The 57,671-nt window shown below is 43.4% G+C and carries 51 protein-coding genes (1 of these 51 running past the window's edge); 32 read left to right on the top strand and 19 right to left on the bottom strand.

The window, feature by feature from the left end; translation table 11 throughout:
- On the bottom strand, positions 1 to 33 hold the start of the coding sequence (locus DN068_RS21595; RefSeq protein WP_111001037.1) for a T9SS type A sorting domain-containing protein. The gene continues 2,064 nt to the left of window position 1, outside the view; 33 of the gene's 2,097 nt are visible here — the first part of the coding sequence; it begins with the start codon at positions 31 to 33; its stop codon lies beyond the left edge, outside the window.
- Between the two features lie 269 nt (positions 34 to 302).
- Between DN068_RS21595 and DN068_RS21590 the strand changes: the two genes are divergently transcribed.
- From DN068_RS21590 to DN068_RS21580, 3 genes are all read left to right on the top strand, one after another.
- A complete protein-coding gene (locus tag DN068_RS21590) occupies positions 303 to 2,159 on the top strand; it encodes a tetratricopeptide repeat-containing sensor histidine kinase (protein ID WP_165836488.1) in 1,857 nt (618 codons plus the stop codon).
- Between the two features lie 24 nt (positions 2,160 to 2,183).
- Entirely contained in the window at positions 2,184 to 2,822 is a 639-nt protein-coding gene (locus tag DN068_RS21585) for a response regulator (protein ID WP_111001035.1), read from the top strand.
- A gap of 125 nt (positions 2,823 to 2,947) precedes the next feature.
- Positions 2,948 to 4,300, top strand: coding sequence for a dipeptidase (locus DN068_RS21580; RefSeq protein WP_207799089.1), 1,353 nt, complete (start codon positions 2,948 to 2,950; stop codon positions 4,298 to 4,300).
- A 302-nt stretch (positions 4,301 to 4,602) separates the two neighbouring features.
- Here DN068_RS21580 and DN068_RS21575 read toward each other — a convergent pair whose 3' ends face one another.
- The gene (locus DN068_RS21575; RefSeq protein WP_111001034.1) at positions 4,603 to 5,178 is read right to left on the bottom strand and encodes a dihydrofolate reductase family protein; all 576 of its coding nucleotides are present in this window, start codon (positions 5,176 to 5,178) and stop codon (positions 4,603 to 4,605) included.
- Positions 5,179 to 5,402: 224 nt separating this feature from the next.
- On the opposite strand from DN068_RS21575, the gene DN068_RS21570 reads away from it, so the two are divergent.
- Positions 5,403 to 6,734 carry a T9SS type A sorting domain-containing protein gene (locus DN068_RS21570; protein ID WP_165836487.1) on the top strand — a complete coding sequence of 444 codons (1,332 nt, stop codon included), beginning with the start codon at positions 5,403 to 5,405 and terminating at the stop codon, positions 6,732 to 6,734.
- A gap of 21 nt (positions 6,735 to 6,755) precedes the next feature.
- Here DN068_RS21570 and DN068_RS21565 read toward each other — a convergent pair whose 3' ends face one another.
- The 6 genes from DN068_RS21565 to DN068_RS21540 form a co-directional block, all read right to left on the bottom strand.
- Positions 6,756 to 7,103, bottom strand: a complete 348-nt coding sequence (locus DN068_RS21565; protein WP_111001032.1) for a DUF2200 domain-containing protein — start codon at positions 7,101 to 7,103, stop codon at positions 6,756 to 6,758.
- 51 nt (positions 7,104 to 7,154) lie between these two features.
- Complete coding sequence (locus DN068_RS21560) at positions 7,155 to 8,072, bottom strand: pentapeptide repeat-containing protein (protein ID WP_111001031.1); 918 nt, start codon at positions 8,070 to 8,072, stop codon at positions 7,155 to 7,157.
- Between the two features lie 216 nt (positions 8,073 to 8,288).
- Positions 8,289 to 8,738: an SRPBCC family protein gene (locus tag DN068_RS21555; protein ID WP_111001030.1), complete on the bottom strand. Its 450-nt coding sequence runs from the start codon at positions 8,736 to 8,738 to the stop codon at positions 8,289 to 8,291.
- 291 nt (positions 8,739 to 9,029) lie between these two features.
- Positions 9,030 to 9,254, bottom strand: coding sequence for a hypothetical protein (locus tag DN068_RS21550; protein ID WP_111001029.1), 225 nt, complete (start codon positions 9,252 to 9,254; stop codon positions 9,030 to 9,032).
- A 160-nt stretch (positions 9,255 to 9,414) separates the two neighbouring features.
- Positions 9,415 to 10,683: an MFS transporter gene (locus tag DN068_RS21545; protein ID WP_111001028.1), complete on the bottom strand. Its 1,269-nt coding sequence runs from the start codon at positions 10,681 to 10,683 to the stop codon at positions 9,415 to 9,417.
- Positions 10,684 to 10,802: 119 nt separating this feature from the next.
- Positions 10,803 to 11,423: a TetR/AcrR family transcriptional regulator gene (locus tag DN068_RS21540; protein WP_165836486.1), complete on the bottom strand. Its 621-nt coding sequence runs from the start codon at positions 11,421 to 11,423 to the stop codon at positions 10,803 to 10,805.
- A 259-nt stretch (positions 11,424 to 11,682) separates the two neighbouring features.
- On the opposite strand from DN068_RS21540, the gene DN068_RS21535 reads away from it, so the two are divergent.
- From DN068_RS21535 to DN068_RS21490, 10 genes are all read left to right on the top strand, one after another.
- The gene (locus DN068_RS21535) at positions 11,683 to 13,257 is read left to right on the top strand and encodes a hybrid sensor histidine kinase/response regulator (protein WP_111001026.1); all 1,575 of its coding nucleotides are present in this window, start codon (positions 11,683 to 11,685) and stop codon (positions 13,255 to 13,257) included.
- 25 nt (positions 13,258 to 13,282) lie between these two features.
- Positions 13,283 to 16,897 carry a response regulator gene (locus DN068_RS21530; RefSeq protein ID WP_111001025.1) on the top strand — a complete coding sequence of 1,205 codons (3,615 nt, stop codon included), beginning with the start codon at positions 13,283 to 13,285 and terminating at the stop codon, positions 16,895 to 16,897.
- Positions 16,898 to 16,944: 47 nt separating this feature from the next.
- Positions 16,945 to 17,304 carry a response regulator gene (locus DN068_RS21525; RefSeq protein WP_111001024.1) on the top strand — a complete coding sequence of 120 codons (360 nt, stop codon included), beginning with the start codon at positions 16,945 to 16,947 and terminating at the stop codon, positions 17,302 to 17,304.
- A 5-nt stretch (positions 17,305 to 17,309) separates the two neighbouring features.
- Positions 17,310 to 18,128 carry a CheR family methyltransferase gene (locus DN068_RS21520; protein ID WP_111001023.1) on the top strand — a complete coding sequence of 273 codons (819 nt, stop codon included), beginning with the start codon at positions 17,310 to 17,312 and terminating at the stop codon, positions 18,126 to 18,128.
- Positions 18,110 to 18,688 carry a chemotaxis protein CheB gene (locus tag DN068_RS21515; protein WP_111001022.1) on the top strand — a complete coding sequence of 193 codons (579 nt, stop codon included), beginning with the start codon at positions 18,110 to 18,112 and terminating at the stop codon, positions 18,686 to 18,688. Before DN068_RS21520 ends, DN068_RS21515 begins: the two co-directional genes overlap by 19 nt.
- Before the next feature lie 274 nt (positions 18,689 to 18,962).
- Entirely contained in the window at positions 18,963 to 19,343 is a 381-nt protein-coding gene (locus DN068_RS21510) for a hypothetical protein (RefSeq protein WP_111001021.1), read from the top strand.
- 62 nt (positions 19,344 to 19,405) lie between these two features.
- Positions 19,406 to 20,818 (top strand): TolC family protein, encoded by a 1,413-nt coding sequence (locus DN068_RS21505; RefSeq protein WP_111001020.1) that lies wholly within the window; start codon positions 19,406 to 19,408, stop codon positions 20,816 to 20,818.
- A 3-nt stretch (positions 20,819 to 20,821) separates the two neighbouring features.
- The gene (locus DN068_RS21500) at positions 20,822 to 24,040 is read left to right on the top strand and encodes an efflux RND transporter permease subunit (protein WP_111001019.1); all 3,219 of its coding nucleotides are present in this window, start codon (positions 20,822 to 20,824) and stop codon (positions 24,038 to 24,040) included.
- Positions 24,041 to 24,053: 13 nt separating this feature from the next.
- Positions 24,054 to 25,160: an efflux RND transporter periplasmic adaptor subunit gene (locus DN068_RS21495; protein WP_165836485.1), complete on the top strand. Its 1,107-nt coding sequence runs from the start codon at positions 24,054 to 24,056 to the stop codon at positions 25,158 to 25,160.
- Between the two features lie 272 nt (positions 25,161 to 25,432).
- Positions 25,433 to 25,762 carry an antibiotic biosynthesis monooxygenase family protein gene (locus DN068_RS21490; protein ID WP_111001017.1) on the top strand — a complete coding sequence of 110 codons (330 nt, stop codon included), beginning with the start codon at positions 25,433 to 25,435 and terminating at the stop codon, positions 25,760 to 25,762.
- Between the two features lie 432 nt (positions 25,763 to 26,194).
- Here DN068_RS21490 and DN068_RS21480 read toward each other — a convergent pair whose 3' ends face one another.
- The 6 genes from DN068_RS21480 to hemH form a co-directional block, all read right to left on the bottom strand.
- On the bottom strand, positions 26,195 to 29,233 hold the full coding sequence (locus tag DN068_RS21480) for an efflux RND transporter permease subunit (RefSeq protein WP_111001015.1): 3,039 nt from the start codon (positions 29,231 to 29,233) through the stop codon (positions 26,195 to 26,197).
- Between the two features lie 11 nt (positions 29,234 to 29,244).
- Positions 29,245 to 30,306 (bottom strand): efflux RND transporter periplasmic adaptor subunit, encoded by a 1,062-nt coding sequence (locus DN068_RS21475; protein WP_111001014.1) that lies wholly within the window; start codon positions 30,304 to 30,306, stop codon positions 29,245 to 29,247.
- 21 nt (positions 30,307 to 30,327) lie between these two features.
- Positions 30,328 to 31,704 carry a TolC family protein gene (locus DN068_RS21470; protein WP_111001013.1) on the bottom strand — a complete coding sequence of 459 codons (1,377 nt, stop codon included), beginning with the start codon at positions 31,702 to 31,704 and terminating at the stop codon, positions 30,328 to 30,330.
- 93 nt (positions 31,705 to 31,797) lie between these two features.
- Positions 31,798 to 32,412 carry a TetR/AcrR family transcriptional regulator gene (locus DN068_RS21465; RefSeq protein WP_111001012.1) on the bottom strand — a complete coding sequence of 205 codons (615 nt, stop codon included), beginning with the start codon at positions 32,410 to 32,412 and terminating at the stop codon, positions 31,798 to 31,800.
- Positions 32,413 to 32,921: 509 nt separating this feature from the next.
- Positions 32,922 to 33,446, bottom strand: a complete 525-nt coding sequence (locus DN068_RS21460; protein ID WP_111001011.1) for a CopD family protein — start codon at positions 33,444 to 33,446, stop codon at positions 32,922 to 32,924.
- Positions 33,447 to 33,634: 188 nt separating this feature from the next.
- Positions 33,635 to 34,651 carry a ferrochelatase gene (gene hemH / locus DN068_RS21455; RefSeq protein ID WP_111001051.1) on the bottom strand — a complete coding sequence of 339 codons (1,017 nt, stop codon included), beginning with the start codon at positions 34,649 to 34,651 and terminating at the stop codon, positions 33,635 to 33,637.
- 106 nt (positions 34,652 to 34,757) lie between these two features.
- Here hemH and hemA point away from each other — a divergent pair, with 106 nt between their 5' ends.
- The 13 genes from hemA to DN068_RS21385 all read left to right on the top strand — a co-directional run bounded on the left by hemA (position 34,758) and on the right by DN068_RS21385 (position 48,670).
- Positions 34,758 to 36,056, top strand: coding sequence for a glutamyl-tRNA reductase (gene hemA / locus DN068_RS21450; RefSeq protein WP_243630369.1), 1,299 nt, complete (start codon positions 34,758 to 34,760; stop codon positions 36,054 to 36,056).
- A complete protein-coding gene (gene hemC, locus DN068_RS21445; protein WP_111001009.1) occupies positions 36,049 to 36,978 on the top strand; it encodes a hydroxymethylbilane synthase in 930 nt (309 codons plus the stop codon). Before hemA ends, hemC begins: the two co-directional genes overlap by 8 nt.
- Complete coding sequence (locus DN068_RS21440) at positions 36,971 to 37,678, top strand: uroporphyrinogen-III synthase (protein ID WP_111001008.1); 708 nt, start codon at positions 36,971 to 36,973, stop codon at positions 37,676 to 37,678. The genes hemC and DN068_RS21440 overlap by 8 nt, the downstream gene beginning before the upstream one ends.
- Positions 37,671 to 38,699: a uroporphyrinogen decarboxylase gene (gene hemE, locus DN068_RS21435; RefSeq protein WP_111001007.1), complete on the top strand. Its 1,029-nt coding sequence runs from the start codon at positions 37,671 to 37,673 to the stop codon at positions 38,697 to 38,699. Before DN068_RS21440 ends, hemE begins: the two co-directional genes overlap by 8 nt.
- 358 nt (positions 38,700 to 39,057) lie before the next feature.
- Positions 39,058 to 40,008: an oxygen-dependent coproporphyrinogen oxidase gene (gene hemF, locus DN068_RS21430; protein WP_111001006.1), complete on the top strand. Its 951-nt coding sequence runs from the start codon at positions 39,058 to 39,060 to the stop codon at positions 40,006 to 40,008.
- A gap of 223 nt (positions 40,009 to 40,231) precedes the next feature.
- Positions 40,232 to 41,206: a porphobilinogen synthase gene (hemB, locus tag DN068_RS21425; RefSeq protein ID WP_111001005.1), complete on the top strand. Its 975-nt coding sequence runs from the start codon at positions 40,232 to 40,234 to the stop codon at positions 41,204 to 41,206.
- Positions 41,207 to 41,296: 90 nt separating this feature from the next.
- On the top strand, positions 41,297 to 41,662 hold the full coding sequence (locus DN068_RS21420) for a four helix bundle protein (protein ID WP_111001004.1): 366 nt from the start codon (positions 41,297 to 41,299) through the stop codon (positions 41,660 to 41,662).
- A 32-nt stretch (positions 41,663 to 41,694) separates the two neighbouring features.
- Entirely contained in the window at positions 41,695 to 42,975 is a 1,281-nt protein-coding gene (gene hemL, locus DN068_RS21415) for a glutamate-1-semialdehyde 2,1-aminomutase (RefSeq protein WP_111001003.1), read from the top strand.
- 233 nt (positions 42,976 to 43,208) lie between these two features.
- Positions 43,209 to 44,447 carry a hypothetical protein gene (locus DN068_RS21405; protein WP_123985446.1) on the top strand — a complete coding sequence of 413 codons (1,239 nt, stop codon included), beginning with the start codon at positions 43,209 to 43,211 and terminating at the stop codon, positions 44,445 to 44,447.
- Positions 44,447 to 44,878 carry a Rieske (2Fe-2S) protein gene (locus tag DN068_RS21400; protein WP_111001000.1) on the top strand — a complete coding sequence of 144 codons (432 nt, stop codon included), beginning with the start codon at positions 44,447 to 44,449 and terminating at the stop codon, positions 44,876 to 44,878. The genes DN068_RS21405 and DN068_RS21400 overlap by 1 nt, the downstream gene beginning before the upstream one ends.
- Before the next feature lie 10 nt (positions 44,879 to 44,888).
- The gene (locus tag DN068_RS21395; protein ID WP_165836484.1) at positions 44,889 to 45,986 is read left to right on the top strand and encodes an imelysin family protein; all 1,098 of its coding nucleotides are present in this window, start codon (positions 44,889 to 44,891) and stop codon (positions 45,984 to 45,986) included.
- A gap of 30 nt (positions 45,987 to 46,016) precedes the next feature.
- The gene (locus DN068_RS21390) at positions 46,017 to 47,399 is read left to right on the top strand and encodes a di-heme oxidoreductase family protein (RefSeq protein ID WP_111000998.1); all 1,383 of its coding nucleotides are present in this window, start codon (positions 46,017 to 46,019) and stop codon (positions 47,397 to 47,399) included.
- A 146-nt stretch (positions 47,400 to 47,545) separates the two neighbouring features.
- Complete coding sequence (locus tag DN068_RS21385) at positions 47,546 to 48,670, top strand: fatty acid desaturase family protein (RefSeq protein WP_207799087.1); 1,125 nt, start codon at positions 47,546 to 47,548, stop codon at positions 48,668 to 48,670.
- 159 nt (positions 48,671 to 48,829) lie between these two features.
- Here the strand turns inward: DN068_RS21385 and DN068_RS21380 are convergent, their stop codons facing one another.
- Positions 48,830 to 49,432, bottom strand: a complete 603-nt coding sequence (locus tag DN068_RS21380) for a DUF4294 domain-containing protein (RefSeq protein WP_111000997.1) — start codon at positions 49,430 to 49,432, stop codon at positions 48,830 to 48,832.
- A gap of 182 nt (positions 49,433 to 49,614) precedes the next feature.
- On the opposite strand from DN068_RS21380, the gene DN068_RS21375 reads away from it, so the two are divergent.
- The 5 genes from DN068_RS21375 (at position 49,615) to DN068_RS21355 (ending at position 52,747) form a co-directional block, all read left to right on the top strand.
- Complete coding sequence (locus DN068_RS21375; RefSeq protein ID WP_111000996.1) at positions 49,615 to 50,016, top strand: OB-fold protein; 402 nt, start codon at positions 49,615 to 49,617, stop codon at positions 50,014 to 50,016.
- 19 nt (positions 50,017 to 50,035) lie between these two features.
- Entirely contained in the window at positions 50,036 to 50,725 is a 690-nt protein-coding gene (locus tag DN068_RS21370; protein WP_123985445.1) for a hypothetical protein, read from the top strand.
- A 10-nt stretch (positions 50,726 to 50,735) separates the two neighbouring features.
- Positions 50,736 to 51,107 (top strand): hypothetical protein, encoded by a 372-nt coding sequence (locus DN068_RS21365; protein WP_123985444.1) that lies wholly within the window; start codon positions 50,736 to 50,738, stop codon positions 51,105 to 51,107.
- A gap of 116 nt (positions 51,108 to 51,223) precedes the next feature.
- Entirely contained in the window at positions 51,224 to 51,769 is a 546-nt protein-coding gene (locus DN068_RS21360; RefSeq protein WP_111000993.1) for a YceI family protein, read from the top strand.
- 45 nt (positions 51,770 to 51,814) lie between these two features.
- Complete coding sequence (locus DN068_RS21355; RefSeq protein WP_111000992.1) at positions 51,815 to 52,747, top strand: DUF5777 family beta-barrel protein; 933 nt, start codon at positions 51,815 to 51,817, stop codon at positions 52,745 to 52,747.
- A 491-nt stretch (positions 52,748 to 53,238) separates the two neighbouring features.
- On the opposite strand, the gene DN068_RS21350 is transcribed toward DN068_RS21355, so the two are convergent.
- The 4 genes from DN068_RS21350 to DN068_RS21335 all read right to left on the bottom strand — a co-directional run bounded on the left by DN068_RS21350 (position 53,239) and on the right by DN068_RS21335 (position 56,915).
- Positions 53,239 to 53,928 (bottom strand): porin family protein, encoded by a 690-nt coding sequence (locus DN068_RS21350; protein WP_111000991.1) that lies wholly within the window; start codon positions 53,926 to 53,928, stop codon positions 53,239 to 53,241.
- Between the two features lie 163 nt (positions 53,929 to 54,091).
- Complete coding sequence (mdh, locus tag DN068_RS21345; protein ID WP_111000990.1) at positions 54,092 to 55,030, bottom strand: malate dehydrogenase; 939 nt, start codon at positions 55,028 to 55,030, stop codon at positions 54,092 to 54,094.
- 499 nt (positions 55,031 to 55,529) lie between these two features.
- Positions 55,530 to 56,411, bottom strand: coding sequence for an AbiJ-NTD4 domain-containing protein (locus DN068_RS21340; protein ID WP_111000989.1), 882 nt, complete (start codon positions 56,409 to 56,411; stop codon positions 55,530 to 55,532).
- Between the two features lie 75 nt (positions 56,412 to 56,486).
- Positions 56,487 to 56,915 carry a helix-turn-helix domain-containing protein gene (locus DN068_RS21335; RefSeq protein WP_111000988.1) on the bottom strand — a complete coding sequence of 143 codons (429 nt, stop codon included), beginning with the start codon at positions 56,913 to 56,915 and terminating at the stop codon, positions 56,487 to 56,489.
- Between the last annotated feature and the right edge of the window lie 756 nt (positions 56,916 to 57,671).

Below are 57,671 nucleotides of genomic sequence, written 5' to 3'. Positions count from 1 at the left end.
CGTTGAAAAAAACACATTAATACGATAGTGCATTACATGAAATTTTGAAAAATGAACAAAGGGTATCGTGAAAAATAATCCGACTGACAGTTGTTATATTTGTTTTGCCTTTACAACCTCGCCGTTTCATATATTCAAAAATATCTCAAGCCTTAGGCCTTTTTTACCCCATTTACCAGTATATGTTTAAGTGTAATATGTATAAGCGGCTTTGTTTTTTGGCTTTTTTCCTTTCGGGTTTACTCCATTATTTTTCGGGGTTCGCGCAGCATTACCAGCCCGAAAAAAACGGTGAGCCGTCTTTGAAGGCAATTTTCAATTATAGAAGAGATCATTTCACCGATCTGCTTCTTGACAGTTTTTTACTCGCGAGCGAAAATGATAACTATCATAAACAGGCTAGTCTGCTCTACAGACTCGGTAACTATCATCTCAATAACGGGAACTTCATTCCGGCCGCATTTAGTCTGGAAGAAGCAATTAAAAGAGAAAAAATGTCCAGTCCCGTTGCGAAAGAAAAGATTGCATGCTATTATATCAACCTCGTCATTGCATATATCAGCACCCACCAGTTTGATATGGCCATTGAAAAATCCGTGCAGGCTTTAGAATATGTAGATAAAGAATTACATCAACCCGTCTCTGATTCGTTGAAGATGTTTTTGTACTTAAACATGAGTACCATTTTTAGAGAAATCAACCAGGACGCTAAAGCTGAATATTATGTTCGAATGGCTGAGAAATCAAGTAGTCGCTTCAACCAGCCAATGTTTAGGCTAAATATTTTAAACAACGAAGGATTGTTAGCAGATAAAAGAGGTGACTGGGAGCAGGCCAAATGGAATTATAAGCAAGTCTTCCGCATTGCTGACAGTCTTGGTAATAAAAAATTCAGATCGGTGGCATTGGGTAATATTGCTGTGACTGAATTTCATGCTGGCAAATTAGAAAATTCTAAAGCTATTTTTCTGACACTGATAACTGATGAGGCAAACGTTCCCCCACAGAAGACTAATGAAGCCTATGAAATGCTGGGGAAAATTTTTTTCACGCAAGATAGCATCGCAAATTCGGTTCGTTATTTTGACTCATCTTTAAAAAGAGCGCAAATCCGTCATTTAACCTTTGACGTCATACAGGCCCATCGTTATTTGATGAAACTTTACGAAAAGAAGAATGATTGGAAAACGGCTTTATATCATAGCAAAGAGTCCAGCCGGTTGAGCGACAGTATCAATAAAACAGATGCATCAGACAAGATTAATCAATTGGAAATCCAGTACAGGACAGCGGAAAATGAAAAAAAAATAAGGGATAGACAAGATCAGATCGAAAGACAAACGGCTGCCATTCGACGGAAAAATGCAATGCTGGTAAGTGGAGCTGTATTTTTGGTACTAATAATTTCGTTATTCGCTGTGCTAATAAAAGTCAGTAAGGATAAACAAAAACGAAGATTACAGGACATAGAGTTTGAACGAAAGCTTTCTTCACACAGAATTGAACAGCTTAATCAAGAAAAGCAAATGTTGCAGTTAAAGGCTACAATTGAGGGGGAACAACAAGAACGCAATCGCCTGGCAAAAGAGTTGCATGATGGCATTGGTGGTATGCTCTCTGCCATCACGATGAATTTAGGCGCCGTTATTAAGAATCCCTCAATAGAAAATTTTAGCCGTATAGAATTAATGCTTCGTGATGTTGCGCAGGAAGTCAGAAATACCGCGCACAATTTAACACCGAACATTTTGCAACAAAAAAGCTTTGCGGAGGTACTATTAGAATATCGAAATAGGATCAATGGGGGCAATTCATTTCCGTTAAGTGTTGAAATTTACGGAGATCTTGAATGGATCAATAATGATGTCAAACTGATTCTCTATCGCCTGATCCAGGAAATTATTCAGAATTCGCAAAAACACTCAAAGGCATCCCAGATGTTTTTGCAGGTGTTGGAGCATCCCGATAGCCTTCAACTCACATTTGAGGATAATGGGGTCGGTTTTGACACAGGACGTATAACGAAGGGGATTGGCCTATTGAATATGGAGTCACGCGTCGCTACATTAAAAGGCGAAATGTCTATTCAATCAAACTTTGATAAAGGGACAACGATCTTCCTGGAGTTTGCCAAAGCGAAACTTATGGATCTGGGTTAATTTTTCAACAATCAATTCTAAAAGATGAATATAAAAGTTGCCATTTTAGATGACCATCCGCTTGTATTGAAAGGGTTCGCAAACGTAATCGGCAGTCATTCGAATTTCACTCTGGCAGGTGTTTACAATAGCGAAGCGGAGTTGATAAACGGTTTAAAAAAAGAACAACCTGATGTGCTGTTATTAGATATTCAAATGCCGGGAAGACTAGGTGACGAAATCGCAATATCTATTCGCAAATTATATCCGGAAATTCGAATGCTCGCAATAACGAATCTGGATAGTGTTCTCTATGCGAATTTAATGTTCAAAAACGGTGTTTTAGGATATGTGCTAAAAACAACTCAGGAGTCAGAATTAATGAAAGCAATTGAAGAGGTCTATAATAACAATACATTCATGGACATTTCAATGAAAGAAAAAATGGCGCAGTTGGATCAGGTACTTCGTAAAAATCAAAGCTTCAAACCAAATCTAACACCGCGAGAAGGAGAAATATTGCAGCTCCTTGTTGACGGCTTTAGCAGCCAGGAAATATCAGATCGTTTATTTTTGGGCCTGACAACCGTTGAAAAATACAGAAAGAATATCTTATTAAAGATGGATGTAAAAAATACAGCAGGCCTTGTTTCCAAAGCTTTAAAGCTAGGTCTCGCTAAGTAGAAACTACAGCTTTAGGGTAAAAGGTCTTTTGAGAATTTTGAAAAACTTCAAAATTCATAAATTTCTCTATTTCGATATTTTTATAGTTTTAAATTAATTGAGCGATAGGGATAATAATGAGGCCGGTGTTTTCTCTTGCAAAATCCGGCTGTATCTTTTTAACTGAATATTCATTTCAAGAACGAAACAATATAGCTTTATATATGGCAAATGCTTCCAGTTGGTCCAGGAGGAAATTTATCAGGTCAATGGCAATTTCAGGTGCAGGCATGGCATTGGTGTCGACCCCATTCGCGTCTTTGGCATTTGACGACATTGACCCACGGGTTACCAAAATTGTAGTCGAAACGCTGGGTATAGATACCCACAATCATATCGATGTCCCAATGGTTACAGGTGAAATGCCCGGCCCAGATGTGAAACTGTCTGAAGCAATGATTAAGTCCGGTCTTGCTGCCATCTGCATGACCTTTGCCGTTGATTACCGAAAACTCGACGAACCCGGAATGGCTTATGAGCGTTTCCTGAACGGGCTCTCCTCCCTGGATCAACAGCTGAAAAACAGTGGAATGAAGCGTTCGTACAATGTGGCAGACTTGCTTGCTGCCCACAAGGCACACCAGCCCACGGTAATCCAGGCAGTGGAAGGCGCTCATTTCCTTGAAGGCAAAACGGAGCGTTTACAGGTGGCTTACGACCGCGGCCTGCGCTTGATAACGTTACTGCATGATAGTGATGCCTCCGTTCCGTTGGGCGATGTTTTCACCAATCCTGTACGCTACAACGGCCTTACACCATTTGGGGCCGATGTGATCAGGGAATGTGAACGGTTAGGTATCGCTATAGACCTTTCGCATGCAGATGTCGCCACGGTTACCGGGGCACTTAAAGTGGCACAAAAGCCGGTACTTATTTCCCATACAGGGCTTGACACTCAGGTAGGCTCTAACGACTTTATGGCAAAAATGATGGCCCCGAGACTGATCAGTAAGGAGCATGCCAAATTTGTGGCAGGTACAGGTGGCGTGATCGGTGTTTGGACACACCTTGCTGATTCCGCCCTTGAATATGCACAGAACATCAGGGCAATGGTAGACGTAGTAGGCATTGATCACGTATGCATCGGCACAGATACAAAACTTACCCCACCCTATAACAGTCCGGATGATAGAACTCATCATGCGGATTTTGGCCCGAAGCCAGGAGAAAAATTGAGGGATGGTAGTGTGGCCGGTAGCGAACATGGGAATAAGCCGGATGGCAGCCAGGGTAAAAAAACGCAGGGACCTATGAATGACGGACGCAAAGATGGTTTTAGGGCAAGCGGCTCGAACCAGAATTGGCCTGAACAAAAATCAGGATTCTATTATGCGGTGGTGGAAGCGATGCTGAAAACCGGATTTAACGCCGAAGAAATCGGCAAAATTGGCGGTGGGAATTTTATGAGAGTATTTGGGGAAGCAACAATGAGTAAATAGAAAATATAGAACAAATGTAAATGCGAAAGCTCGCTTCTTGCGTTTTTCTAATCATAACTTGTATCCCCGTTTAATTTTTGCGGCTTTGTCCATGTCAATTTGTTGAACGGTATTGTATTTTGTTTTCGCGTTTGGGTTGTGATTGTTTAAGTCGAGGTCGTAATTTTTTTGATTCAAATCGCTAATTTATAGACGCCAATTTCTTTAAATCGTCAATAAATTGGTTCGACATTAATACCAACGGGATCACAGAAAAATGAAAGCCTCACATTGTGAGGCTTTTTTATTTGCATCATGCCAAATTAATTTCCGCGTTGCACATCATAATTCAAACAAACCACACCCGAACTAAACACATGCGTCTTCAGCAGTTTCAATTTTTCTTTTTCTTTGATGCCTTTAAATACTGGAATTCCTTCGCCTAGCAGCACCGGATTGATGAAAATCCAGCATTCGTCGATTAAATTCTCAGCCAGAAGAGCGTGCGCTGTACTTGGACTTCCGAACAACAGAATGTCGCCTTTTGTTTCTTCTTTTAATTTGGGAAGGATGGATGCATAGTTCTTTCCAATCACAGTCGTATTCTTGAAGTCTGCCTCGTTCAGCGTATTTGACAATACTACTTTGTGTGCATTCTTATACCAGACGGCATGTACTTTATCATGTTTGGTTGCCCCCGGCTGATCCGCTGCCGTAGGCCAATAGCTCTCCATCATCTGAAAAGTGACCCTGCCGTATAATGCCGTATTGGTTTGGGCGATTCTTTCTTCCACATAATCGAATAGCTCCTGATCTACCTGGATCCAGTTCATTTCACCTTTTGTGCCGGCAGCAAAGCCATCGAGTGAGCAGTGCATGAATAATACTATGTTTCCCATGTTGGTTTTTGTTTGAGTTTAATGATACAAATCTCAGGGAAATATTGCTAACTGCGTTGGGTGGAAACCGACAATTGCGGGGGGATTTACGACAAATTAGAAAGGCTTCTGGTTTTCCTGATTTTATGGTGGCGGATTTCTTTAAAATTTCCCAACGTTTTTTTGCCCGGCCTGCGTCTTAAACCATGCCAGTTTCTGGCAGATATCACCATAATACAAAGATCATGCGGTTTGGCATTTTAGCATTCGTATTCAGTCTGATAGTAAGTTCTGTAACATTTGCCGGCAAGAAAATGAAAGTGCTGTTTATCGGGAACAGCTATACCTATGTCAATAATCTGCCGCAGGTAACGGCTGATATAGCGGCGTCTATGGGCGACACGTTGGTCTTTGACAGTTATACTCCCGGCGGTTATACATTGGATCAGCACAATAATGACCCTCTTTGTCTTCAAAAAATAAATTCGGCGGAATGGGATTATGTCATCTTGCAGGAGCAGAGTCTTGGTGCTGCAGAAGATCCCAGTAATTTCTTTGTTGGATCTTATTATGCTGCGAGAGGTCTGGATCAGAAAATTGCAGCGAATGATTCCTGTACCAAAGTGCTGTTTTATATGACCTGGGGCTACAAAAATGGTGAGCCATCGTTCTGCGGCACTTCATGGCCTTATCCTTGCACTTATGAAGGCATGGATAGTTTGGTTAACTTAAGATACAGAGCTTACGCTGATAGCGCGGTAATGGCTGTTATGGGATATTCTGCCGCAACGGTAGGCGGATTTGTGCCGGTCAGGCAAGCAGAGGTATCTCCTGTCGGCGCTGTACGGCATTATATCAGACATCAGTATCCTTCCATTGAGTTATATCAGACCGATGGCAGTCACCCAACTGAAGCAGGTACTTATGCCGCTGGCTGTACATTTTATGCAGCGTTGTTTCATAAAGATCCCGCGTTGATACCTTACAATTACACACTGAGTGCTGCAGATGCGGGAAATATCAGAAATGCTGCGAATCTGGTCGCTTACGACAGTATGCCTCAATGGCATTGGAATATTGGTCTGCATGCTGATTTTAATTATACCGTCGGCGTCGGTGATACGCTGTCTTTTAGCAATACATCTACTGCTGCTGTAGCCGGAGTATGGGATTTTGGAGATGGCGGGATGTCTATGTCATGGAATACAACGCATGTGTATGCGACTGGAGGAATTTATATAGTAAGACTCATAGCGTTTAGTCTTAGTTGCGCAGATACCACGTACGTAACAATCAATACGAATCCTACAGCGGTTGAAAATATAGGCGGCGTCCATCCTATGTTTGCCATTTATCCAAACCCAGCAAATGATATGGTAAATGTACATGCTGTAAAACCTTACAGCGGCAGTTATCAAGTGTCAATTGCAAATACACTTGGCCAGCGCGTTTATTTAAATGAACATGCGACAAACGATCAGCAGATAAATATTTCAAACTTTGCTCCCGGCATTTATTTTATTAAAGTCAAAACAAATGATAACATTGTTCGCGAATTCAAATTACTGAAGCAGTGATAGCGTAAGCCGAAACAGAATCTATTTTCTCAAAATTTTGTCCATCGATTTTCCTTTGGCCAGCTCGTCGATTAATTTATCGAGATAGCGGATTTGCTGCATCAGTTTATCTTCAATTTCTTCTACGCGATAACCGCAGATTACGCCGGTTATTTTAGAAACATTTGGATTGAGTTTCGCTCCGGCAAAAAAAGTTTCAAAATCAGTTTTGAGATCAATCTGCTCTTGCAATGATTTTGTATCATATCCCGTCAGCCAGAAAATAATTGCGTCTACCTCTTCTTTAGTGCGGCCCTTGCGTTCCGCTTTATTGATATACAAAGGATAAACGCTCGCAAAAGTCATTCGGTAAACTCGTGTGTTATCCATTGGTAGTGTTTTGTCGAAGTTAACTTTCAAAATCAAGATGGCGTAGTTCTCTTAGATGATCGTGACGTTTGATAAGTTGGCTTCCAATCCTTTGAGTGCGGCGTAGGTCAGTTTATCCATCATTGCACCGTCGAAACGGATTGTTTTAATAGCGCGGTAATATTTATTGGTCAATGCATAGGACGGTTGGAACGAAACATTTTTGAGCGTTGCGCCATTAAATGATACATCGTTTAGCGCTGCTTTTTGAAATTTAACGCCAATAAAAGTTTGCCCGTCAAGCGACATTCCTCTAAGATCAGAATACTCAAAATCTACACCGTTGAATACACAGTTTTGTAAATCTGTCTGTCTCAGATCCAGCATTGTCAGTCTTGAATCTAGCATTTCGATGTCGGTGAACTTAGCGCCGGTCAGGATTGATTTGTCAAATTGGGTACGCATGAGTATCGTTCTATTGAAGCTTGCATTTGTGAGATCAACGGTAGACAGTTTGCAATCGGTCAGGTTTGCGCCGTCGAAATTGGCATCGCGAATATCACAGCTTATGAAAGAACTGCCAGTGAGATCGGCGTTTGTAAAATTGGAACCGCGCACAGCACTGCCGCTAAATTTTCGATTGTGGGCAACGACACCTTCCAAATCACTTTCGGTGAGGTTGTTTCCATGGAAATTGGTTAACAGGGGGCGTTCCGGAATGTCAATCTGCTCTTTTTCAGTTTTGGCTTCGCTAATGTTAAAAACATTTTCATTGCTTGCAGAAGGAAAGTTTTCCGAGAAATAATTCAGGTCAACGTGGAGAATTTCGGCCAGCCGGCTAAACGTAATAATATCAGGAATCGACGCTCCACGTTCCCATTTTCCAACTGCTTGCGGACTGATAAAAAGAAGTCGTGCAAGTTCCGCCTGAGACATATTTGTTTCTTTGCGCGCTTTAGCAATTTTGTCGCCAATCATTTTAGTATCCATGGTACTGTTGTTTATTTTTTACGATACAGCAAAGGTATTTTGGATCATTGCGGAAACATTCAAAATGGCCAATCCCGTTAGTTGTAAGATCGCTACTACTCGTTGTTTTTTGACAACCATGAGTTGTATTCGTTGAATATCAGTATTTAAAAGCAAAGACCACATAAATCTTCAGATCTATGCGGTCTTTTATTTTGGGATGAAAATTAGTTTTAATTAAGCATCCGGAATTACTGGTTCTACTAATCTCATGAGTTTGTCCAGTGATTCCTGCCAGCCGAGATAACACATTTCAACCGGTATCATCGCCGGAATTCCTTCTTGTGTGATTTTTATTTCTGTACCAGCTACTGTTTTGCGCAGCGACACTGTTGTGATCATTTCACCGGGCATATTAGGGTCATCAAATTTATCAGTGTATTTCAGGAATTCGTTTGGTTTGAGTTCCTGATAGGTGCCGCCAAAAGAATGATTATGACCAGTCGAAAAATTTTGGAACGACATTTTATAAGTACCGCCAACTTTCACATCCATTTGATGAACCGTGCAAAGAAAACCGTAAGGCGGTAGCCAGGCAGCCATAGCTGTGGCATCGGTAAATGCGCGGTATACTTTTTCCTGTGTTGCTTTAAATACTCTGTGCAGAGAAACGCTATTGCTTGACATAAGATATGGATTTGTTCCTACTCGTCTGGCTTTTCGGTTTCGCCCGTTTTTAATGGTTGCTGCTCCATGTTAGGTCTGCTGTCTTCTATTATTCTGACGCAACAAAGATGGCAGGAAAAAGCGATATGAATATAGGCGAGATCAGACAAAAAAAGGGGTGTTTGCGACTGAATTGGTTGAAGGGCCTAAGGAAAATCGTTAAATAGCTAAAAATATAAATGGAACACACTTTTGGGCGTGTTCCATTGTTTGATATTCTCATAAAGAAGGTAAGGGGGCTTCAGTAAATTTTCAGAGGATGCGGGTGATTGTGATCTGCCATTGGTGCTTCCCTTTAAAACGCTCCACAACTGCATAATAGCTGATGATGGCATTCTGGGAATAAGGCCCTGTGACGCCTCTTTTGATTACTAATCCACGAATACTGTTGTCTACTTCATAACCAACGCGGAAAAAGCAGGGATCACCCAAAAGCAGATAGATTTTATCCTCGGTGTCAGGATGAAGTCTATCCATATGTCTGAAAATTTGTCTTAAAATACCGTAATATTTTTGATAACTGGGGTCGCTAAAAATTGGGGGTAAGGTGGGATGTGACGTATGGTAATGATTTTAAAGTGATTGGATCATTGGATAAAATAAGAAAACCGCCAGTTACGGCGGTTTTCTTTCTCATTTATTGTACCTCATCTAAAGCCTCTTTTTGCACCTGTACAGTGGGCGTCGTCTTCCGTGTCTTTCGCATCAGCGATTTCCAGAACAAAACCGCAATCAGTATTGATATGATACCCTGACAAGCCATCGTAAACGGTACCGAAGTTTTTTCTGAAATGGTACCGACCAACAGGCTGCCCAAAGGAAGCATTCCGAAATAGCATAAAGCTACATAACTCATCACGCGGCCCCGCATATTGCTGGCGGCTTCCATCTGCACAATGGTGATGCAGGATGTCATTGGTATCAATGTGCCAAAACCCATGATGATCGCAAATGGCATTGCGTAAGGGAATGATTTGAATTGCGAGAATATGATCATGCCGATACCCAGTGTTGCAGCGCCGGCGAGCAATACTTTTTTCAGCGCTTGTTCCCGTTTCATTGATGCGAGGAATAAACTGCCCGTGATGGCACCCAACCCGATAAAGCTGTTGATATAACCGAAAGTGGCCGCATCTCCTTTGAAGATGGTTGTGAATGCCGGAATAAGCGTATCGTAAGGCAGAACAAGCAAACTCATAAACGTAAGCATCAGAACGGGAATGCCGATTGCCGGTGTTTTTCTGATATACTGAAAACCTTCCTCTAGTTCATGCAGTACCTTTTTCTTATTCACAGGCGGAACAAATTTTGGAAACTTCATCAGTAAAAGTGAGATCAGCACTGCCACAAAACTGATAGCATTAAGCGAGAAACAGAAACCAGCACCGAGTGCTTTCAATACAATGCCAGATAACGCCGGTCCTATTAGTCGCGCCATATTTACCATTGCAGAATTCAGCGCCAACGCATTTGCGATGTCTTCTTTGTTATTCACCATTTCATGAATCATCGGTTGGCGCGCCGGTACATCAAATGCATTGATAACACCGAGGACCACACTCAGTGCCATAATTTCCCAGATCACATAATGATTTGAGAGAATCAGGACTGCCAGTAAAATGGCCTGAATCATGGAGGCAGTCTGTGTGATCAGCAGGATTTTGTACCTGCTATACCGATCAGCAGTAATGCCGCCAAAAAGCGAAAGCAGAAATGATGGAAATTGTTGTGCGAAAACAACCAGACTCACTTTAAGCGTAGAGCCCGTGAGCGAATAGATCATCCAGGCTACAGCGGTACGTTGCATCCAGGTGCCGATCTGCGAAATCGATTGTCCCGTGAAAAACAACGCATAGTTGCGGTTGCTGAACGCCCGGAAAGTTTTTGATTTTGTTATATAGCTCATTTGTTCCTTAAATCGTTTTTGGATAGGGTTAATCAGTCAATTGGGTTAATTAATTTAATCGTCAATTGGTTACAGTTGGTAACAAGTAATGGCCAATTAACCTTTAGCTCTTTAACTAATCAGCCTTTTTCAAAAAAAGAGAGGATCATCTCCACCAGCATTGTTACTTCCGGCTTTAATTGATTGAAGTTTTTTCCCATTATAAAATCTCTTTTAAAGCCACGCAGACAACTGCGAATCAGTGAAATCACTGTTTCCATTTCTTTGGTATCTATCTGCCTGATTGCTTTCTCCGCTGTTCCTTTTTCCAGAATGCTTTGCAGTAATGGTATTTCCAGCTTGCTAAAACGGAGATGTATCGTGCGTTTTACTTGCTCATAGGCCGATATTTCATCCGCATTCATGGGAGCATCCAACATACTGGACATCGTCCGCCTTTTTTGTGAGATTTTCAGTCGCGCTGAAAAATAAGCATGTAGCTGCGCTTCAAGTCCAATTGCCTGGTTCGCAGCTTTGGATATCTCGGCAATCATCTCGCGCAATTCAACATCTATTGCAGCATCGAGGATTTCCTCTTTGTTTTTGTAATAGTAGTAAAGCGAACTTCTGCGTTTGCCGATCTCTTTCGCCACCTCATCCATCGTTACTTTATGCAGTCCATGGCGTTGAAAAAGTTGTTGCGCCGCCTGAATAATCTGCTGCTGCATGGAATCGTCTTTTATATTAGTTGACTCAGCCATTTCGGTAAGAATAATTGCAAAGTTACTTTGCTTTTCGACAGTTTTCAAAAAAATGTCGAAAACTAATTGATAGCGGCAGTACATAGTGGACAGTTATTTCGTTTGGAGATTGATATGCGGGTGCTTTTTTATTGTAATGAAGGGGATTGTCAACTGGCTGCTGTTTTCTGTCAATTGAAGCTGTTGTTGGTTGAAAATCAACCCACGGCATGATTTTTATTGTTAATTTGTGTAACCACTTAGTATTGCCCGTTATATCATGATACTCATTGTAGATGACCGGCCTGAAAACATCCTTTCTCTAAAGAAAACGTTGGAGATTGGCGGATTTCAGGTAGATACTGCCCATTCCGGAGATGAGGCATTGAGGAAAATATTAAATCACGAATACTCTCTTTTTATCCTGGATGTACAAATGCCAGGCATGGATGGTTTCGAAGTCGCAGAAACAATTTCAGGGTATAGTAAAACCAAAGATGTTCCTATTATCTTTCTTTCAGCGGTAAATACCGATAAGAAATTCATCGCTAAAGGGTATAAATCGGGTGGGGTGGATTATGTGGCGAAACCGGTGGATCCCGATATTTTAATGCTCAAAGTAAAAACGCTCCACAAACTGCATGAACAGAAGCGGGAATTGAATAACATGCATCAATCGCTGAGCGAGGAAATTGAAACGAGAAAATTTGCACAGGAACAGCTGGTCATTAAAATAGAAGAGCTTCGTTTTATTCTTGAATCCATTCCGCAGGCTGCATTTACCCTCAATCCCAATGGTGCCATCGAATTTGTAAATGAATACTGGTTTCTCTACGCGAACCGGCCGGACGAATTACCGCAGTTTCATCCCGACGATTTTTCCGTTCAGCAAAAATGGGAATCTGCATTGCAAACCGGTGAACCGCTGATGAGTGAAGTACGGATAAAAAGCATTGCAAGCAATGAATATTGCTATCATATGCTGAAGATGATTCCGATCCGCCAACGAAATGAAATTGTAAAATGGGTAGGTACACTGACTGATATTCATGAACAGAAAACACTCAATCAATTGTTGGAGCAGAAAGTTGCTGAACGCACCCAGGAGCTACTGCAAAAGAATGAAGAGCTGGAAGAGCGGAATCATGAACTCCAGCAATTTGCCTATGTTGCTTCGCACGATCTGAAAGAACCTTTGCGGAAGGTGCAGATGTTTGGTTCTATTTTACAGAATTATTTACTTAATAAAGATGAGACAGCACATTCGAACGTGATGCGTATTATCGAATCATCGCAACGAATGGGTACACTGATAGAAGATCTGCTGCGGTATTCAAGATTATCCACTTCTTCGCTTTATGAATCCACAGACATCCGGCAAATACTTACAGATATAATTCCAGACCTTGAACTTTCCATCAATGAGAAAAAAGCTATAATTAATATTGGAACAATGCCGGTGCTTGATGCTATTCCCGGGCAAATGCGGCAGGTGTTTCAGAATTTGCTGAGCAATTCATTGAAATATGCAAAATCGGATACACCCTCAGTAATCAATATTGTAGCAGAAACAGTCGCATCCAAAAACTTTAACGCCTATCCTGATCCATCCGGTAGATATTGCAGGATTACGGTTGCGGATAATGGCATTGGATTTAACGAAGCGTACGTTCATAAAATATTCAAGCTTTTTCAGCGGTTGCATACGCGACAAGAGTATGAAGGAACTGGTATCGGATTGGCTATAGTGAAAAAGATTATTGAAAAGCATAACGGTATTATCACTGCTACAGGAAAAGAAGACGACGGTGCAACGTTTACATTTGTGCTGCCGCTGGCTCAGCAGACCAACTAATAGCTAAAAAACACACTACACCATAATGGATCAGAAACATTCTACTTCATCAATCATACGGCAGCTTCAGTTCGTTTTTGGTGTCTCATTATTCATTTTGCTGGTAAGTGCACTGGCTTCGTATTATAGTAACAAAAAACTGGTGGAGACATCTGTATGGGTAAATCATACTCATGAGGTGATTATTGAGGCGGAAAATTTGTTGGCCATTGTGCGGGACGCTGAATCAGGACAACGGGGTTACGTCATCACACAAGATCCTGTGTTCCTTTCACGCTATGATACCAGCTATGAAAAAGCGTTGGGCAGCCTCAGCAGGTTGCGGGGACTGACCACTGATAATTCTGTGCAGCAGCATAACCTGGCCGACGCAAAAACATTGATTGATCGTCGCTTTGAGCAGATGAACAATGTGATCACCATGATGAAGACCAACGGAGTATTGGGAAATGCCAATCTTACGGTGACTATCAACAGTGAGATGTTTAACGGCAAGAAGATTATGGAGGACCTGCGACTGGTGGTGCAGCAGATCAAAGAAGAAGAGACAAGATTATTGAAAATTCGTACCGATGAGCAAAGTCGTTTTTCAGGATACACACAAATATTAGTCGTTGTAGCGGCGCTTATTTCCATTTTAATTTCAGTGCTCGCATATTTCCGGATAAAGGCCGATCTCTCAGCGCGTATTCAGAAGCAAAAAGAAGATGAAGCACTCTACCTTGAAACCGCAGCGCGTATAACAGCTGTAGAAGGCGTTACCAAAAGGTTGGAGGCTGGCGATCTTACAGCACGGGCAGAAGATAAAAAAGAAGATCAGCTGGGTCGGATATCTTCAGCACTCAACGAAATGGCGATATCGCTGGAAAGCAATTTTACAGATCTCCAAAAGCGAAACTGGCTGCAGGCGGGAGAAGTGATGCTTGCAGATGCGATGCGTACGGAACGTTTTCTAAACAGTGTTTCTGATAAAATTATTGGTACGCTTGCAAATTATGTGAGCGCAGCAGTCGGAACACTTTATGTGATAGATGGACAGGAAAAATTCAGATTGACGGGCACACATGCGATTACATACGCGCCTAAAGAAATTCATCCTGATAAAGGTTTAATCGGACAAGCGGTAACCCTAAATAAACTAATGGTGGTTGACGAAGTGCCGAATCAATATTTGACGGTAAATTCTTCTCTGGGTAATACAGAACCCTTGTACCTTATTCTTGTTCCGTTTTCTGTTGGGAATGAGGTAATGGCCGTGGCGGAATTAGGAACGTTTAAAAAACCACTGGATCTCGAAATTGAATTTCTGAAAGCCAACACCGATGCCGTTGCCATTAGCCTTAGCGCCTCACTTAATTATGAACGCATGCAAAATCTTCTGGAGGAGACGCAAGCACAATCGGAAGAATTGCAGGTGCAACATAATGAACTGGAAAATATCAATGCAGAACTTGAAGCTCAGTCGGAAAAACTACAGGCATCAGAAGAAGAGTTAAGAGTACAACAGGAAGAACTGCAACAAGCGAACGCCGAACTGGAAGAACGTTCACGTCAGCTGGAAGAAAGCAATCAAAAAATTGCAGAGCAAAATGTGGAAGTGAAACGCAAAGCAGAAGAGCTGGCGCTGACCACAAAATATAAGTCGGAATTTTTGGCAAATATGTCGCACGAATTGCGCACACCACTTAACTCTATTTTATTGCTTGGCCGCTTGTTGTCCGAAAATAATGACCATAACCTTAGTAGCGATCAGGTTGAATATGCCAATGTAATACAGAGTTCCGGATACGGTTTGCTGGCGCTGATTGATGAAATTCTCGATCTCTCCAAGATTGAAGCAGGTAAAATGGTGCTGGAATATGAAACAGTGGCGGTGCGTGATATTGTAAATGATATGCGCTCCGTTTTTGAACCGATGGCTGCTGAAAAGAAATTGCAATTTATTGTAGACGTGAAACCGGAAGTTCCTTATTCGATAGAAACGGATAAAATGCGATTGGAGCAGATTATTAAAAATCTCATTTCCAATGCGCTGAAATTTACGGCGCATGGCAGCATTTCACTAAAGGTAAGCATGCATGAAACCATTACGAACGCTGTAAATATTGTTGTTACAGATACAGGTATCGGTATTGCAGAAGGTAAACAAAAACTGATTTTCGAAGCATTTCAACAAGCAGATGGTTCAACCCGCAGAAAATATGGTGGCACTGGGTTGGGGCTTTCTATTAGCAAAGAATTGACCAAATTACTGAATGGTACATTGAGTTTGGAAAGCGAACAAAATATAGGCAGCAGTTTCACGATAACGATTCCGCTTGATCAGACACAATCGGTGTTGCCACCGGAAGAACAGCTTCTGATGCCGGAATTCGATGACACGGAAACGCCGGAAGGAAATCCATACATCGCCACTGTAATCCCTGAAGATATTCCGGATGATCGGTCACACATAAGAACAGGCGATAAATCAATTCTGATTATAGAGGATGATACCAATTTCGCTAAATCATTGCTGGAGTATACCCGGCAAAGCGGCTACAAAGGCATTGTATCGGTAAGAGGTGATCTGGGATTTGAGCTGGCACGCAAATTCCAGCCGACAGGGATTTTACTCGATATACAATTGCCAGTAGTGAGCGGTTGGGATGTCATGAAACAACTCAAAGACAACGTAGATACACGCCATATTCCCGTGCATATGATGTCGGCCTTTCAGGTAAAAAAGCAAAGCATGATGGAAGGGGCAATCGACTTTATCAACAAACCGGTAGCTTTTGAGCAGATACAACAGGTCTTCCAGAAACTGGAGGAAGTGCTTTCAAAAGATCCGAAAAAAGTATTGATTGTAGAAGACAATTCAAAACATGCAAAAGCGCTCGCTTATTTTCTGGAGACTTATAACATCAATTCGGAAATCAGGCATAACGTTGCTGATAGCGTAGATGCGCTGCAGCAACAGGCCGATTGTGTCATTCTGGATATGGGCATTCCAACACAGAAAGCCTACGATATGCTGGAGGAAGTAAAGAAAAAACCGGGAATGGAAAACCTTCCGATCATCATCTTTACCGGTAAAAGTTTATCGCTTTCTGAGGAGCAGCGTATCAAGCAGTATGCAGATTCTATTGTGGTAAAAACAGCGCATTCGTATCAGCGTATTTTAGATGAAATATCCATTTTCCTGCATCTGGTTGAAGAAAGTAAGAAGCCAAAGAATGATAACGGAAACAAAAAGCTGGCCATGCTCAATGACGTGCTGAAAGACAAAACAGTGCTGATCGTAGATGATGATGTGCGCAATATTTTTTCCGTTTCCAAAGCATTGGAACGATTTAATATGAATGTGGTAACAGCCACAGATGGTAAGGATGCAATGATAAAACTGGAGGATAATAGAAACGTAGATCTGGTATTACTCGACATGATGATGCCGGAAATGGATGGTTATGAAACTGCAACCAAGATCAGAGAGAATCAGCGTTTGCAACACTTGCCGGTAATTGCGGTAACTGCAAAAGCTATGACTGGGGACCGAGATAAATGTATTAAAGCTGGTGCTTCTGATTATATTTCTAAACCTGTAGATATCGACCAGCTGTTGTCACTGCTGCGCGTCTGGCTATATGAAAAAAATTAGACTGAAATATCCCAAACTATAAGATCATAACCATAAGAAAACGAACCATGGCGGAAAAGATATTGATCATTGATGATGATGCGCGGAATATTTTCGCTTTGAAAGCAACATTACAGGCAAGAAAGTACGATTGCATTGCGGCCGGTAGTGCACAGCAGGGATTAGCTTTCCTGAATAATGAAAAAGACATCGGTGTAGTGCTTATTGATATGATGATGCCTGATATGGATGGCTACGAAGCGATCCCGAAGATTAAAGAACGATATAAAGTTCCTGTCATTGCAGTGACGGCACAGGCAATGGTAGGCGACCGCGAGAAATGTCTGGAGGCTGGAGCGGATGGTTATGTGTCTAAGCCGATTGACGTCGCGCTGCTTGTTGCGTATCTTGACCAGTACTTAAAATAGATAGAGTGGAGATAGAAATTACAGAAGAAGATTTGGCAGTAATACTAAACGATGTGCTGGACATACATGGTTACGACTTTACGTCATACGCCCGCGCATCGCTGACACGGCGCATTAACAGGCTGATCATGCTCGATAAATTTCCGAGTGTGGCAGAGTTTCGTTATAAAATAAGGTCTGATGAATTCTATCTGAAACGTTTTGTGGAAGAGATTACGGTGAACGTTACGGAAATGTTCCGCGATCCGCAATTTTATAAAGTACTTCGAGAGGAAGTGATACCGACAATTGCTACAAAACCTTTTATTCGTATCTGGCATGCTGGTTGTGCATCTGGCGAAGAGGTATATTCAATGGCGATATTAATGCATCAGGCTAATTTGCTGCACAAGACTTTGATTTATGCTACCGATATTAATCCGGATGTAATTGATACGGCGCAAAGAGGAATTTATCCCTCAGCGATATTGCCTTTGTCTCAGGAAAATTATTTGCAGACGGGCGGACATGGCGACCTCAACGGTTATTACACGGCTAAGTATGATCATATTATTTTCAATGAAGAGCTTAGAAAGAAAATCATTTTCGCAACGCATAATCTTGTTTCCGATAGTTCCTTCAATGAATTTCAACTGATCCTGTGTCGGAATGTGCTTATCTATTTTGATAAAAATCTACAGAACAAAGTTTTTCATCTTTTTGATCAAAGCCTGGAAGATTTAGGCTATCTCGCGCTCGGCGCCAAAGAAACACTGAAATTTTCGGGCATTAGTTCTAAATACCGGCAACTTGGAAAAGAACGGATATGGAGCAAAATAAAATAACGGAAGTCAAAAGCAAGCTCGTGATTATCGGCGGCTCAGCCGGTAGTCTGGAAGTCTTGTTACAAATATTGCCACACCTTCATGTCGATGTGCCGCCTATTGTGGTGATCCTGCACAGGAGAACGGATTCTGAATCGCCTTTGATAGATGTGCTGGAGATGCGTACTAAGTTGCGTGTAAAAGAAGTGGAGGAGAAAGAGCCGGTCAAACAGGGATGGATATATGTAGCGCCTGCCAATTACCATGTATTGTTTGAGCATGATCAGACGTTTGCGTTAGATGATTCTGAAAAAGTAAATCACAGTCGGCCGAGTATCGACGTCGGGTTTCAGTCGGCGGCTGAGGTCTACCGCGATGGCGTTACCGGCATTTTGCTTTCTGGCGCCAATGCCGATGGCACTGAAGGTTTCCGGAAAATTCAGGAACATGGTGGCGTTACCATTGCCCAAAATCCGGAGACGGCTGAGATTTCTTATATGCCTGCGCAAGCCATTCATCACCATACAGCAGATCGGGTAGCAGATGCAGAAGGGATAGTAGCGATTATTAATTCATTGTGAAGTCAAAATTCAAAATTCAAAAAGCAATAGCTCGCTCGTGTTTGTCTTGTCGACGATTTATTGCTGGTTTACTGGGATTCAAAATTAAAAAAAGTCATTCAAAGCAAAATTGAATGGTAAAGTCAAATCAATGCAGACTGCGGTATTACAATTTCGACGCTCCACTGTTCACTATTGACCGCTCACCATTCACCAAATCATTTTAAGAAATCATAAAATCAGCGACCAGGCATCAGAGATTCCAAAAACCTAATTAACTTTGCGGGGTTAACGAATGCTCAAAAAGCTATATATCGCATTAATACCGTTACTGGCTATACTGTTCTGGTTCTCAGGCAATGACAGTCATGTAATCACGTATGCTGCCGGAAACACGGGGGCAGTGCAAGGCGTTGAGCATCAGCGTATGGACATGCAATTGCAGGCACACAAGCTTATTGCGTCCTACCAATCACATAATCATCCCAAACCACCCAAGTCCATCATACGCATCAAAGCGTTAGATACGGACATAGATCTGGATTTCGCGACTCCAACTTTTGTTATACATATCTTAGTTGAGGAGCACAGCACTTTCCTGCCTTTTTATTATCAATCATACACATCCACACCAGATCTCGCAGCCAATGCCTTGCGGGGCCCGCCTGTGTGCTGATTTCTCTGATTACAGCATTCATTTAACGGGCGCTTGATGCCCTCTTTATCCAATTTCCGTTTATGAAACAACATTTGCGCGCGCGTCTGCATGGCAGATGTGGCAGGCTCATTCTAATGGGCTTGTGCACTATTTTCGTATCTGCTGCAAATGGGCAGACACTGAGTCTTTACGACGCCGTTAATAAAACGATCGATAATTATCCCGAAATAAAAAGACAAGAGCAGGAACTGAAAGCATCGCAGGCGCATATCACAACCGTTGCCGGTAATATGCTGCCTTCACTCCGTCTGATGGATGAGGTAAATGTGGCTTCGGCCAACAGTCTTCCAGGCTCCTATCTGCCATTAAGCGTGATCCCTTCCACTTCCGGAGCTGTGCGCCCGGAAAATAATGGACAAGCCGCTTCTGGCAATATAGCCATGTCATTACTGGAATGGGAGCTCTATAATTTTGGTTACAAGCAAGCCGAAAAATCAGCTGCGAGTGCACAAATGCAGGTGTCCAAAGCAAATCTTTCGGCCAATAAATATGTGCTTTCCGAGCAGGTAATCGCTCTGTATCTCGATTGGCTGAAGAAATTCCGCCTGTTGCAGATAGAGCAGGAAAACCTGGATCGTGTTTCTGTGGCGTTCAATATTATCCGGGCTACCGTTATCAGCGGTTTGAAACCGGGGGTGGACAGCAGTACAGCCAGCGCTCAATATGCGCAAAGTCGAATCTCGTATCTGCAGGCGTATACCGATTATAAGAATGAGCAGATCACGTTGGCCACATATACCGGTCTCGATACCGCAATGGTAAAACCAGATACCGCGGCTGTTTCTTTGATGCTGAAAGCCTATCCGCAGGCATGGAATATCAGTGATTCAGTCTCCGATTCGCATCCGATTTTGAACGTTTACGAAAAACAATATCAGGAGCAGCTTGCCCGAAACAAAGCGACAGATAAAAAGTATATGCCGAAACTTTCGTTGGAATCTGCTGCCTGGGCGCGCGGTTCCAGTATCAGCAACACCGATCAGTATGCTGATTTGCAACAAGGTTTTGGTTATTCGCGTTACAACTATCTCGTTGGGCTGGCTGTTTCTTATAATTTGTTCGACATTAAACATAGACATGATGAACATCAGGAGAATAATTTCCGGATGCAGGCAAAAGAAGAAGCGTTGAAAACCGCCGAACTCAATCTGAATAAAGCATTGCAACAGGCAAATGTCGCTTATCAGAATACGCTCGATAAACTCAACGAGCTTCCGGTGCAGTTGCATTCTGCAAACGATGCCTATAATCAGCAACTGGCTTTGTACAAGAGTGGTCTCAACACACTGATCGATCTTACGAACGCCCAGTATGTACTGAAACAGGCCGAAACCAATTTTGTTATTACACAGGATGAACTGCTGCAACTGCTGCATACAAGAGCAGGTCTCAGCAATCAACTGGATCTTTTCCTCGAAAAATTTAAATCATAAAACATGAGCTTAGTATCAGCCTCGCTGAAAAGGCCTATAGCAATACTCGTAGTAGTATCTGCTATTTTCTTAAGCTCTTTTCTGGCGATCAAAACCATACCAATTGATATATTTCCAAAACTAAACCTCCCTACAATCTATGTAATCGAGCCCTATGGCGGTATGACCCCGCAGCAAATGGAAGGCTTTTTCTCCACTCGTCTGCAAGACCAGTTCCTTTATGTAAGTGGTATCAAAAACGTAACGAGTAAGAACGTTCAGGGTTTAAGTATCCTGAAATTATCCTTCTTTGACAATACAGATATGGCGGAAGCCTCTGCGCAGGTAGCCTTGCAGCTCAACCGTGCGATGCAGTTTTTTCCGCCCGGTGCATTGCCGCCGCAGGTAATCCGTTTTGATGCTTCTTCATTGCCGGTTGGTTCGCTTGTGTTTAGCAGTGATACCAAAAAGCTGGAGGAGATCAATGACCTTGCTGCAACCCGTATCCGTCCTTTGTTTGCAACGATTCCCGGACTTTCTGCACCACCGCCAATTGGGTCTAACCAACGTACCATTGTGGTGAATATTGATCCGGATCGCCTGCGTAGCTTTAATCTTACACCAGATGAAGTAGTGGCTTCTATTGCCCGCAACAATATGATGGCGCCTTCGGGCAATATCCGCATGGGTAATACAATGTATATGGCTACCACCAATTCGCTGGAAAATACGGTAGAAGCCTTTGGCGATATTCCGGTGAAGACCGACGCTGACCATACGATCTTTCTGCACGATGTGGGCCAGATCAAAGACGGAGCAGATGTGACAACAGGTTATGCATTGATTAACGGCAAACGTTCGGTGTACATGCCGATCGTAAAAACTGCCGATGCATCAACCTGGGATGTGGTTCAGAAACTGAAAAAAACATTGCCGGAAATGCAGACACTTTTGCCGGATGATGTGCACGTGAGTTATGAGTTTGATCAGTCTGTGTTTGTGATGAACTCCGTGAAGAGTCTGGTATCGGAAGGCGTGATCGGTGCGGTTTTGACGGCCTTGATGGTGTTGGTATTTCTGAAAGACTGGCGCAGTTGTATTATTGTTGTTATTACGATTCCAGTGTCTGTATTAAGTGCTGTATTGTGTTTAAAACTTGCAGGGCAAACAATCAACATCATGACGTTGAGTGGTCTTGCACTTGCAATTGGTATCCTTGTCGATCAGGCCACAGTAACGATTGAAAACATTCACCAGCACCTGGAAATGGGCAAGAATAAAAAGCAGGCAATCTATGATGCCTGTACGGAAATCGCGTTTCCGTTGTTCCTTATTCTACTTTGTATCATCGCTGTGTTTGCGCCTTCGTTTGTAATGCAGGGCGTGCCACGGGCTTTGTTCCTGCCGCTTTCTTTGTCGATCGGTTTTGCAATGATCATTTCTTATTTGCTTGCCCAAAGTCTGGTGCCGGTGATTTCTAACTGGCTGCTTAAAGATGGTCATTATCATTACGAACATGGAAAAGATCATGCGCACGCCGGACTAGCACTTAATGATAGCGAAGTGGGCGAAGTGAATCTGCACACGGAAAACGAAATCAAAGCACCGGAGAAAAATGATGGCTTCGAACGGTTCAAAATGCGGTTTATGCGTATTCTGGAAAAGACGATGCCGAACATGAAACGCAATGTGATCTTATATCTGGCGGTGGTACTCGCACTTACAGGTGTGTGTTTTGTGTGGATTGGTAAAGATCTGTTGCCGAAAACCAATACAGGTCAGTATCAGGTAAAACTGCGTCTGCCCGACGGAACGCGGCTGGAACGCACAGAAGATATGGTGCAAGAGGTGTTGCAGGTGCTGGATAGCATTACTAATGATCACGTGGCCATTTCATCCGCATATGCGGGGATGGTGCCAAGTAACTACGCAACGGCTAACCTTTACATCTTCAATGCAGGTACGCAGGAAGCAACATTGCAGGTGCAGCTGGATGAAGATTTCAAAATGGGTAAAGACAAATTTCAGGAAGCATTGCGTGCTGCTGTTGCGCAGAAAATTCCTGGTTGTACATTGTCTTTTGAGCCGATAGAGTTGACAGAGAAAATCATGAGCCAGGGCGCGGCTACACCAATTGAAGTGGAGGTAGCGGGCAAGGATATGAAGCAGATTGAGGATTATACGGACAAACTGGTAGACGAGTTGAAGCAGATTAGTTTTCTGCGGGATGTACACATACAGCAACCATTGAAATATCCTGTCGTGAAAATTTCGCTGGACCGTTTTAAGGTAGCACAGCTGGGTTTAAATATGAAAGATGTGTCACGTTCAGTTGCTGCGTTTACTTCTTCAAGTCGTTATACTGAAAAAAACCTCTGGCTTGATTCTAAGAGTGCGTATACGTTTCAGGTACAGGCACAGGTTCCGGAGTATATTATGAATAGTCTGGAAGATCTGAAAGAAATACCATTGCAGCCGGGTCAGTCAAGTCTGGTATTGCAAGATGTAGCGAGCTTTCAGGTTGATACAGCGGTAGGTGAATATGATCGTACCGGTCCGCGTCGTTTTGTAACGATCGGTGCCAATTTGTATAAGACCGATTTGAAAGCTGGTACAGATGCGGTGGGCAAGGCGATCAAGGAAATGGGTGCAACGCCAAAAGGATTGGTGGTTGCCGTAAAAGGGATGTCGAGTTTGCTGACAGAAACGCTCGATAGTTTACAACAAGGTCTGATGTTTGCCATTATTGTTATCTTTCTTTTATTGGCTGCGAATTATCAGTCTTTCAAAGTGGCATTGTCTGTATTGGCAACGGTTCCGGCTGTATTGCTCGGAGCATTGCTGATTTTATTGGCAACAGGTGCAACGCTCAATCTGCAATCATACATGGGTATCATCATGTCAACCGGTGTATCGGTTGCGAATGCGATTTTGATTGTAACCAACGCAGAAAAACTGAGACTCGATTATAATGGTGATGCGCTCAAAGCTGCAACAGTCAGTGCTTCCGTTCGCCTTCGTCCTATCCTTATGACCAGTCTGGCAATGATTGCCGGTATGATTCCAATGGCCAGCGGTATGGGTGAAGCCGGCGATCAGACGGCGCCATTGGGCCGCGCAGTTATTGGCGGACTGATTGCGTCTACGATTGCTGCATTGCTGATTGTGCCGCAGGTTTATGCATGGGTACGACGCGGCGCCTCTATTGAATCACCTTCATTATTACCCGAAACAATCAATTAAAAAAAGCATTTTTATGAAACATATTCTGCAGATATCATTAGCCGGTTGTTGTATCGTAGGGCTATTTGCCTGCAATCAACCAGAAAAGAAAGAGCATGCTGCCGACAAGCAAAAAGAATCCTATAAGGTCATTTCTCTTTCGCAGCAGCAATTAAACGAGGCCTTGCAATTGCCGGGTGAAATGGAACCATTCCAGTTTGTACAGTTATTTCCCAAAGTAAGTGGCTTTGTAAAAGATGTATTGGTAGACCGTGGAACCGAAGTGCATAAAGGACAAGTGTTGATTCGTCTGGAGGCACCTGAACTTACGGAACACAGTGCCGCAGCGCGTTTGAAATATCAGGCGGCACAGGCTGTTTTTCTGACAAGTAAAGACCGCTATATGCGTTTGGTGCAAACCAGCGCCACACAGGGTGCGGTATCTCCGTATGATCTTTCTTCTGCACGTTCGCATATGATTGCAGATAGTGTTACCTATCAGGGTGAACTTTCTAATTATTATGCAACCGAAGACATGAAGCAATACCTCGTGGTGACAGCACCGTTTGATGGTGTGATCACGGAGCGTAATGTGCATCCGGGCGCGTTGGTTGGTCCAGGTGCGCAGAACGGCAAACCAATGTTGGTTTTACAGGAACAATCTAAACTGCGTATGATGGTAAATGTACCAGAGCAATACAGCATGCAGGTAAAAGATAAGGACGAGGTCAGTTTTACTGTGAATGCCATGCCTGGTAAGGTTTTTAGTGGTGTGATTTCCCGTTCTTCCGGAAGTCTGAATGATAAATTTCGTTCGGAAACTATTGAAGTTGACGTGGATAACAGTCGTCGTGAATTCAAAGCGGGTATGTATGCAGAGGTATCGCTGAAAGCTGCTGGTAGCGTGAATGCATATGTTTTGCCTAAAGCTGCAGTTGTTACCACTACGGAGAAGAAATATGTCGTAGCGGTCGAAAATAACAAAGCACGCTTTATTGATGTTTCAGAAGGCAATCAGCACGATGGCGACGTAGAGGTGTTTGGTCAACTGAAACCCGGTGAACAAGTGGTCGCTAATCCTTCTTATAAAATCAAAGAAGGGGATAGCATGCCGGCTGCAGCATTGACGATGAAGAAATAGTTTTGGGCTTAACGCTTAACGCTTAAAGCAGAAGGCTTCCCGTATTAAACTAGGTTCAAACTGAAGGTAAAAAACAGTCGGGCAACTCTAAGTTGTCTGGCTGTTTTCTTTAAAAGTGAATCTGGATTGTAATAGCGTTGAGAGTCCTCCTCCTTCGGAGGAGTTAGAGGAGGCTTATGCCTTAAGCTTTTCGCTTTCAGCTCAAAAATTTCCGCATTTTGAAAGTGACAGTTCCATGACACTCGTAATATTGTGTCATAAAATTGTCACAGATGCAAAAGAAATTCGTTGCAATCAACTATATACACTGTAATCCGGAATTCCGCGAACGCTTTGAGTTTTTGTTTGGAAGCCGCGCAAAAGCGATCGATACGATGCCGGGCTTTCAGGATATGCATGTCCTGAGACCTGCGACAGAAAACGATCCTTATCTGATTGTAAGTTATTGGGACTCCGAAGCTGCATTCAAAGATTGGACGAAATCTCCGGCGTTCATTGAAGGTCATAAAAGAGGGTTTGAAGATATTGCGAAAGCCAAAGCAGAAGGCAAACCGGCACCGATGACGAGTGATTTCAAAACTTATGAAATCATTGCTGAATAATGAGTACGCAGCAATCCAAAGGCAAAGCGATCACATGGATAAAAAGAATAGGTTTCTGGGGATTTCTGTTTTTTCTTGCTAAAGGTTTGGTATGGCTCGCGATTGGATATTGGTTTGTGAAATAATTGGTGGTCAATGGTGAATCGTCAATGGTGAATGATCTGTAGTTGTCAACAGATCAGGAAGTTCTGGCAGTTTGATCTTAATAAGAACCAATAAAACTAAGTAGATAAAATTGCGGTTTGATTAAATGGCCGGCCAGATCTGTGTTCCTGCAGATCTGAACCGGCATTTTAATGAGCCTCCTCTAACTCCTCCAAAGGAGGAGAATTCTTATCGCGATTAATGCAATTGACGTTTGATCTTTCGCGTGTTCTTGTCACCCTGAGCGGAGTCGAAGGGCGTGCCGGAACTCCCTTTTAGGGGATGGCGTTAGATTTTCGGCGGCATCAATTTATATACTACAGGCGTTACAATTCTAGACAATAACGTGGAAGAAATCAACCCTCCGATCAATACAATAGCCAGCGGAGCAATTAACGGGTTGGTGGAAATTGCAATAGGAATCAAACCGCCGATAGCAGTGAGTGAGGTTAGTACAATTGGTAAGAACCGTACCTCGCCAGCTTCGCGAATAGCTTCTTCCAGCGATTTTCCTTCCTTTCGTAATTGATTCGTAAAGTCTACCAGTAGGATGGTGTTTTTTACTTCAATGCCTGCCAGCGCAATTAATCCGATAATAGAAACAAACGAAAGCGAATTGCCTGTAAGCCAAAGCGCTACAGCAGCACCCACAATTCCCAATGGTATCACGGAAAGTACGATCAGTGTGCTCTTGAAGGTTTTGAATTCCAACACCAGCACCGCAACAAATAAGAATAGTGTAACCAAAATAATGCTCATAAATCCGCCGAAAGAGTCTTTGCGCGATTCTACTTCACCGCCCATTTCATAAGTATAACCATTCGGAAGAGGTTTACTGTCCATTTGTTTGATTACCTCGTTAATTACACGATCAGGCAGGAAACCCTTTTGTACATAGGCTTTCACAGATACAACTCTTTTCTTTTCCTGATGGTTGATGCTAAACGGTGAAGTTTCCATTTTCAAATCCGCGATTTGACTCAACGGTACAGCAACACCTTGTGTATTGTTTACAAACAGATTGTTGAATACATCCAGCGTTGGCTTGCCCTCTTTGTTTTTAGTGAGCAGAATATTGTAGTCATTATCGTTGAGATCTGTGTATTTACCCATGTTCAAACCCGCTACAGCCATGCGTATCGTACGATCGATATAAACTGTTGGTATGCCGAGCAATTGTGCTTTTGCTTTATTGATGGAAACTCGGATATCTGATTTTAAAGTGCTCACAGGGTTCGAAACGTAAATTGTCCCGGGTGTTTTGACTAGCAGTTGTTCTACATTTCCGGCCAGACGACGAAGCGTGTCGAGATTGTCACCAAACAGGCGCACTTCTACAGGAGCTGCAACTGGCGGACCTTGTTCAAAATTCTTCACTTCAATTTTTGCGCCTGGATAAGGCGTCCATTTGCTGCGCAATTTTTCAATTAATGCCAGTTTTTTATCAGTGTTTATATGCGCATCCAGCTGAACGAAAATCTGCGCGAAATCCGCGCGTTCGCTTTGTTGAATCTCGTTGTAGTAGATACGTGGATTGCCTTTACCTACATTCGTAGAGTAGAATTTTATTTCCGGAATTTGCTTCAGCTCCTTTTCAATGCTATCGGCAATCTGATTGGTATAGGCAAGATTTGATTGTGGCGGCGTGGTGATATTGACCATGAACTGAGGTTTCTCGGATGCAGGAAACAGTCCGAAACCAATCGCCTTAAACAGTATAATAGCACCAATGAAAACAGCTACTGCAGCGGCAATCGTAAGTACTGGTTTATTCAAGGCTTTATCCAGAAAACGTGCATAGCTACCGTGGATAATCTTTTTCAGACCACGCATGAAAATGTTTCCGTCGGGGTGACCAACATGCTCTTTTAATAGACGGCTGGAAAGAAATGGAATGATGGTCAACGAAACAAGCATAGAAGCCAGCACGCAGAAAATAACAGCCAGCGGTAATCCGCGGATAAAATCACCGGCGCCTTCCGGCATAAATACAATCGGCATAAAAGCAATGATGAGTGTAGCGGTACAACCGATTACTGCCATACCAATTTGTTTGGTTGCTTTTAATGTCGCTTCCATTCTTGAATGGCCTTCCAACATCCAGCGTTCAATATTCTCTACCACCACAATGCTGTCATCTACCAATAAGCCAAGCGCTACGACAAGTCCTACAATGCTGAGCTGGTTTAGATTGTAGCCAAATAATTGCAAAAGCACGATGCCGATGGCAAGCGAAAGTGGAATGGAGATCATCACGATCATTGCAGGGCGCGAACCTAAAGGCAATAATGTGACAGCGACTAATAGAATCGCAATCAAGAAATCTTTGCCTAAACCGCTCAGCCGATGGTTCACATTATCTGCCTGATCGAAGTTTTGTACGAGATCAATATTGGCTGGTAATGTTTTCTTAAATGCTGCAATCACCGGCTGGTAAGCTTTCTGTGTATTGCTGATGTTTTCACCTTCTTTCTGTGCTGCTACTACAAAAATACATCGATGGCCGTTGAGACGTGTCAGATAGCTGGCGTCTTCGTAACCATAATACACGTTGGCAATGTCTTTGAGATAGATATTGTTGCCGTTCGCTGCATTGACCACCGTATTTTTTATCTCATCGAGCGATTGATAATTACCACTGGTTTTTATGTTGTAGGTTTTGTTTCCTGCATCCACACTGCCCCCCGGAATGTTTGCTATTTCACTTTGCAGACTGGTTGTAACACTGTTTAAAGGAAGATGCATCTGCGCCATTTTCTCAATGTCCAGTTCAATCCGTACTTGTCTTTCAGGCAAACCATGGATTTTAACATCTTTCAATGCTGTCAGTTTTTCCAGTTCATCCTGTAGCTTTTCTGCGTAGTATTGAAGCCGGTCACGGGAAGCATTTTCGGAGATCAATGCCAGCTGCATGATATTGACGTCAGAGGGTTGTTGTTTCTGCACGTCGATACTGAGAATGTCGGCGGGCAATTCGCTTCGCTTACTATTCACTACACGTACAATTTCCTGATACTTGGAATCTACATTGCTGTTGTATCGATAATCAACACGCATCACAGCGAAACCATCGCCGATATTGGTTCGTACGCGTTTGATGTTTTCCAGTCCATAAATTTCTTTTTCCAGCGGATCTACCACTAACTCCTCCATGTCTTTTGGATTCGTGCCCGGATACACAACGACGATCGAGTAGGATGGTGCATGCATTTCCGGATCTTCGGAACGTGGCATGTTTATAATTGTAGTCAATCCCAACACAATAATCATGATGAATATCACGAGGGTGAACTGGTAATTCTTTACGGCATAATCTGATATTTTCATCGTGTCGTTTTTTATTGCGTGATACGAATCTTACTGTTGTCCGATAAATAAGCGCTGCCGGATATGATCAAGGCAGTAGCTGATTGCAGCCCGTCGCTGATGATTATATTATTTTTTTCCATGCCTGCGATATGCACTTGCTGTTTGTGGGCAGTTTTGTTGTCGTTCGTAACAAATACATAGCCTATACTTCCATCTGCGTCTAATAATGCGTCATAAGGAATAGGCCAATTGCCTGAGTTATTTGAAAACGTCTGATGACTTTCGACTACTGCTTTGCCGAACATGCCTGAAGCTATATGCGCTGGTTTTTGGCCTGTGATTTTGATATCCACTGTAAAAGCACCGCTTGCTGCGTCAGATCCTTCAGCCTTGCGTAACACAACGCCCGTAAGGATTTCACCAGGTGCAGACGCAGTTTCAATTGTCGCTTTGTCGTTAATCTGCACTGCAGCCCATTCTTTATCACTCAAGCCTACACGCAGCAGCCAGTTATCGGATTGTGCCCCATTGGTCTGAAATACTGGTGTGCCCGAAGAAACAACTTGTCCTTCGTTGGCGAGTTTTTTCAGCACATAGCCGTCTTTCGCGGCGTGGATTTCGGAATAACTTTGGTTGAATTGTGCAGCTTTTAACTGTTGTGAAGAAAGGTCAAGTCCTGTTTTCGCATTCTGTAATTGTTCGAGTGTAGCTACGCTGTCATTGTGGAGATTCACTACACGTTGATAATCGCGGGAAGCTTTTTCATAAGCGAGTTGTGCTTGTTGTACCTGTGCATTGATTTCTGTGAGATTGAGTGTGGCAAGCAGTTGTCCTTTATGTATTGCATCGCCTTCTTTCACCCATATTTTATTAATGACGCCGCCTGTTTTAAAAGAGAGCATTACTTCATCGTCGGTGGTAAATTGGCCGGAGGCGTGTATTTGCTGTGTTTGTGTGCCAGCTTGCAGTTGCAACACTTTTACCGGAATAATGTCTGGATTTTTTTCTTCGGTTGTCTTGCCTTTTACAGTACAAGAAGCGATGCCTGCAGAGAGGCTGATGAACAGCAGCAGACTTTGTATGTGTTTCATCTGAAAAGAGATTTTATGTTGTTAGTTATTTTGAAGTGGATACGATGCTATAGTTCTTTCAATGCCTGCCTGCGCAATCTGCACATTGGCGAAAGCCACGGCCCGCTGGAGTTGTGCGTTGGTAAGCTGATTTTGTGCGTCGATCAGTTCCAGGTAGAGCAGCTGTCCGGCTTTGTACATTTTTAGTTGGTCGGTGTAATATTTTTGTGCGAGCTGTAGCTGTGTTTGTGCCGCCTGGAAATTTGCGGTTGCAGTATTGAAATTGTTGATCACTTGTTCGAGTTGTAGTTTCAGCGCTTGTTCTGTTTCCGAATATTGTGCCTTTACAGCTTTTACATCTTGTGTTGCCTGTTGTGTTTTGTAATGATTTCTGCCTGCGGCAAACAAATCCCATTGCAGATTTACGCCCCACATATAGTATTGTGTTTTGTTATTGTACTTCCAGTCATATCCTTGCGAGCCCAGATCCAGAAAGGTATTCAGCTTTGGAACTATGTATGATTGCTGAATCTTTTTGTTGAGTTGATAAACTGCTGCGGTCTTGTTGAGTTGCGTTAATTCTTCACGGGAGGAAATATCACCTGATGCATTATCGATGATTTTATCACCCGCTGAAAATGCCGCACTATCTAAGCTTATTTCTGTTGTCAGTGAACGATTGAGTAGAAAGTTGAAATAAGCCTGTGCATTTTTCTGTGCGTTTTCTGCTTGATTGATCGATGCATCGATCTTTTGCTTTTCTGTCTCCGCGCGGGTCAGCGCTGTGCTGTTGCGAACACCGTTGCGCAGCATACTTTCGTTGACGCGAATATTTTCATTCACGAGTTGCAATGCGTTGTTGTAGATGTCCACTGCCTTCACTGCCTGATAATATTGGAAATAGGCGGTCTTAATGTTCTTTACCAATTCGCGTTTATACACATTCACTGCCGCTTGTTGTTGCCCGATCATTTCTTTTTTCATCTGCTGATTGTACCAGAGTTCTGCGTTGATGAGCGGGAGCGTAGTGCGGAATTTTGCGTCGTAGAAATTGTCTGGATTTAAGAGAAAGGATGCGTTTTGCACCTTCGGAAAATTTTCACCGCCCTGAAGTTGATTGAGGCTGTTGTAAATCGGATTGAGCAAATCGCCAATCGGGAAATCGATAGTACGACCGCCGCCGGTTTTGGTGTAGGAGCCAAGAAAACTCACATTCGGCAGAAACATCGACTGTGCTTCTTTTAACGCATACAGCGATTTTTCCAATTGAAATTCCTGCGAATGCAAACCCTGGTTGTTCTGGAAGGCTTCAGCGATGTACTGATCCAGCAAGGTTTTCTGCGCATTGGCAGTGAAAGAAACCAAGCTGATGACTATTCCTAAAATGAACTTAGTTACTTTGTTGATTATTGTTGACATACTGAACAGTGTTTAGCTAACAGGCAAAAAAATATATGGTTATTCTGGCGGTGGGTTACACCGCTTTATAAATGAGTAGAGATAAATAAATGATTATGTTTTGATCAGCTCCAGAAATTGATGCGCAGCATTGCGGATCATGGTTGCTTTTTCTTCTTCGGTCAGTTCAAAGATTTTGTAACGGCAACGAATGTCCAGTGAAACCAGCCCATGGCCCATCGCCCAGATGGAAAGCGAAGCCTGCATTGGATCTTTATAACGGATGAGTCCTTGCTCAATGCATTCAGTCACGCATTGAAAGAGCACGCCGAAAGCATCATCACCATTGGTCCAGGTATGTTTTTCTTCCACCACGTTCATCGGTGAGCGGATGATAAACATCAGATCATAAAGCGCCGGTTCTTTGATTCCAAACTCAATGTAGTTTTCCATGATATGCTCCAGTCGTTTGATGGGATCCGTGCTGGCCGGCTGTTTCCGGAATTCTATGGCCATACGGTCAAACGCTTCGTGTTGCACATCATAAAGCAATTCGTCCTTGTCTTTGTAGTAGAGATAAATAGTTGCAGGGCTGTATTCAATCTTTTCCGCAATCTTGCGAATAGACGTTTTCTCGTATCCATCCTCTGTAAACATGGTAATCGCTGCAGCAATAATATTGTCGCGCATTTCCTGTTTTTCCCTTTCTTTTCTTTCCAAGATGCCCATTATCAAAATATTTACACTGCAAACATACTAAACAGTGTTCAGTATATGCAAATTTTATTTTTGATAGATCAAGAATTTAAGAAATTATATTGATAATTAATAGATTAAGAAGCTGCGCGTTTGTCTGCGTAATTATGTGGTACCACAAACTAAAAAAGGAATTAAAAAAATTTGAACTGTAATTTTCTCCTCCGCGAAATCAGATTGCTCGCAATGGCCCGAAATTATACATAACGGTAATAAACTATGCGGGTCTTCCCGAGGCACGACGTAGGGATCTGATTTCGCGTTTTTAATTATCCCAATTTATTGCATATAGGGGCAATTATTGGAGGAAGATTTGGATTTGATCAAGGCAATGTTGAATTTGAACGAAGGGAATTAATGTGCGTGAAATCAGATTGCCACGAAGTCTCCACAGCTTTGCTGTTTGGTAACTTCTCGCAATGACCCACAGAAAGTGCTACACTTAACGTTTCAACTTATTAACCTATCAACCTTTTAACGTATTAACGCTTCCGCAGCGCTTTATAAACTTTAATAGCACTCATCAAAAGCACCACAAAAAGAATCAATCCCAGTAATCCCCAGAACCAGCTCATGGCTTGTTTTACAACCACAAGCATTACAATAGCGACCAGAAAAATCGTAGCTACCTCATTCCAGATACGGAGCTTTTGTGAACTGTATTTGAAAACGCCTTTTGCCTGCTGCTTGTAGATAGCGTGCAGCGAAAAGAAATAAGCGTACAGACCAATCACAAACGTAAGTTTCACCATTAGCCAATCCGGCGTAGCGCCCAGCATATACCACATCCACGGACCGAAGATCAGCGTCAGCACAGCTGATGGCCATGTAATACCAAACCACAACCGTTTGATCATGATCGAAAATTGGTTGGTAAGAATGCTCTTTTCCGGCTCCGTTTTTTCCTGCGCTTCTGTGTTGTAAATAAACAGTCGCACGATGTAAAACATCCCGGCAAACCAGGTTACGATGAAAATGATGTGGAGTGCTTTGACGTAAGCGTACATTAATTCAAAAGTTAAAAGTCAAAATTCAACCCTTCGCCTCCGCTCAGGGTGACACTTATTTTACTATAGCTCATGTTGTCATGCTGAGCGTAGTCGAAGCATTGTGTGTGGCCTCTACTTCTTGACAGTTGACAATTACCAGTGACTCGCGTTTGGGTTCTCCTCCTTTGGAGGAGTTAGAGGAAGCTTCAACTTACAATGTTCGCGACCGCTTTTACCCAGCTTGGATGCACGTTCATGCAAGGGATCAGCGTAAATGAAGTACCACCTGAATGCAGAAACGATTCTTTGCCTTCGATGCCCATTTCTTCCAGTGTTTCCAGGCAATCGCTTACAAACGCCGGACAAACAACCAGGATTTTCTTCACGCCTTCGCCTGGCAATTCTTCCAAACGTTTTGCAGTATATGGTTTCAGCCATTCTGCACGGCCCAGGCGCGATTGGAAAGATTGTGCATATTTACCTTCCGGGATGCCCAGTTTTTCAACTACCAGTTTAGTAGTAACGAAACACTGATGGCGGTAGCATTTTGCATGCGCTACAGAATCTACCGAACAGCAATTGTCCGCTTTCAGGCAGTGCTTGCCAGTTACGTCGCCGAGTTCAATATGTTTTTCCGGAATGCTGTGATAACTGAATAGAATTTGATCATAGTCTTCCTGCAAATAAGGTTTGATGCTATCTGCAAGCGCATTGATATACCAATCCTCATTGTAAAATGGCTCGATCGTAGTCAATTTAAAACGATAACCACCTTTTTTATATGCTTCCTGCGCGTACAAAACAGCTGTTTCATAGCTCGACATGGCGTAATGCGGATACAGTGGAAAAACGATCACTTCTTCCAGGTCCGGATATTTTTTTGCAAGTTCTTCGAAAGCTTGTTTAGGCGAAGGCGTACCATAACGCATTGCTACAGCTACCGCATCATTGGTCTCTTCTTTTAATGCCGACTGCAGTTGGTTGGTCAGCACGATCAGTGGAGAGCCATCTTTGGTCCAGATGGATTTGTATGCTTCAGCCGATTGGGATGCACGGAACGGTGTGATAATGGCTTTCACCAGAAAGAGTCGCAAGAGATAAGGAGATTCAATTACCCTTTTATCCATCAAAAACTCATTTAAATATTTCCTTACGTCTTTAACTTCTGTTGAATCCGGTGATCCAAGATTCATGAGCACCACGCCGCGTTTTACACTTTGCATACTATTATAATATATTTTATCGTTCAATGCTTAATCCGAAACGATGTGCAAAGAAACTAAGAATTGCAGGTCTTCTAGGAGAATTGTCATGCTAAATGACAAAACAATGACAAGCAGGGTCATGGTATCCTTTGTTTGCACACTACCTTTGCATCTCGAAATGCTACAGCAAGGGATGAACACGATTGATAAAAAAAATATATCGGGCTTTTGGGTTGTCGGCATTAACTATAAGAAGACAGACGCCTCAATCAGAGGACAATTCGCAATAAATAATGAGCAATATGAAAGTATTCTTTCCGTTGCTCCGAGCTTTGGACTAAACGAGTTCTTCATTCTTTCCACCTGTAATCGTACTGAAATTTATGGATTTGCGGACACAGCAGATCAGATGATGGAGCTTATCTGTACGGAGACAGAAGGGGAGATAGAGGTATTTGAACAACTGGCTTATGCTAAAAACGGAATGGATGCAATCTGGCATCTTTTTCAGGTTAGCGCCGGTCTTGATTCGCAGATTTTGGGTGATTATGAAATTGTAGGGCAGATCAAAACTGCAGTAAAGTTTGCCAAAGCACGTGGTTTTATTGGTGCGTTTATGGAGCGTCTGCTGAATTCAGTACTGCAATCATCAAAAGCAATCAAAACCCAAACGCAACTGAGCGGCGGAACTGTTTCCGTGGCTTTTGCGGCTGTTCAGTATATTAAGGAACATGTGCAGCAGGTAAAGGATAAAGAAATTCTTTTGCTTGGTACCGGCAAAATTGGTCGCAATACCTGCAAAAACCTGGTTGACTATCTGCATACCAAGCATATTACACTCATCAACCGCACTGAGGAAAAGGCAGAGACGCTGGCACAAGAGCTGAAACTAAAGCATGCTCCGCTGGAAGATTTGTCTGCGAGCCTCAAAAAGGCGGATATTGTGCTTGTGGCTACCAACGCCAATGAGCCGGTTATTTTCAGAGAACATCTGGAAGGCAATGGTGATAAACTGATCATTGACCTCTCCATTCCTTATAATGTTTCCTCCGACGCACAAGAGCTCAGCAATATTAAGCTGGTAAATGTGGATGAACTGTCGCGCATTAAAGATGAGACGCTTCAGAAACGTGAAGCGGAGGTGCCGAAGGCGAATGACATCATCACAGAGCATATTCAGGAATTTGTAGACTGGTGTAAAACCCGCAAATATGCGCCGGTGCTGAAAGCCGTGAAGCACAAACTCAACGAACTGTGTCAGCATCAGGTGATACTTATGTCGCCAAAGTATTGTGACTGCAAAGACGAAATTCAGAAAGTGATCAATACGCTTGCAGTAAAAGTGCGCAGCGAAAACAATATCGGTTGCCAGTATATTGGCGCCATTAATGAATTTATAGGTACGAGAGCCGGTAATGAATAAGACAATTAAGATTGGTACGAGAGAAAGCCAGCTGGCTGTATGGCAGGCTACGCAAGTACAGAATTTGCTTGCAAAGCATGGTTATGCCGCAGAGTTGGTGTATATCAAAAGTGAAGGTGATATAGATCTGCAGACGCCACTTTACGAAATCGGTGTGCAGGGCATTTTTACCAAAGCGCTTGATATTGCATTGCTGAAAGGTGATATTGATATTGCCGTTCACTCGATGAAAGACGTACCGACTCAGTTAGCTAAAGGAATCAGAAACGCAGCAGTATTGCCGCGTGCTTCCTGGAAAGATATTCTGGTGGTGAATGGTGAATGGTCAATGGTCAACGGTGAATTGGCGAATGTTAATTCCGAAATGATCATTGCGACGAGCAGCACTCGTCGCAGAGCGCAATGGCTCAACCGTTATCCAAAACATTCTATTGATAATCTTCGTGGCAATGTAAATACACGTCTGCGCAAAGTTGCCGAAAGCAACTGGCAGGGCGCAATTTTCGCAGCAGCAGGATTGGAACGCATTAATCTGCGTCCTGAAAATTCCGTTGATCTCGACTGGATGTTACCTGCTCCGGCACAAGGCGCTATCATGGTGGTTTGCCGCGAGGAAGATTCATACAGTTATGCTGGCTGTCAGTTGTTTCATGACTTTGACACTGCTTTGTGCACACACATCGAGCGCGACTTTCTTCGTGGTTTGATGGGCGGATGTACTACACCTATTTCTGCATTGGCAACGATAAAAGATGGAGCGATTCATTTTTCAGGCAACTTGCTTAACCTCGATGGTAGCAAGAAAGTAAGCATTGAAAAAGTGATTGCACCAGAAAAAGCCTTTACAGCAGGAGCAGAACTGGCGCGCGAAATCATTGAAAACGGTGGTAAAGAAATTCTGGAGGAAATAAAAAATGCCTGATGCTGAGCTATGCATATTAAGTACTCGTCTGTTGGCGCAACCGCTGATAGATAAAGCACTGGCTCATGGCATTCGTGTGGATGCAGTTCCGTTTATCGATATTTCTTTTATCGAAGCTGAAATTTTACAAGCACAAATTCAATCAATTTTAACGCAGTCGGCTACCGTTGTTTTTACCAGCAGCAATGCAGTAAAATCAGTTGCCCGTTTTTTGAACGGCACTAAGCCCGACTGGAAGATATATTGCCTGAGCACCGCCACCAAAGATTCGGTAGTAGCAGCTTTCGGCGAACAATCAATTATGGCCACAGCTGATGATGGTACAGCGCTGGCGCAATTGATCATTGCAAATGTAAGTGTGGATAAGGTTGTTTTCTTTTGTGGCAATCTGCGGAGAAATATCATTCCGGATGTATTGCAACAACATGGTAAATCCGTAACGGAAATCCTTGCCTATCACACTGTGGCCACGCCACAAAATATTCATCAGACGTATAACGGCGTTGTTTTTTTTAGTCCCAGCGCAGTAGATAGTTTCTTTTCGGTAAACATTATTCCGGAGGAAACAATTTGCTATGCCATAGGGAAAACAACTGCCGACAGTATAAAAAAGCGGGTGCCACAAAACCCGCTGCAGACAAGCGTTACGCCAAGCGGCGAAGCGATTACAGATTTGATAATAAATACGCTACATGCATAACTTGAAGAACGATCTTTTGTTAAGAGCCCTTAGAGGAGAAACCGTAGAAAGACCACCGGTGTGGATGATGCGCCAGGCAGGAAGATACTTGCCTGACTACATGAAACTCCGTGCCAAGTACGATTTTTTTACTCGTGTAGAAACTCCTGAACTCGCTTGTGAAATCACTTTACAGCCAATTGATCAGATCGGTGTGGATGCAGCAATTATATTTTCGGACATTCTGGTAATACCGCAGGCTATGGGTCTGGAAGTATTGCTTGAAGAGAACAAAGGTCCTTTGTTGCCCAAAGTGGTAGCTACGCAAGCCGATGTAGATGCGCTGATCACAACTGATGTGGCAGATCGTCTGCATTATGTGATGGAAGCATTGACGCTGACTAAGCAAGAGTTGAATGGTCGCGTGCCGCTTATCGGCTTTGCCGGTGCGCCGTGGACAATTCTTTGCTACATGGTAGAAGGCAAGGGCAGCAAATCATGGGACAAGGCGAAACAATTCTGTTTCACACAGCCAGAACTCGCGCACTCGTTACTGCAAAAAATTACAGACGTTACGATTCAGTACTTGAACGCACAAGTGAAAGCTGGTGCGGATCTCGTGCAAGTATTTGATAGCTGGAGCGGCATGCTGAGTCCTGCTGATTTCAGAACTTATGCATTGCCTTATCTGCAGCAGATTGTGGATGGTGTAAAAGGTGCTCCAGTTATTCTTTTTCCGAAAGGAAGCTGGTATGCATTGCCTGATTTGACAAGTACAGGATGTGCTGGTATCGGTATTGACTGGTGTATTGAGCCTGCGCTCGCTCGCCAGATGACGAACAACAGCATTACGCTACAAGGTAATTTCGATCCTGCAAGATTGCTGGCGCCGATTCCGGAAATTCAACGTTCAGTAAAAGAAATGATTATGGCTTTCGGTCCGCAGCGTTATATCGCGAACCTGGGTCATGGCATTACACCAAATGTTCCGGTAGATCACGCGAAAGCGTTTGTAGATGCGGTGAAGGGGTTTAGCCTTTAAGGGCAATGGTGAATGGTCAATTTGTGAGTTGTCAGTGGTGAATAGTGAGTGTCCCCAACGCGTCATTGCGAGGAACGAAGCAAACTGCACGAAAATGGAAGTACTCGGTGGTCATGTCGACGAAGGAGACATCCCGCGAAATATGGGCTTCGACTCCGCTCAGGCTGACACGTGAAAAGGTAGGTAATGGGTTGTATCCGAGCTTTGCTTCTTTGCTCCTTATGAATCTTTGCGGGAAACCAGCGATAACATGAGGCACTGCCAATTGTCCATTGTCAACTGTTAATTTGAACTGAACTGACCAAAGTCATAAATTCCCGAAACAGGCTATAGTAGCTTTGATTGAAAGATTACATACATGGAAAATCTAGTGAACACAAAAACAGATCAGGAAATAAAAGCATCATGGATCGAGTTTATACACGATCTGCAAAACCGTATCTGTGCTGCATTGGAAGCATCCGATGGTAAAGCAACTTTTATTGAAGATAAATGGGAACGTGCTGAAGGTGGCGGTGGTAAAACACGTGTCATCAGCAATGGTAATGTTTTTGAGAAAGGTGGTGTGAATACGTCTGTTGTGTTCGGTGATGTGACGGACGTCATGCGCAAGCAATTGAAAATAGACGGCGCCAAGTGGTTTGCCTGTGGTTTGAGTCTGGTGATTCATCCGGTAAATCCATTTGTGCCGACGGTGCATTGCAATTACCGCATGTTTGAATTATACAATGAAAAAGATGAAGTGATCGATCGCTGGTTTGGTGGCGGCACTGATCTTACTCCATATTATTTGTTTGAAGAAGATGCAAAGCATTTTCATCAGACATACAAAAATGCCTGCGATCAGTTTGATGCTTCTTTCTATCCAACATTCAAGGAAGAATGCGACAATTATTTCGTGAACTGGCATCGCAATATGGAGCGTCGTGGTATTGGTGGCATTTTTTATGATCATCAAAAGCCTGACGCAGTAAAGGATGTAGACTTCTGGATGAATTTCGCAAAGACTTGCGGAGATGCATTTATCGAAGCATACGTTCCAATCGTGGAAAAAAGAAAACAAACGGAATACAGTGAACAGCATAAACACTGGCAGGAAATCCGTCGTGGACGCTATGTTGAGTTCAATCTCGTACACGATCGCGGTACCATCTTTGGCCTCAAAACCAATGGCCGTATCGAAAGCATCCTGATGAGTCTTCCGCCGACTGTTCGTTTTGAATACAACTATCAACCGGTAGCTGGAAGTGAAGAGGATAAGCTGTTGCAGGCGTGTTTGGTGCCAAAGAACTGGATCGCTGATGTCTGACTTTGTCACCCTGAGCGGAGTTGAAGTGGTGAGTTGTCAATTGTGAGTGTTCAGCGCGAAATCAGGTTGCGACGTCCTCGTTACCTCGTCCTCGCAATGACCCACAATTTTTAAAGCGCGAAGAGCAAACACACCCGCGGGTCATTGCGAGGAGGAACCACGTGGCAAACTGATTTCGGGAAAGGAAAAATTATTTTACTTAAGGAAACTTAAAATAGGAGTTATGATACTTCAACGAAGAAACAGAATCCTGCGGGCGAATCCCGCAATCAGAAGCCTGGTAGCGGAAACGTTGCTGACGCCAAACGATTTTATCGCGCCTTTGTTTATTGACGAAGGGACGGGTGTGCGCACGGAAATATCTTCAATGCCGGGCTATTATCGCAATAGTCTCGACAATACCATTAAAGAAGTAAGAGAGCTGTGGAGTATGGGCATCAAGAGCGTATTGCTTTTCATCAAATGCAGTGACGATCTGAAAGACAATACAGGTAAAGAAGCATGGAATGCAAACGGTCTGATGCAGAATAGCATCAAAGCAATCAAAGATGCCGTTCCCGGAATGGTAGTAATGACAGATGTTGCATTGGATCCTTATTCATCTTATGGACATGATGGCATTGTGAAAGATGGTGAGATTGTCAATGATGAAACAGTAGAAGCGCTCGTAAAAATGAGCGTGAGCCACGCAGAAGCAGGTGCAGATTTCGTGGCGCCAAGTGATATGATGGATGGCCGCATTGGTGCCATTCGCGCAGCGCTGGAAGAAAACAACTTTACTAAAGTGGGCATCATGGCCTATAGTGCAAAATACGCGTCTTGCTTTTACGGCCCGTTTCGTGATGCGCTGGACAGTGCACCGGGTTTTGGTGATAAGAAAACTTACCAGATGGACTACGCTAACCGCACCGAAGCCATCAAAGAAACATTAATGGACATCGAAGAAGGTGCAGACATCGTGATGGTAAAACCTGCAATGGCATATCTTGACATCATTCGCGAAGTGAAAAATGTGGTAGACGTGCCGGTAAGTGCTTATCATGTAAGTGGTGAATACGCCATGATCAAAGCCGCAGCGAAAATGGGCTGGCTCAATGAAGAGAAAGCGATCATCGAAAGTCTGACCTCGATTAAAAGAGCTGGTGCGGATTTGATTGCGACGTATTTTGCGAAAGATGCGGCGAAGCTGATAGGTTAGGTCAAAGGTGAAACGTCAAACGTCAATTGCAGAAGACGTGTGAAACGTCAAAAGAAATGCATTAGATTGCTGGTTTTCAATCGACGAAAGATGTTTTTACAACTTAATCATCAGAATTTGGAGGTCTACAAATCGGCCCGGGCATTAACTGTAGAATGTTATAAATTAAGCAATAAGTTTCCGGCAGAGGAGCGTTTCAATATGATACAACAAATAAGGCGGGCTAGTCTTTCTGTGGTATTAAATATAGCTGAGGGCTGTTCGCGAAAATCAGAAATAGAAAGAAAAAGATTTTTTGAAATATCACGTGGATCGTTAATAGAGATTGATGCGGCTCTCGATACCGCCAGTGAACTTGGATATTTTGACGCTAAAAATTGTGAGGTTTTAGGCGAATTAATGAACAAGGTGTTTGGTATGCTGTCGAAGATGTTGCGCACTCAAGTCGGGCATTGACCTTTGACGTTTCACGTTTGACCACACAGAATATGTACAACAAAAGCATTTCACTTTTCAGCCGTGCACAGGAATCCATTCCGGGAGGGGTAAACTCGCCGGTGCGTGCATTTAAGAGCGTTGGCGGAACGCCGGTATTTATGGATAAAGCCAAAGGCGCTTATCTCTACGATGCCGATGGTAACCAATATATCGATTATATCAACTCATGGGGACCAATGATCCTTGGTCACGCTTATGATCCGGTGGTAAAAGCCATTCAGGAAAAAGCGGCATTCTCCACTTCGTTTGGTGCACCAACAGAATTAGAGATCGAAATGGCTGAGCTGATTAGAAGCATGGCGCCGAATGTAGACCTCGTACGTATGGTGAGCAGCGGAACCGAAGCTTGTATGAGCGCATTGCGTCTGGCTCGCGGTTATACCGGCAGAAACAAATTCATCAAATTCGAAGGTTGTTATCATGGTCATGCCGATGCATTTCTCGTAAAAGCGGGCAGCGGTGTAGCAACATTTAATATCCAAACAGTGCCGGGTGTGCCGGGCAATGTCTCAGAAGATACGCTCACCGCACCATATAATGATCTTGATGCAGTGATGCGACTCGCGGCGGAACACAAAGGTGAGATTGCAGCGATCATCATTGAGCCGGTAGCAGGTAATATGGGTTGCATTATCCCACAGGAAGGTTTCCTGGAAGGACTCCGTGCTGTTTGTGATGCAGAAGGTATACTGCTCATTTTCGATGAAGTAATGACTGGTTTCCGTTTGGCAGCAGGTGGTGCGCAGGAGCGTTTAAAGATCAACGCAGATCTCGTCACTTATGGTAAAGTAATCGGCGGCGGTATGCCAGTGGGCGCTTTTGGTGGTAAAAAAGAAATTATGCAGCATATTGCGCCGCTTGGAAACGTTTACCAGGCGGGTACTTTGAGCGGTAACCCAATCGCAATGATCGCGGGATATACTTTGCTGAAAGAACTGAAGGAAAACCCTTCTATCTACAAAGAGCTCGACGAAAAAACAGCGTATCTCCATAAAGGACTCGACGAAGTGCTGCAACAATCCGGTATTCCTTATGTGATCAATCGCTTCGGATCTATGATCAGTGTGCATTTCAGTGGTCATCCTGTGAATAATTTTACAGATGCGGCATCAGCAAACAATACTTTGTTCAACGAATTTTTCCATGCAATGCTGGCTGAAGGCATTTACCTTCCACCTTCCGCATACGAAACATGGTTCCTGAGCAATGCACTTACTTACGGAGATCTCGACAGAACGATCGCCGCAGCGCGTCGTTTCTTTTTGAAATAGTGTTGACTGGCCTCGTATTTCCGCGGGATATCTCCTGCCGTCGATGTGACAAACGCGAGTAACACGGGTAATTGTCCATTGTCAACTGTCAACTAAAAACAGGTTGTCCGGCATTCGCTGGCAGCCTGTTTTTGCATTCCGGAAAAAATTATTCCCGATTCTGAAAATAGATTTTTCTTTTTCAAAAAATGCAACTGCTTTTATAACAGTTCCTTTGCTGCCGGTTCAGCATTATGAAAAAGATATCTCTACTCTTTTTTACACTTTCATTTCTTTGCAACGCAGCATTCGCACAGTTCAGAACGCAGGCCCAGCAACAGATTTTGACAAATGAAGACTCTCTTCACGCCGGTGGTGTAGGCGATAAAAAAACAATTCTTTCCGGCTACGGCAGCGCTTATTACCAACACAATTCCAATGCGCAGACTTCAATTGCTACTTTGGAACGCGCGGTGTTATTCGTCGGTCATCAGTTCAGCAGAAAGATCGCATTCTTCTCCGAACTCGAGGTAGAAAACGCACTGGTAGTAGGTAACGAAACAAAAGGCGAGATTGCCATGGAGCAGGCCTTTCTTAAGTTCAACCTCAATCCGCATCAATACATCATTGCCGGTTTGTTCATTCCACGTATCGGTATTTTGAATGAAAACCACCTTCCCGTAAACTTCAACGGCGTAGAGCGTCCAATGGTAGAAACCTGGGTTATTCCGGCTACCTGGCGCGAGCTTGGCGTTGGCTTCTATGGCCGTTCTCGTAATATGCCGCTCAATTATAGCGTGGCATTGATGAATGGATTGAATTCTGCAGATTTCACACACGGTACTGGTATTCGTGACGGTCGCGCGGAAGGTAGCATGGCGATGGCAAACAATCTGGCCATCACTGCAGCAGTACAATACAACGTACGTGATTTCAAATTTCAGCTTTCTGGTTATATGGGGGGCACTGTTGGTTTGGGTAAACGTGCTGCCGACAGTCTAACCCTTGATGGTGGCCCAATGGGAACACCAGTTTATCTCGGTGAAGCGGATGTACAATACAACCACAAAGGAATTTCCGCGAAAGTATTAGGTGCTTATATCGGGTATCCCGACGCAGGTAAAATCAATGCCGCTTATGCGCAGAATATTGCGACGGGTGTCTATGGCGCTTATGCAGAGCTTGGTTATGACATCCTGCATTTCCGTAAGAAGACGGCTCAGCTGGTAGCTTTTGCTCGTTATGAGCTTATGGACCTGAATGCATCTATTCCATCTGCGCCGGAAGGTATTTACGATGGTACTTTAAAACAATCACATCTCATTGCAGGGTTTAGTTATCTGCCTTTGCCAAACGTTGTGATTAAAGCAGACGTTCGTTTGATGCATACCGGCGAACAAAATCCAATGTTGAATATTAATCCGCCGCCAAATCAATTGCCATACAAACAGAATAATTCATTCCTCAACATCGGTATCGGTTATTCGTTCTAATGGAAAGAAGAGAATTTGTCAAAGCGTCTTGTAAACTGTGCCTCTTAGGCGCAGCAGGATTGATGTTGCCTGGAATGATCAATACAGCTAAGGCCGGTAATGATAAATATTACAAGACCAAAGTCAATGATCAGAACCAACTGGAGATTCCGCTTTCGCTATTTGATGAAACCACTTTGCAGATTGTGCGGGTAAAAGGCTGGGATTATGATCTGGCAGTGCACAAGAAAGAGGATGGAACGTTTGCCGCAATGCTGATGAAATGCACGCACATGGACAATCAGCTTTCTATAACGGGAAGCGGTTTTACATGTAGCATGCACGGCAGCCAGTACGATAAAGACGGGAAGGTAGTGAAAGGTCCGGCGGAGACGCCACTCCTTCAGTATAAAGCAATCATTAATCAGAACACCATAATTATATCCGAATAAATAAATGAACATGAAAAACAAAGTTATCCTTCTCGCTGCTGCCGGTTTGCTGAGCCTAGCAGCTTGTAATAAAAAAGACGACAACAACGGCAGTGCCACTACAGATTTCAATACACTGAAAACTAAGGTGCTGGCTGATTTTACCAATAACGTTGCCGTGGCTGGTTACAGTGATCTGAAAACTTCGGCTGATGATCTGTATGCAAAATTGCAGACGCTGAACAATAGTGCAACTGACGCAAATCTGAGTGCAGCGCGTGATGCCTGGAAAAAAATGCGCGGAACCTGGGAGCAGTGTGAAGGCTTTTTGTTTGGTCCGGTAGAAGACAATGACTACGATCCGAATATGGATACATGGCCTACAGACTATAATCAGATGGATTCGTTGATGGCAAATGCAAGCGCGTTTACAGTTGCTGACGTACAGAATTATACTTTGTCGCTGCGCGGTTATCACCCGATTGAGTATGTGATCTTCGGTAAAGATGGAAACAAAACAGCGGCAGATCTCACTGCGAAAGAAAAAGAGTACATGATGGCATTGGCAGAAGATCTGAAAAACACGTGTACTTCACTGTATTCAAGCTGGAGTGCGGCGCCTGAAAACTACGCGCAGCAAGTCATTACAGCAGGTGCAGGTAGCACAAAATATACGAAGAAGCAAGACGTGTATCTGGCAATCATTGGTGGTATGATGGATATCTGTGAAGAAGTAGGAACCAGCAAAATGAAAGATCCGTACGATGCTTATCTGACGGAACCTGCACTGGCAGCGTTTCTGGTAGAATCTCCATATGCGGGTACCTCTATTGCCGATTTTAAAAACAACCTGATTGGTTTGCAGAACGTGTACCTGGGCACTTATAACGGCAAAAGCGGTTTAGGCTTGAAGGATCTGGTAGCGGCTAAAAACAAATCTCTGGACAATAATATTCAAACGAAAATTGCTGTAGCGGTAAGCTCTTTCGATAACATCACATTGCCTTATGGTCAGGCGATTGCTGCTCAGCGTACGCAGATTCAGGCCACGATGGCTGCGCTCGACGATCTGAAAAATACACTGGAAAACGATCTGGAGCCGTTTATCAAAACGAATATTACCGATTAATTTTTCGGGAAAAGATAAAATAAAACTGAAGTGAAAAAACTTTCTGTACTGCTTTGCATTGTTGCCATCATCACTGGTTTCAGTATGTGCCGCAAAGCGGAAACGTTTAATGACGATGGTTATGATGAGCGTTTGAGCGGTGGCGGTCTGGCAACTGTCTTCGATGCAACCTCCAAAGCGTTTACGCATGCCGTAGATGGACTTTCGGGGCGTGATGCACATGTACAGAAAGCAGGTGATGTAGCTTTTGAACAAACATTTGTATCGTCTCCGGCTCCTATTTTTGGCGGGCTGGGGCCGATTTTCAACAATGTGTCTTGTATCTCTTGTCATCATAATGATGGCAAAGGCACACCCACAGCGGGCGATGCTCGCTCTTCTTTATTGTTCCGCATCAGTACTCTGGGGGCCAATGAACACGGCGGACCTGCGCCAATGCCCGGTTACGGCGGCCAAATACAAGATCAGGCACTGCAGGGTGTAACGCCTGAGGCCAGGATCAGTATTGCTTACACCGATGTAGCAGTTACCTATCCGGACGGAACAATAACGCATTTGCGCAAGCCAACCTACACCATGCAGAGTTTGTATACGCCAGTAACCGGTGCTTGTAATCTTTCGCCGCGTCTGGCGCCGCCGGTATTTGGTCTGGGGCTGCTGGCGACGATTCAGGAAGGTACGATTCTCGCATTTATTGATGAGAATGACGCGGACGGTGATGGAATTTCGGGCAAAGCAAACTACGTGTACAATCCTCAGACGAAACAAACAGAATTAGGTCGTTTTGGCCTGAAAGCAAATACATCGACGATTGCGGTACAGGTAGCCACCGCTTATCAGCAGGATATGGGTGTCACTAGTTCTATTCAACCACAGAAAAGTTGTTATGGACAATCGCAGATGAATGCAAAAGATTTGAACGCTGCTCCGGATTTGCCGGACAGCACTTTGAATGCGGTCATCTTCTATATTAAAACATTGGCAGTGCCGGCGCGTCGGGATGTATTAGATCCAACAGTGAAAAGAGGACAGCAATTGTTTGCTCAGCTCAATTGTTCTGGTTGTCACAAACCAACCATTCAAACCGGCGTGGACATGACATTACCTTCTGCGTCCAATCAGCGTATTCATCCATACACGGATCTCTTACTGCATGATATGGGCGATGATCTGGCTGATAATTACACCGACTTCCTGGCAACCGGAAAAGAATGGCGTACCATGCCTTTGTGGGGGATTGGTCTTTTTGAAAAAACGAACGGCACTCCTTATTATTTACATGACGGACGAGCGCGGACCATTGAAGAGGCGATATTATGGCATGGGGGTGAAGCAGATAAAGCAAAAAATAACTTTATACAACTCAGTAAAACAGACCGTGACGCTGTTATTACTTTCCTAAAGTCGCTCTAAAGGCCGCCAGTTTAAAGGAATTTGAACTATCTTAGCGGACTTTACATGGATCCGGGTGTAAAAGCCCGGGTTTTTTATATCAAAACCAGGCTATACTGATTGCAGGAAATGCAGGTAGTTAGTTGAAGTTTAAATCAGTATAACGCATGGCTGCACATACAGTACAAGAGGTTTCTGCCGGTAAAAAGCAGATAGTGAAGTTTGCTCCAAAAGGCACGCCGAGTTTTCAGGACACGATCAAACATCGTGTGGACGAATATTTCAAAGAAAAGAACATTTCTACGCACGCAAATACCAAAATGCGCATTAAAACCATTGCGATGGTTTCTATGTATTTTGTGCCATTGATTGCGATTATTTCCGGAGCACTGGCTTCGCATCTCTGGTTGTTTTACGCAGCATGGATTGTGATGGGCGCAGGTCTGGTGGGTATCGGTACCTCTGTAATGCACGATTCTAATCATGGTGCTTACTCAACGAATAAATTTGTCAATAAATCATTGGGTGGATTGCTGAACATTCTAGGTGGTTTTGCTCCGAACTGGCGCATTCAACACAATATTTTGCACCACACTTATACCAATCTTGCTGGTCTGGATGAAGACATTGAAGGTACAAAGCTGCTGCGTATGTCTCCGCACCAACCGTTGGAAAAATACCATCGTTTTCAATACCTGTATTGCTGGCCGTTGTATTGTATCATGAACCTGTATTGGATCACGGTTAAAGACTACAGACTGTTGTTGCGCTATGAGAAAAATGGTTTGCTGGTAAAAGAGAAACTGACATTAAAACAGGCAGTACTGAAACTGAGCTTGCTGAAGGTATTTTACGTTGGTTACATTCTTGTATTGCCGCTGCTATTTTCTGGTGTAGCATGGTATCACATACTGTTCGGTTTCCTGATTCTGCATGTCATTGCCGGTTTTTCTCTGGCTGTGATTTTCCAGCCGGCGCACGTGATGGAAGAAGCAGAATTTCCTGCGCCAGATGACAATCGTAAGATGGAAAACAGCTGGGCAGTCCATCAGTTGTTGAATACAGTGGATTTCGCACAAAACAATAAACTGGTTTCCTGGTTTATCGGTGGTTTGAATTTTCAGATCGAGCACCATTTGTTCCCGCATGTTTGTCACGTACATTATCCGGCGCTGGCGAAAATCGTAGAAGGTACTGCAAATGAATTTGGCTTGAAATACCAATCAGTTCCAACATTCCGCGGTGCGATTTACAAACACGGAATGATGCTGAAGGCGTTGGGACGTAGTTAATATGTTGATAGGTTAATAAGTTAATACGTCGCGATATTGTAGAGACGTCGCATGCGACGTCTCTAGAAAAACAGAAAGGGTTTCTCCGCAGAGAAACCCTTTCTGTTTTATTGCATCATATGAACATTTCAACATAGCAGTGCATCACCTTTCAACCTGCTAAAGCGAATCCGTCACGCCGCCAAACCAAACAGGCAGCGGATAACCCATATTCGTCAATATATGTTCCAGGTTGCGATCTTCCGTGGGATCGTACATCTTCTTGAGGTCATAACCATTCACTTTTCCCCATGTTTGCCATTTCAGGGCCGAAAACCCGTTTTGATATTCGTGCACTAAATCATAAGTAGTAACTCCTGTCTGGCGGCTGATGAGTCTTACAAGCAATAAGCCCTGCATGTCGGTGAGGTTTTTTAAATCATCTTTGTAACGTTCCCGCAACTTTGTTTCCATTTCATCAAAATACCTTCTTTTAGCTTTTACATTTTCACCGGGTCCGCCGTAGGTTGCCGTTGCATAATTATACATTTCGGTCACTTTAATTGCGTAAGGCATTACTTTTTTCACACGTTCAATCAGCTGGCCGTAACGCCAACGCATGGAATCGCTCATAATACGTGTAGCATAGACATCGGTAACCGGCAATGTCACGGACAAAATGGTATCCGTAGGTTTTTGAACGGGTTGGCTTTGCTGTGCTTTTGCCTGCGCGCAAACAAAAACGCTGATTGCTACGTATATGCCTCCGATCGCTTTTTTCATAGTACAAATCTTGTATAAATATAACCGCAAATTTTGTGCCGTTTTTTTGTCATCATATTGTAATAACAAAAAGTAAAAGTAGATACATGCAAACGTTATCTTTGGTACAAGCTGTCTATTGTGCGTAACTTACGTTTACAATTTAGACCCGATCTTTATATTTAACCATTCAATCAGGAATAATGAAAAAGAAAAACATATTGCTGGTGCTGTTGGGAATTGTGGTCATAGTGATAATTGTAGGTGTACGGATGTGGAACAAACCGCATCCTAAAGCAGAAGATGCGAAAGGCATTCCGGTGACAGCGGTTGCGCTTTTCAAAGATTATTCTACCGATGAAAATGCTGCGAACACTAAGTATCTGAACAAAGTGCTGGAAGTGAACGGTACTGTTGCATCAATTGATACAAACCAGGAAGGCGGCATTGCTGTGATCCTGGCTTCAGACGATATAATGAGCGGCGTAATGTGTACCATGCGCGATAAAAATCAAACGGTGGCAAAGGGTAATACTGTTACACTGAAAGGTTTTTGCTCAGGATTTGTGTCAGATGTGAAACTGACCGACTGTGTTGTAAAATAGCAAGGGAAGAGACGTACAGATGAAACTAAGATTAATTTCGTGCTTGCTGGTTTTGTGTGCTGGCGCTGGTATAATGGCTTGTAAACATGATTTGCCGAAACCAGCAGGGAGTTTAAATACAGACACTACAACGCAGGTAGTTCCAGATACAGGTATTTGTTTTGAGCGGGATATCCTTCCTGTTTTTATTACCTATTGTACTCGTAGCGGCTGTCATGACGCGCAGACACAACCTGATGGTTATAATTTTACCAGTTATGAAACGATCATTGCTAAAGGTATTGTAACCGGAGATGCGAAAGCGAGTCTAATATATAAAGACATAGCCAACGGAAGCATGCCCTGGTATCCCAACCCCCAGTTAAGTAGTGAGCAAAAAGCACTGATCGCGAGATGGATCAATGAAGGCGCAAAGAATGGAACGAATTGTACGCTGGTTTGCGACAGTAATAACATAAGCTATACTATGGGCGTTAAACCGCTGATTGCAACCTATTGCGTCGGTTGTCATAATGCGCACACGAACTCTGGAAATGTAGCGTTGGATAATTATAGCGGTGTACAAACGGTGGCGCTTGACGGACGTCTGCTGAATGTGACGATGCATTTACAGGGTTATCTAATCATGCCGCCAACCGGAGCAGGGTTATCGGATTGTCAAATAACACAACTTAAAAAATGGGTAGCTGCAGGAGCACCCAATAACTAAGCATAACAGTATGAAAAAACGAAATATTCTCGGTATTCTTTGCCTGGCAGCGATGTTTGCCGGTTGCTATTACGATCATGCCGAAGAGTTGTACCCAATTGGTAATTGCGATGTAAGTAATGTGACTTACTCCGGTACTGTCAGTAAAATTATGAGCTCAAACTGTACTACAAGCGGTTGTCATGATGCGGCAACAGCGTCTGGTGGTTATGCGCTTGATAGTTATACGGGCGTTGCCAATATTGCTCAGAGCGGGCAGCTGATGGGTTCTGTAAAACATCAGAGCGGCTATAGCGCAATGCCGCAGAATACTACGCAGCTTGATGCTTGCACGATCAGTAAACTGCAGACCTGGGTAGATGCCGGATGGCCGAATAACTAGGCTAATAGGTTGATACGTTGATAAGTTAAAAGGTTAATCACTTTGGAAAAACAACTTTACACGCAACGACAACTTTACATATTGAACAACTTTACAAATCATTAAATAGAAAAACTATGAAGAAGTTATTGATAGCAGCTTGCATGCTGGTGCTGACGGCTCCCGCATTTGCGCAGAAGTACATGACACGCACCGGTAAAGTGAGTTTTTATTCACACACGCCGATTGAAAATATTGAAGCTGTAAACAACGAATCAGCAGCAGCGGTAGACAGCAAAACTGGTGATGTGGTTTTTCAGGTTCCTATAAAGAGTTTCAAGTTTGAAAAAGAACTGATGCAGGAGCACTTCAACGAAAACTACATGGAGAGCGATAAGTTTCCTAAGGCGGAATTTAGAGGAAAGCTCGCCGATCCGTCTGCAGTGAACTTTGCAAAAGATGGGGTGTATAAAACGAATGTGACCGGTAAACTGACGATGCACGGTGTTACGAAAGATATTACCGTTCCGGGTACTATCACAGTAAAAGGCGGTACTGCTACTATTGATGCGAAGTTCAACATAAAACCTGCTGATTATGGTATTAAAATTCCGGCTGTAGTTGCTTCGAAAATTGCAGAACAAATTGAAGTAACCATCAATACGGTTCTGAAGCCAGCTTAGTTATTAAATCACTAAAGAAATACTTCCCAGAAATAAACTGAAAGAATGAAACTATTTTTAAAAATGGCGCTGGTAGCGGCTATCAGCTGTCTTGCGTTTCAGTCAAATGCACAAGCTGACACCAGTAATAATGACCTGGATAAATTGTTGCAGAAAGATGCTCCCAAGAAAAAAGATTATACCACAGCAACTTTTAAGAGCACGCATCTCATCAACGGACAAACTGTTGAAAGTCTGGGTGCAGGTGTGCTTGATTTCCGTATTTCGCACCGTTTCGGTGATGTGAGCGGTGGCTTCCATACCTTCTTCGGGTTGGATGACGCAAATACGCGCATCGGTTTTGACTACGGTATTACAGACTGGCTGATGGTGGGCGTTGGTCGTACTACGTTTGATAAAGAATACGATGGTTTTGTAAAAGTGAAATTACTGCGTCAGACAACTGATGATAGAATGCCGATAACGGTGAGCTATCTCGGTTCTATGTCTATTTCTGACAGAGATAAGCCTGTGTTGGATTCTGGCCAGACGTATTATTTTTCTAACCGCTGTTATTACACCAACCAACTCTTCATCGCGCGCAAATTCAACAGATGGTTGTCTTTGCAGTTGATGCCAACATTGATTCACTACAATCTGGTGCAATACAAATCAGATCCGAACGATGTGTTTGCATGCGGTATCGGTGGTCGTATAAAAGTATCGAATCGTATAGCGGTTACTGGTGAATATTACTATGTGGCCAATCCGCTTGCGGGTTCAAATAATGCGCTGTCTCTGGGTATCGATATCGAAACCGGCGGACACGTATTCCAACTGATGTTTACCAACTCACGTTACATTACCGAACGCAGTTTCATCGGTCAGACGCAAGGTACCTGGGGTGATGGCAATATCCACTTCGGATTCAACATTTCCCGCGTATTCACTGTCGTGAAACCGAAAGGAACGGAGGAGCTGAGAAGTAAGGCGTGGTAGTGGTTGATGTCTGAGGTTCGATGCTCGCAAATGAATTTTGTGAGTGGTGAATCGTCAATGGTGAATGCTCACATAAAAACATAAACAAAAGAGGTCAACGGAACGTTGACCTCTTTTGTTTATTACTCGCGTCATGGCGAGGTACGACGCCATCTGCACGTAGTATAAGTCGCACTGAATACGTGCAGGCTGCTTCATTCTTCGCAGTGACGCTCGTGTTATAAATAAAAACGGGGAGTGTTAAATAGTTGCACTGTCGTTGCAATGTGCGACGCAACGCAGCCGAACCGGAGTGCGGAATGTTGATTGCAAAAGAGAATTAAAAATCAGAGATTAGCCATCTGCACTTAAGCATGAGCCGTACATAATATGTGCAGGCTGCTTCCTCCGTCGCAGCGACGCGAGTGGGTGCACTTATAGCGTGGATAAAATACTATTGACGTTTGACTTTTCACGTTTGACCATATTGACCATTCACGATTCACAATTGCCTACTTAATAAGGTACGTCAATCTCAGTGTAAACAAATTATTATACTGTCCGCCGAAAGTACCGCCACCATAGGCTTGTGGAATATGGTCGCCATCGCGGATAGATGTAAGCGAATAAGAAAAGCGCATGCCGATAAACCAGCCTTTATAAAATTCGTAGTTCACATCTACCATGCCTTCAATATCGTGCTTGCGGAAAGAGAAAATACTTGTGTCGAGATTGACCGGCGCGTAAGTCACCGCTTCTTCTTTAGAGGAAACAAGATAACCGTAAGAAAGACCAACACCGGCGTTGAAACGTTTATCAGAAAAATAGTGGAGCATTACGGGAATCTCAGCATAGTTGAGCTTTATGTCGTAAGAATTCACGTAACCCACGCCGGCGGCGTCTTCCTGATAATTGCGTTCGCGCGATCCTTTCTGTGAAAACAATAATTCCATGCTGGCGCCAAAATGATCGTTGAAGCGCATGTAAACTAATGGTCCTACATTCAGGCCTACTTTATGATAACCTGAATAAGTATCGCCATCTACCTGACTCATGTTCATGCCCACGGTGAAACCACCGAAAAATATTTTCGGAATGCCGCTGTCGTCCGTAGCGAAAAAATTGTGTGGTTCGGATTGTGCAAAAGCGGCGGTGCTGCAAACCATACAAACAGCCAAAGCCTTGATAAAGGAACGTACCATAGAAATAGATTCCGGAGTTTATAACGTAAGTTAAGCGATAAAGATTGTTCTTTTTCTGAGATGCTGCAAACAGGTAGAAGTTTAACCGTTTTTCACGGGCATAAAAAAGTCCTCCCGATAGCATTGTTGGGAGGACTTTTTTAAAGTATGTTCAGCGGAGCGATTAAGCGTCTACCAGTGTATCCAGTACCGCGTTCATGTTACGAACCGCGTCAGCAGATTTCTGGAATTCAGCTTGTTCTTCAGCGTTCAGTTTGTAGTCGATGATTTTTTCCCAACCAGTGCGGCCGATTACTACCGGAACGCCCAGACAGATGTCTTTCTGACCGTATTCGCCATCCAGCGCTACGCAGCAAGGGAAGATTTTCTTTTCGTCACGCAGAATGCTTTCTACCAGTCTTGCGCCGGCAGCACCCGGAGCGTACCATGCAGAAGTACCGAGCAGTTTAGTGAGTGTAGCACCACCAACCATTGTGTCAGCAGCAACTTGTTTCAGTTGATCAGCGCTCAGGTATTCAGATACCGGAACACCACCCAGTGTAGCCAGGCGAGTCAAAGGAATCATAGTAGTATCGCCGTGGCCACCGATAACTGTAGCGCTCAGATCGCCCTGAGAGCAGTTCAGTGCTTTGTGCAGGTATGTTTTGAAACGTGCGCTGTCCAGGATACCGCCCATACCGATGATACGGTTTTTAGGGAGACCTGTAGCTTTCAGCGCGAGGTAAGTCATCGTATCCATTGGGTTAGAGATAACGATGATGATTGTATTTGGAGAGTGTTCCAGCAGGTTTTTCGCAACTGTTTCAACGATCTTAGCGTTAGTGCCGATCAGTTCTTCACGAGTCATACCTGGTTTGCGCGGAATACCTGAAGTGATCACACACACATCAGAATTAGCAGTTTTAGAATAATCGTTAGTGCTGCCGATTACGCGTGTGTCAAAACCAAGAAGAGAAGCAGTTTGGGTGATATCGAGGGCTTTACCTTCAGCAAAACCTTCTTTAATGTCTACGATCACCAGTTCATCAACCAGTTCCAGACGGGCAATGTTGTCTGCACATGTAGCGCCAACGGCACCTGCACCTACTACGGTAACTTTCATTGTATTATTTATTTAATGTGATAAATGAAAAATTGACGGGGCAAAGGTAGTAGATAAAAGCAAAAAGCTGAAAGCAAAAAGCCAAAAGCTTCTTAAAGCTTAAAGCCCAAAGCCTGAAGCTGAATGAGGGAAGTGTGGAGGTCTGATTTTCAGAGTTGTATGGTTACACTCGTTGTCACGCCGACGAAAGGAGGTGGCCCGCGGAATGTGGGTTAGGGAGGGATTGGAAATCCCTTTTATCTGTGGTTCGACATGCGCTGCGCTAACATGTCGAACAGCGTGGATAATTTCCCCTTCGCGAAATCAGGTTGCCATCCCTATGGCAACAGCGCTTTCCTTCGTCGTCTTCGCAATGACCGTATTTTTATATAACTCGTGTCATTAAGCCCGTAAAACATACTACATAACGGGCTATTTATAATGTCGGTCATTGCGAGGAGACCCCTAACAGCAAAGCTGTGGGGACGACGTGGCAACCTGATTTCGCGGTTGGCTAATTTTAGTTGAAGGTGATTCCGGCTTTTTGTGCTTTCACGATCAAATAATTAATAAAGGCACTGCAAGAAATCAGCATGAATTTTGCGTCTTCAAAATCAACGTTTGTACCTTCTTCTGTCATCGCATGGCGTATACCACCGCTGTCACTGGTGTATCCGTAAAGTTGTTTAAAGCTTCTTTCCATTGCTGGGTGGATGTCCAGTTTGCCTTTTATCTTATCTAGTGACGCAGCTAAAGTGTCTCTTGCACCTCCGGAAATAATTTTTGCCAATGATTCGACAGCGGAAATAGATTCTTTAATTGAATTTCGATAGTCTGGGTTGTTTCTGTCGGATAATTTCTGTAAGGCCGATTTTAAATGAAGATTGCACCCTCGCAAAGCGGTGTAATTGCCAGTTTCGTTTATGCTTTCATTCAGACTTGCGATTTCCTGTTCATTGCTTATGGGACAAATTTTATCCTCAATAAATCTATAACCTGAAAATTCTCGCTTTAGAACATGATTGTATGATTCTATTACTTCGTCGAGTTCTTCATAGAATCCATCACTGTCAATGAGCCAGCAAACAAGCTCTATGCTGAATTCGATAAAATTATATGTCTCGTACCAGTTAGCGTTGAAGTAAAATTTTTGTAGTTCCCATAGCGTATGATTTTCGCTAGTTGGACCAGGGTGGATGTCAATTGGCTTTTTAAAGAAATTGTGATATATGTGGTAATTAATTTCCTCAAGTCCCGAGCCGGTGTAATTTCGTAAAGTTAAATGGTTGAGAATTTTGGTTTTGAAGATATTCCAAAGACCATTTCTTAAATCATCATCCATACTCTCAAGCTGGATTTCTTTCGTAGCTGGGGTAATGCCCATTCTTTGACTAAAACTCATGTAAGTAAACTTGTAAGGTTAATGTAAAATGGAGCTGTCAACGACAACCCCATCAGTATAAATTTACGATTTTCTTTATTTCCTCACCATCTCCTCCAACCTCTTTATCATCTCTTCCTTATCCTTCAGCATGCGCTCATAAAGCTCCACGATTTTATCAATGGGATTGAAAGTGCACTCAACGTTCGTTGTTTCATTGATAGTTTCCGCGTTCGCTTCAGTATTGGCGATACTGCTAGGCGACGTCACATTATCGTAGTTGTTCTGAATATTCAGAATCGCTGTTTCTTCATCAAAGTTTTCAAGCGCTTGTGTTGGTAACTTTAATGCCTTCGCGACTTTCTCCAGAATATCTGGTTCTATCGTGTCTTTGCTTTCCAGCTGCGAAACTTTTTTCTGCGTCCAGTCATCGCCAAGGTCAAAAGCAAGGCTTTCTTGTTTTATACCCAGCATTTCACGGAAACGTTTAATGTTTCGGCCTACATGTATGCGATGTGCTGTCATAGCGGTTGTGATTTCTTACAAATATAAACGCAATCGGGAATTAGCAAAGTAGCTACCGAACATGTTAAGACGAGGATTGGAGAAATCAGGGAAGTCTCCGTGTTTTTCCTGGCGCGAAATCAGATTGCCACTTCGTCGTGCCTCCTCATCGCAATGACCCGCAGGGAGATTATCTGGTTTGGGTTACATCTCGATGTATCTCAGATATGTCTCCGATGTATCACAGTTACGTCTTTGATGTATCACAGTTACGTTTACGATGTATCTCAGATACGTCTCTGGTGTATCGTAGTTACGTCTCTGATGGATCGTAGTTAGGTTCCCGATATATCTCAGATACGTCTCTGGTGTATCACAGTTACGTCTTTGATGTATCACAGTTAGGTTCCCGATATATCTCAGATACGTCTCTGATGTATCACCGTTACGTCTCTGGTGTATCGTAGTTAGGTTCCCGATATATCTCAGATACGCCTCTGATGTATCACAGTTACGTTTCCAGTTGAGCGAAGTCTCCGACTTCGTTCTGGCGGATGCGGTTTCATAACCGCAGAATATTTGCAACTTAACTTGGCAGGTCCGTGACCCGGTTGTCACTGCGACAAAGTCATGAGACGTTGCAAAATTGAGTTTATATATCGTGGGATGCCTCGTTTCTCGGCATGACATGCGCGCGAATAACACACATCGTGTCTTAGCGCCGTTGCGAGAGATTTTTCAATGTTAGTGAGACGTTGCAAAATTGAGTTTATATAT

The sequence above is a fragment of the Taibaiella soli genome (assembly GCF_003236175.1).
In the GTDB taxonomy this organism is placed as follows: domain Bacteria; phylum Bacteroidota; class Bacteroidia; order Chitinophagales; family Chitinophagaceae; genus QKTW01.
This window is presented reverse-complemented; position numbering and strand designations above follow the sequence as displayed.

Excerpts from the sequence above, each read along its gene's own strand:
- DN068_RS21505 (WP_111001020.1), top strand. The coding sequence starts at position 19,406 with ATGAAACAACATTTGCGCGCGCGTCTGCATGGCAGATGTGGCAGGCTC.
- DN068_RS21560 (WP_111001031.1), bottom strand. The coding sequence starts at position 8,072 with ATGGATACTAAAATGATTGGCGACAAAATTGCTAAAGCGCGCAAAGAA.
- DN068_RS21405 (WP_123985446.1), top strand. The coding sequence starts at position 43,209 with ATGAAAAAGATATCTCTACTCTTTTTTACACTTTCATTTCTTTGCAAC.
- DN068_RS21540 (WP_165836486.1), bottom strand. The coding sequence starts at position 11,423 with ATGGCTGAGTCAACTAATATAAAAGACGATTCCATGCAGCAGCAGATT.
- DN068_RS21355 (WP_111000992.1), top strand. The coding sequence starts at position 51,815 with ATGAAACTATTTTTAAAAATGGCGCTGGTAGCGGCTATCAGCTGTCTT.
- DN068_RS21570 (WP_165836487.1), top strand. The coding sequence starts at position 5,403 with ATGCGGTTTGGCATTTTAGCATTCGTATTCAGTCTGATAGTAAGTTCT.
- hemE (WP_111001007.1), top strand. The coding sequence starts at position 37,671 with ATGCATAACTTGAAGAACGATCTTTTGTTAAGAGCCCTTAGAGGAGAA.
- DN068_RS21460 (WP_111001011.1), bottom strand. The coding sequence starts at position 33,446 with ATGTACGCTTACGTCAAAGCACTCCACATCATTTTCATCGTAACCTGG.
- DN068_RS21365 (WP_123985444.1), top strand. The coding sequence starts at position 50,736 with ATGAAAAAACGAAATATTCTCGGTATTCTTTGCCTGGCAGCGATGTTT.
- DN068_RS21525 (WP_111001024.1), top strand. The coding sequence starts at position 16,945 with ATGGCGGAAAAGATATTGATCATTGATGATGATGCGCGGAATATTTTC.
- DN068_RS21550 (WP_111001029.1), bottom strand. The coding sequence starts at position 9,254 with ATGGATAGACTTCATCCTGACACCGAGGATAAAATCTATCTGCTTTTG.
- DN068_RS21545 (WP_111001028.1), bottom strand. The coding sequence starts at position 10,683 with ATGAGCTATATAACAAAATCAAAAACTTTCCGGGCGTTCAGCAACCGC.
- DN068_RS21555 (WP_111001030.1), bottom strand. The coding sequence starts at position 8,738 with ATGTCAAGCAATAGCGTTTCTCTGCACAGAGTATTTAAAGCAACACAG.
- DN068_RS21470 (WP_111001013.1), bottom strand. The coding sequence starts at position 31,704 with ATGTCAACAATAATCAACAAAGTAACTAAGTTCATTTTAGGAATAGTC.
- DN068_RS21575 (WP_111001034.1), bottom strand. The coding sequence starts at position 5,178 with ATGGGAAACATAGTATTATTCATGCACTGCTCACTCGATGGCTTTGCT.
- DN068_RS21530 (WP_111001025.1), top strand. The coding sequence starts at position 13,283 with ATGGATCAGAAACATTCTACTTCATCAATCATACGGCAGCTTCAGTTC.
- DN068_RS21360 (WP_111000993.1), top strand. The coding sequence starts at position 51,224 with ATGAAGAAGTTATTGATAGCAGCTTGCATGCTGGTGCTGACGGCTCCC.
- hemH (WP_111001051.1), bottom strand. The coding sequence starts at position 34,651 with ATGCAAAGTGTAAAACGCGGCGTGGTGCTCATGAATCTTGGATCACCG.
- DN068_RS21565 (WP_111001032.1), bottom strand. The coding sequence starts at position 7,103 with ATGGATAACACACGAGTTTACCGAATGACTTTTGCGAGCGTTTATCCT.
- DN068_RS21420 (WP_111001004.1), top strand. The coding sequence starts at position 41,297 with ATGTTTTTACAACTTAATCATCAGAATTTGGAGGTCTACAAATCGGCC.
- hemF (WP_111001006.1), top strand. The coding sequence starts at position 39,058 with ATGGAAAATCTAGTGAACACAAAAACAGATCAGGAAATAAAAGCATCA.
- mdh (WP_111000990.1), bottom strand. The coding sequence starts at position 55,030 with ATGAAAGTTACCGTAGTAGGTGCAGGTGCCGTTGGCGCTACATGTGCA.
- DN068_RS21395 (WP_165836484.1), top strand. The coding sequence starts at position 44,889 with ATGAAAAACAAAGTTATCCTTCTCGCTGCTGCCGGTTTGCTGAGCCTA.
- DN068_RS21495 (WP_165836485.1), top strand. The coding sequence starts at position 24,054 with ATGAAACATATTCTGCAGATATCATTAGCCGGTTGTTGTATCGTAGGG.
- DN068_RS21375 (WP_111000996.1), top strand. The coding sequence starts at position 49,615 with ATGAAAAAGAAAAACATATTGCTGGTGCTGTTGGGAATTGTGGTCATA.
- hemA (WP_243630369.1), top strand. The coding sequence starts at position 34,758 with ATGACAAGCAGGGTCATGGTATCCTTTGTTTGCACACTACCTTTGCAT.
- DN068_RS21370 (WP_123985445.1), top strand. The coding sequence starts at position 50,036 with ATGAAACTAAGATTAATTTCGTGCTTGCTGGTTTTGTGTGCTGGCGCT.
- DN068_RS21350 (WP_111000991.1), bottom strand. The coding sequence starts at position 53,928 with ATGGTACGTTCCTTTATCAAGGCTTTGGCTGTTTGTATGGTTTGCAGC.
- DN068_RS21385 (WP_207799087.1), top strand. The coding sequence starts at position 47,546 with ATGGCTGCACATACAGTACAAGAGGTTTCTGCCGGTAAAAAGCAGATA.
- DN068_RS21340 (WP_111000989.1), bottom strand. The coding sequence starts at position 56,411 with ATGAGTTTTAGTCAAAGAATGGGCATTACCCCAGCTACGAAAGAAATC.
- hemC (WP_111001009.1), top strand. The coding sequence starts at position 36,049 with ATGAATAAGACAATTAAGATTGGTACGAGAGAAAGCCAGCTGGCTGTA.
- DN068_RS21400 (WP_111001000.1), top strand. The coding sequence starts at position 44,447 with ATGGAAAGAAGAGAATTTGTCAAAGCGTCTTGTAAACTGTGCCTCTTA.
- DN068_RS21500 (WP_111001019.1), top strand. The coding sequence starts at position 20,822 with ATGAGCTTAGTATCAGCCTCGCTGAAAAGGCCTATAGCAATACTCGTA.
- DN068_RS21480 (WP_111001015.1), bottom strand. The coding sequence starts at position 29,233 with ATGAAAATATCAGATTATGCCGTAAAGAATTACCAGTTCACCCTCGTG.
- DN068_RS21465 (WP_111001012.1), bottom strand. The coding sequence starts at position 32,412 with ATGGGCATCTTGGAAAGAAAAGAAAGGGAAAAACAGGAAATGCGCGAC.
- hemB (WP_111001005.1), top strand. The coding sequence starts at position 40,232 with ATGATACTTCAACGAAGAAACAGAATCCTGCGGGCGAATCCCGCAATC.
- DN068_RS21475 (WP_111001014.1), bottom strand. The coding sequence starts at position 30,306 with ATGAAACACATACAAAGTCTGCTGCTGTTCATCAGCCTCTCTGCAGGC.
- DN068_RS21515 (WP_111001022.1), top strand. The coding sequence starts at position 18,110 with ATGGAGCAAAATAAAATAACGGAAGTCAAAAGCAAGCTCGTGATTATC.
- DN068_RS21335 (WP_111000988.1), bottom strand. The coding sequence starts at position 56,915 with ATGACAGCACATCGCATACATGTAGGCCGAAACATTAAACGTTTCCGT.
- DN068_RS21535 (WP_111001026.1), top strand. The coding sequence starts at position 11,683 with ATGATACTCATTGTAGATGACCGGCCTGAAAACATCCTTTCTCTAAAG.
- DN068_RS21510 (WP_111001021.1), top strand. The coding sequence starts at position 18,963 with ATGCTCAAAAAGCTATATATCGCATTAATACCGTTACTGGCTATACTG.
- DN068_RS21585 (WP_111001035.1), top strand. The coding sequence starts at position 2,184 with ATGAATATAAAAGTTGCCATTTTAGATGACCATCCGCTTGTATTGAAA.
- hemL (WP_111001003.1), top strand. The coding sequence starts at position 41,695 with ATGTACAACAAAAGCATTTCACTTTTCAGCCGTGCACAGGAATCCATT.
- DN068_RS21440 (WP_111001008.1), top strand. The coding sequence starts at position 36,971 with ATGCCTGATGCTGAGCTATGCATATTAAGTACTCGTCTGTTGGCGCAA.
- DN068_RS21380 (WP_111000997.1), bottom strand. The coding sequence starts at position 49,432 with ATGAAAAAAGCGATCGGAGGCATATACGTAGCAATCAGCGTTTTTGTT.
- DN068_RS21490 (WP_111001017.1), top strand. The coding sequence starts at position 25,433 with ATGCAAAAGAAATTCGTTGCAATCAACTATATACACTGTAATCCGGAA.